This is a genomic window from Mesorhizobium sp. CA7 (assembly GCF_020165015.1).
Lineage (GTDB): Bacteria > Pseudomonadota > Alphaproteobacteria > Rhizobiales > Rhizobiaceae > Mesorhizobium.
This window is the reverse complement of the sequence record NZ_JAIUHH010000013.1, coordinates 113,577-163,317: the sequence shown is the minus strand read 5'-3', so window position 1 is coordinate 163,317 and position 49,741 is coordinate 113,577. Positions and strand designations below refer to the sequence as shown.

The window sequence follows — 49,741 nt, the reverse complement described above, 5'->3', positions numbered from 1 at the left end:
CCAATCTCGGCGACGCAGCCGGCAAGGTCACCTTCAATGGCGGCACGCTCTACCAGCAGGGCGCGGCCAGCATCGTCACAGGCCGCGACGCGACGCTTCAGGCGGGGGGCGGAACGTTCCAGATCGACAGCACAGTGCAGTGGGAAGGCGCTATCGACGGCGCAGGGGCGCTCACCAAGACGGGAACCGGGGCGCTGATCCTCGGCGCCGACAACAGCTATGCCGGCGGCACGACGATTGCGAGCGGCATCCTGATGCTGGGCACCGGCGGCACGACCGGGTCGATCCTCGGCGATGTGGTCGACAACGGCACCCTCAGCTTCAACCGCTCCGACCTCTATACCTTCGGCGGCACGATCTCGGGCAGCGGCGGCGTCACCCAGGACGGAACCGGCGATACCGTGCTCACGGCCGACAACACGTACACCGGCACCACGCTGATTGTCGGCGGCGGCGGGCTCTACATCGATGGCGACCAGAGCGCAGCGACCGGGCTGACCAACGTCAACAACGGCACGCTGGGCGGCAATGGTATCATCGGCGGCGATGTGTTCGTCGACGTTGCGGGCCGGCTGGCCCCCGGCGACCTCGGCGCCACGCCCGGCACCCTCACCATCAACGGCAACCTCGAACTGGCCGACGGCTCGAACCTTGATTACTCGTTCGGCCAAGCCGGCGTGGTCGGCGGCGCCTACAACGACCTCACGGTCGTCCACGGCAATCTGGCGCTCGACGGCACGATCAACGTGACGGAAGCGCCTGGCGGCAATTTCGGACCGGGCATCTATCGCGTCATCAGCTATGACGGCGCTCTGACTGACAACGGGCTTGATACCACGTCGAGCGATCACGTCGTGCAGACCTCGGTCGCAGGCCAGGTGAACCTGGTCGACATCAGCGCGATGACCCTCAACTTCTGGGACGGCGATGCCGGGCCGAAGGCCAATGATGGCGTTGACGGCGGCAACGGCACCTGGCGGGCGGCCGGCGACGACAACTGGACCGGCTCCGACGGCGACATAAACGCCGCCTTCTCGAACGGCAGCTTCGCAATTTTGGCAGGTAGCGCTGGCACGGTGACGGTCGACAACACCAACGGCCAGGTGCAGGCCGCGGGCATGCAGTTCGCTACCGACGGCTACTTGGTCCAGGGACAGGATATCGAGCTGGTCGGGTCACAGGCGACGATCCGCGTAGGCGACGGCACCCTGCCGGGCACGGGCTACACGGCAACGATCGCCGCGAACTTCACCGGCACCAGCCAACTGGTGAAGACCGATCTCGGCACGCTGGTGCTTGGCGGCACGAACAACTACACCGGCGGCACCGCCATTCATGGCGGCACGCTACAGGTCTCGGCCGACGCCAATCTCGGCAATGCGGCCGGCGGCTTGAGCTTGGATGACGGTACGACGCTTAAGACCACCGCGGCCTTCACCTCGTCGCGCGATATTGGCCTGACCGCGGGCACCGGCACCTTCCAAGCCGATGCGGATCTCACTTTGTCAGGCGTGATCACGGGCGCCGGCGGCCTCAACAAGACCGGCGCCGGCGCGCTGACGCTGACCGGTGCGAACAGCTACGCAGGGTCAACCACGGTCACGGCCGGCGGCCTCTATGTCGATGGCGACAACAGCGCGGTCGCCGGTTCGGTCTCTGTCGGAAGCGGTGCGACCATCGGCGGCAAGGGCTCGATCGGCGGCGATGTCACGGTTGCCGACGGCGCAACCCTGTCGCCCGGCTCTGCCGACGGCACGCCCGGAACGCTGGCGATCGCCGGCAATCTCAATTTGTCTAGCGGCTCGGTCCTCAACTACTCCCTCGGGCAGGCCGACGTCGTCGGCGGGGCGCTCAACGACCTGACCACAGTCGGCGGCAATCTGGTGCTCGACGGCATTTTAAACGTCAGCGTCAGCGCAGGCGGCACCTTCGGGCCAGGCGTCTACCGCATCTTCAGCTACGGCGGCACGCTGACCAACAATGGCCTGGTGGTCGGCTCGATCCCATCATCGGGCTATATCCAGACCTCGATCGATCACCAGGTCAACATCGTCAACACGCAAGGGCTCACCTTCAACTATTGGGACGGCAAGGTCGGCCCCAAGAACAATGGCGCGGTCAATGGCGGTGACGGCGTCTGGGAGGCGGCCGCCGGCAACGACAACTGGACCAATGAGGCAGGAACGGCCAATGCCGGCTTCGCCGACGCATCCTTCGCGATCTTCGCGGGCCAGGCGGGAACGGTGACGGTGGACAAAGGTCTAGGCCAGGTGGCTGCATCGGGCATGCAGTTCATGACCGACGGCTACCTCGTTAAGGGCGACGCGATCGAGCTCACCGGCCCGTCGAGCAGCATCGTCGTCGGCGACGGCACGGCGGGCGCGGGGATGACCGCAACGATCGCCTCGGCTCTCTCGGGCGACACGCAATTGGTGAAGTCGGATCGCGGCACGCTGGTCCTGACCGGCATCAACAGCTACATGGGCGGCACGGCAATCAATGGCGGCACGCTGCGGGTCTCGCAGGACGCCAATCTGGGCGATGCCGCCGGCGCGCTCTCCTTCGACGGCGGCACGCTCGACACGACCGGCAGCTTTGCCAGCTCGCGTGCGGCCAGCGTGATGAGCTCCGGCACCATCTCGACAGCGGCCGCCACGACCTTGACCCTGAACGGGGCCGTGACCGGGTCGGGCGCATTCAACAAGACAGGACAGGGAACGCTTGTTCTGACGGCGGCAGGCTCAACCTTCGCCGGACCGACCTCTGTCCAGCAGGGCACGCTCGCGGCGGGCGCGGCGGACGCGCTGGGCTCCGGCTCTGCATTCACCGTCGCTTCCGGCGCGACTCTCGATCTCGGCGGCTTCAATCAGGCCGTCGCCTCGCTCAACAACAGCGGCTCGGTGCGTCTCGGCGTCGCGCCCGGCACGATGCTGACCATCAACGGCGACCACACCGGCGCCGGCGGCACCATTTTCCTCAATGCCGCGCTCGATGGCGATACTTCGACCACCGATAGGCTGGTGGTGCACGGCAGCACTTCGGGCACCTCTGTACTTTCCGTCACCAACGTCGGAGGGGTGGGAGTCCAGACTGTGGAAGGGATCAAGATCGTGGACGTCGACGGCAGCTCGGCGGGCACGTTCACGCTTGCCGGCGATTATGTCTTCCAGGGCGACCAGGCCGTGGTCAGCGGCGCCTATGCCTATCGGCTCTATCAGAACGGCGTGAGCACGCCGGCCGACGGCGACTGGTATCTCCGCTCCGCGCTGATCAACAATCCGCTCTATTCGCCGGCCGTACCGATCTACGAGGCCTATCCCGGCGTGCTGCAGAGCCTGAACGAACTCGGCACCCTGCAGCAGCGCGTCGGCAACCGCTCGTGGCCTGGAGCAGGCCAGGGCGCCGACGAGATCGGCAGCGTCCCGACCCAGAGCGCCATCTGGGCCCGTATCGAGGCGACGCATACAAGGCAGAGCCCGGACAGCGCCACCACCGTCTCGGACTACGACGTCACCACCTGGAAGCTGCAGTCCGGCATCGACGGGCTGCTTTACGAGGATGCCACCGGCGTTCTTCTCGGCGGCCTCACCTTCCACTACGGGACGGCGTCGTCGGACATATCGTCGATCTACGGCGTCGGCTCCATCCGGGCCACCGGATATGGCTTGGGCGGCACGCTGACCTGGTATGTCGACAATGGCTTTTACACGGATGGCCAAGCCGAGGTGACCTGGTATGACAGCGATCTCAAGTCCGCCACGCTGGGCAGCGAGCTTGTCAAGGGCAGCAACGGATTTGGCTATGCGCTGAGCATAGAGGCCGGCCAGAAGCTTGCGCTGCAGGGCAAATGGACGCTGACGCCGCAGGCTCAGCTTGCTTATTCCTCGGTGCGCTTCAGCAGCTTCACCGACCCGTTCGATGCGGCGGTATCGCTGAGCGGCAGCGATGTTCTGATCGGCCGCGCCGGCCTGTCGCTGGACTATGAGGATGCCTGGACGGGCGCGCAAGGAAAGGTCAGCCGCTCGCACCTCTACGGCATCGCCAACCTCTATTATGATTTCTTGGACGGCAACGACGTGGATGTGTCGGGCACGGCGCTGCATGAGCACGACCAACCGCTCTGGGGCGGTTTAGGTGTCGGCGGATCGCTCTCCTGGGCGGACGACCGCTACACGGTCTACGGCGAAGCCTTCGCCAAATCGAGCCTGAAAAACTTCGGCGACAGCCGGGCAATCGGCGCAAAGCTCGGCTTCAGCGTGCGCTGGTAGGAGCTGAGCATCGGCAACCGGTCTGAGAATTCCCGGTCTGAGAATTCAGTGAGTGTCTACTGCAGATCGTGCCGGGATGCCGATCCGATGACCGCACCCGCTGATACGACTGAGCGTTCGAGGGACGGCTGCTCATCCGTTGCCGGCGGCACCTTGGCCGGCATGTGCCGGGCGAGATGAGCGATGGGTCAGCGCCAGAAATCCAGAACCTCCTCCGCAGCGGCGACTTCGACATGATGCGAATATCGCGTCGTGAACAGCTTGAGTATATTTTCGTAGGCTTCGTCCGATGTGCTGCAGATCGCATCCTCGACCAGGATCGTTCTGTAACCGAAGTCGATCGCTCCGAGCAGCGTCGCCAACACGCACATGTCGGCCTCGCCTCCGCTGACGATAAGCTCGGTCACACCTTCCGCCTGAAGGCTCCGGTGGAGCTCGCCGGTCAGCCATGGAGAGTAAACGGGCTTATCGAAAACGCGAGCCGGCGGCACGAAATCACGCAGTTCGGGCAGCAGCTCGAGGCTCCCCGGGCCGGCACACTCGATAGTCATCTGCGACCAGCGCTCATAGTATTGACGCCAATGGCCCTGGCCTTCGCCAGGTCTTCTCGCCGTTATGAACCTGGTGAAAATCGTTCGCTCTGGTCTGCCATCGACAAGCGAAAGCACCTTCGGCAGGATGGCGGGCAGCCACTCAACCGCCCATGGCCCAGGCGGCAAGAACATCATCTGCATGTCAACGCAAATGTGGACGGCTCGTGTTGAGATTGGCGTCATCGCGATCCAAACTTCCCTGCCGTGAAAGCTAAGCCTTTGTGTCACCCAATGCCTGCGCCGCCGGAGCGGTGTCGACGCCCGTTTCGCGGCCGGCCTCGGCGAGGAGCGCGTCGGCGAGGTACTCTTTCAAATCGCCGACCTCATCGCTGATTTCTTCCGCGAGGATGCCTTCCCGCTCCGCGTCCGCGATGCAAGCTCTCGCCAGTCTTTCTGCCGCGGCTTCCGGGGATGCTTCGGCGGCCGGTCTAACCGCATGCCCCTCGATCCACTCCTCGACGAAGTGTCCCGGTTTGTTGACGAGGATATCGACCTGGTCTGGGTTGACTGTAGGCACAGGGAGAGTGTCGACCTTCATGACTTGAACTCCGGATTTGTGAATTACAAACGCGGACGCTTAAGCAAGGATGCATAGTCTCTGCCCCTCTCGAAGGACTGTGATCGTAATGTGAAGGAGAGCTGATGGCGCGTTCGTCTGAAACGGCAAGAGCGTGGCCCGCGCCTTGTGTTGGATTGCGGTTGGTTTCACTTACGCTTGCGGTCGAGACGCTTGAGTGATTCGCGCAGTTTGTCAGGAAGCCAGCGGTTTACGTGGAACAAGGGCAAGCTGCGTAGATATCGACGCATGGTTTCATTCGAGAATTGCCGCCTAAGAAGAGCGGCTGTGGATTTGTTGTCGCGTTTCTCGGCCATGGTTGCAGGTCAAACATGAGGCGGCTTGCTTGATCAAAAACTTGTCCCACACTCCGTTGTTCCCCCCAGTTACAAACAGTGAAGGGTTCACTGCCGATTTGCGCCCCCGATTTTTGTCGGCCCATGGGGTAGTGATCCCACCTGATCAATGGCCGGTCTTCTGATGTGGCGCCGCGACCGCCTTGCTCTGCGGCGATGCCTTATCCCGCAGCCCGCGGAGCGTTGCAGGCCATAGAAGGCGGGAAAGTCCCATCGCTGCTCTTACCGATGTGGCGATGCCGAAATGTCGGGACGCGAACTGGCCCCAAAAAGTGAAGCTGGTCCACAGTCCTCAAAGGTGCTCTGCACCACCGGCCATCAACAACGGCACGCTAGCTTTCGCTATGCTTCGTCAAAACGACTGCCTTCCTTGGAAGGATCCCGCGACAGCACACGTTCTTCCTCGTCGTCGGGCAAGGCTTCGTCGCTCTCCTGATAGGGGTTGTCGTCATCCTCTTCGGGGAGGACGCCTTGTGCTTCGGCATCGTCCTCCGGATCGCCGTTTACGGCGACGCTGCCAGGCGGCACCCGACCATTATCAAGAGTGTCCCAGTCCTGTTGTTCGATGCCGGGAGCTTCGGTTTCATCCCGCCTTGCGGCTCGCTGTTTGTCGCGCGGATCCATTTTCTCGTCTCCAAGATAGGTGCGTCCGTGACGCGGGCTGTTCTAACCATAAACCGTTTGATGTGGTCGGTTGTTCCGGAGGGGCGCTGCTACGAGATCTGCTCGAACGTGCATTGGCGCGGCGCTTTTTCGGGCCGCCAGCGAATGAATCGAGTGCCATGCCGGAACCGCTCGCCGGTGACGTGGTCGAAGCGGACTTCCACGACCAGTTCCGGCCGCAACGGCTCCCATTCGCCGCTGCGCTCGGTGCTCCAGCGGCTCGGCCCGCCCGGCGCCTTGCCGGTGAAGCCGGGCCCGCCACGCAGCGCCTCCAACTTCTTCGTGAGCGTGGCTCGTTCCTCGTTGGCGATTGTCGAGGTGAAGCCGACATGGTCAAGCAAGCCCCGTTCATTGTAGAGGCCAAGCAATAGCGATCCGACCTGCGACTTGCCGTTCAGATAACGGAAGCCGCCGACCACGCAGTCGGCAGTGCGCAGCCGCTTGACCTTGATCATCGCGCGCTCGCCCGGCTGATAGGGATCGTTCAGCCGTTTGGCGACGACGCCGTCGGTAGACCCATGCCCGGCGTCCTCCAGCCATCGCCTGGCGGTCGCGAAACTGGTGGTGCAGGGCGAGAGCTGAAGAGCGTCCGTGTTTGCTTGCGCGACGAAGTCTTCAATTGCCGTGCGTCTTTGCGTCAATGCGACTTCGAGCAGCGATTTGCCGCCCGGCGCGACCAGCATATCGAACAGGATCAGCCGCGCCGGCGTTTCCGCGCTCAGCTTGCGGATGCGGCTCTCGGCCGGATGAAGCCGCATCTGCAGCGCGTCGAAGGATGCGGCGCCGCCGATCTCGATGACGATTTCGCCGTCGACCACGAAATCCTTGGCTTCGAGGTTTTGCATCATTGCTGTGAGTTCGGGAAAGTAACGCCCAAGCGGCTTGCCCGACTTCGCCCTGAGATCGACCGTTTTGCGATTCTTGAAAGCGAGGCAGCGAAACCCATCCCATTTCGGTTCGAACTGCCAGACGCCTTTGTCCTGCGGCAGTTTTTCGTCGATCCGAGCCTCCATCGGGGATGTATCGAGGGGGAGAGGAAACGCGTCGGTCGCGGCCGCTGCCATCGTCGGCCCTCAGGCGTCGAGATCGATCAAGGCGATGCCAAGGCCGGGGCGTTTGGTGCGCCGCAGGTGAACGGGCGATTCCGTCACCGTGACTTCGAGCGTAGGCTTGACGATGCCTTCAACAAGGTGGCCGCCGCGCGTCGATCCGTCGCTTAGACCCAGGACAGCATGGATGTGCAGGCTCGGTCTGCCGCCGTCGTCGACCGCGATATCGCCAACAGCGCTCAGAACCTCGCATTGCTCGCCGACCGGGATCTTGCGGTAAGATTTCGAGCCGAAGTCGAACCAGCCAACGGTCGCCTTCTCGAATGCGCCGATCGCGGTCAGCGAGGCGCCGGCAATTCCTTGCTCGTCGGCGAAGTCGGACAGGGCAGCAAATGCTTCCTCGCCTGGGTCCAGCACAACCACGAATGTCCTTTGTCCAGAAGTCTGTGCGACCAGTTTCGATTTCATATCGGCCCGCCATCAGCGTTGGTATTGGCCGTAGAACTCGAACCCGGCATGCATGTTCCCGCATGATGAGCATCTTCGAAGGGCGGGATCACACTTCTGTGAGGCCTAGGATCCCGCGCCGGCCAGGCCGGAACAATGGCCTGCATGAATGGTTAGCCCCCGATGAGCAGCCAGCCAGGAGCGAGCCATGTCCCAGTCTTCCCTCCCATCCACGCTTGGCCTCAGCCGGCGCAATTTCATGACAGGCACAGTCTCGGCTGCCGCGGCACCATTGCTCGTTTCATCGGCGAAAGCCGAAGCGCCTGCCGCCGCTGGCGCGGAACTTCGCGAGCCAGTGGTGACGTCGATGCGGATCAACAAGCAGGCCTATGAGCTGTCGCTCGACACTAGAACCAGCCTGCTTGACGCCTTGCGGGATCATATCGGACTAACCGGCACCAAGAAGGGTTGCGACCATGGACAGTGCGGGGCGTGCACGGTTCTTGTCGATGGCAAACGCGTGCTCTCCTGTCTGAGTTTCGCGGTGATGAATGCCGGCAAAGATGTGACGACCATCGAGGGCCTGGCATCTAGCGACGGTAAGCTGCATCCGATGCAGCAGGCCTTCATCGACCACGATGCCTTCCAGTGCGGCTACTGCACGCCGGGCCAAATCCTGTCGGCCATTGGTTGCATCAATGAAGGGCACGCAAAATCCGAAGACGACATCCGCGACTATATGAGCGGTAATATCTGCCGTTGCGCCGCCTATCCAAACATTGTTGCTGCCATCCTGCAGGCACGCGATCAGATGAAGGGAGCCTGATATGCGTCCCTTCGTCTACGAACAGCCGACTGACATTTCCGCGGCCGTCGCGATCGCATCTCGCTTCACGACCGAGGACGACCAGCCGACGCGAGCGAATGCGCAGTTCATCGCCGGAGGCACCAACCTTGCCGATTATATGAAGCTCGGCGTTGCCGAGCCGAACCGGCTGGTCGACCTCAACCGGCTCAAGGATCCAGGCCTCAGGCAAATCCGGGTGACCGACGAGGGCATCCGCTTCGGGGCTCTGGCGCGGATGGGCGAGGCAGCAGATCACGCTGAGCTCAAGCGCGGCTATCCCGTTATTGCCGACAGCTTGCGGCTGGCCGCAAGCGGCCAGATCCGCAACATGGCAAGTCTCGCCGGCAATGTCCTGCAGCGCACGCGCTGCGAATATTTTCGCGAGACATCCTGGCACTGCAACAAGCGCGTGCCAGGGTCGGGCTGCGCTGCGATGGAGGGTTTCAACCGGCAGCATGCGGTGCTGGGTGGCAGCGATGCCTGCATCGCGACTTATCACGGCGACTTTGCCCAGGCGCTAATCGCGCTCGATGCCGTCGTGCATGCCGAAGGCTCGCGTGGGGCGCGAAAGATACCGCTCGCCAAGCTGCATCGTCAGCCACGCGATACACCTGAGATCGAGACTGATCTCGCTGCTGACGAGATCATCACCGCCATAGAAGTGCCGGCTGTGCCATGGGCGCGGCGCTCGCTTTATCTGAAGATCCGAGACCGCGAATCCTACGCGTTCGCGCTGGCTTCGGCGGCCGTTGCGCTCGACCTGGACGGCGACAACGTACGCGAGGCGCGCATTGCCTTGGGCGGCGTGGCGACCGTGCCGTGGCGCGCCAAAGCGGCGGAGGAAGCCCTGCAAGGAAAGACGCTCGACGAGGCTTCCGCGGGAGCGGCGGCGGATGCCGCCTTCGCCGGGGCCGAGCCGCGCCAGCACAATGCATTCAAGATCGAGCTCGGCAAGCGAACGCTGGTGCGCGCGCTGCTCGAAACCCGCGACATGAAGGTGTGACCATGGACACTGCCGCTCCGAGACCGAAAGAGAACCAGGGCCAACCGCTGCCGCGCGTCGATGCACGGCTTAAGGTCACCGGACAGGCGCATTACCCAGCCGACCTGCCGACCGCCAACATCGCCTACGGCGCGCTGGCCACCAGCAGTATTGCCAAGGGCAAGGTAGCCAAGCTTCATCTCGACGACGCCCATGCCGTGCCCGGGTTGCTCGACATCGTCACTTACGGCGATATGGACATTGTCGAGAAGCCGAAATTCGGCAATTCCGGCGCCACCTCGATCGGGCCGCTGCATGACCGGACGATCTTCCATGACGGCCAGATCATCGCGCTCGCGGTTGCCGAGACATTCGAAGCCGCCGAAGAGGCGGCGCAGTTGATCCGCGCCGAGTATGATGCGGAGACGCCCACGGCGAGCTTCGACAGTCCGGGCGCGGCGACCATTCCCGCCGCCGGCAAGAGTCCTCTGTTCAAGGAAGACGTGAAGGCCGGCGACTTCGATGCCGCCTATCGAGAGGCCGCGGTGAAGATCGACGCGCGCTATTCGACGCCCACGCAGCACCACAATCCGATCGAGCTGTTCTCAACCACCGCCTTCTGGGAGGGCGACCAACTGATCGTCCACGAGCCGTCGCAAAACGTGACCGGCTGGAAGGTCGAGCTTGCCAGGCAATTGAAGATCGATCCCGCTAAGGTGCGCATCGTCAGCCCCTTCATCGGCGGCGCCTTCGGTTCCAAGGGACCGATGACGCCGCGCACCGCCATCGTCGCGGTTGCCGCCAGGCGGCTCGGCCGACCGGTGCGTTGCGTGACCAGCCGGATGCAGGCCTTCGGCACCCAGACCTATAGGGCGGAGACAAGGCACCGCATCCGGATCGGCGCCGGCAAGGACGGCCGCATCACTGCTTTCGCGCATGAAGGCTGGGAGGTCACCTCGCGGCCGGACTCCTATGTCGTGGGCGGCACGTCGGCAACCGGCCGCATGTATGCTTACGGTTCTGTGCTGACACATGTCTCGCTGGTGCAGGCGGACCGCAACACGCCCGGCTATATGCGCTCGCCGCCCGAGACGCCTTATGTCTATGCGCTGGAAAACGCCATGGACGAAATGGCGGTAGCGCTCGGCATGGACCCGGTGGAATTCCGCCGGATCAATGAACCGAAGACAGAGCCGATCGGCAAGAAGCCGTTCTCCAGCCGCTCGCTGATCCAGTGCTATGACCAAGCGGCCGAGGCTTTTGGCTGGGCGAAGCGGGACCCGAAAGTGGGAGCGATGCGCGACGGCGACTGGCTGGTCGGCATGGGCTGCGCGACGGCGATTTATCCAACCGCAGTCGCGCCATGCGCGGCACGGGTGCGCCTGACCGTCGATGGCGATGTGCGGCTGCAATGCGGTTCGCATGAGATCGGAACCGGCGTGCGCACCGTCGCCGGTCAGATGGCGTCGGAACGCCTCGGCGTCAGCATCGATCGGATCAGCGTCGAAATGGGCGACAGCAGCCTGCCTCCCGCTCCTGTCTCGGGGGGCTCGATCTCCACCGCGAGCGTCTGCTCGGCAGTGCTGAAGGCCTGCGATGCCATCCGCGCCAAGCTCTATGCCGGCGCGACCGCCGAGGGCGGGCCGCTGGCGGGCTCTCACAACGAGGAACTCGACCTCGCCGACGGAAAGATCGTGGCCAAGGGCGGCGCTTCGGCAAAGGTCGAAGATGTCCTGAAGACCATGCAGGTTGGCGCAATCGAGGAATATGCCGAGTTCGCGCCCAAGGGTGCGACGCCCGAAGCGCTGAAGAAGCTCTATGCCGGCATGCCGGAATTCCACGGTGGCGAGCAGGATGAGGATTCGGTGAAATACGCCTTCGGCGCCGAGTTCGTCGAAGTCCGCATCAACCGCTACACGAGGGAGATCCGCGTGCCGCGCATCGTCGGCGCGTTCGCGGCCGGCCGCATCATGAACACGCGCACCGCGCGCAGCCAACTGATGGGCGGCATGATCTGGGGCATCGGCCAGGCGCTGCATGAAGCGACGGAAGTCGACAGCCGCTATGCCCGCTATGTCAACCGCGACCTGCAGGACTATCTCGTGCCGGTGAATGCCGACATCAAGGACCTGCAGGTGATCCTGGTCCCGGAGGTCGACCACGCGGTCAACCCGGCCGGCGTGAAGGGCTTGGGCGAACTGGGCAATGTCGGCACGGCCGCGGCTGTTGCCAGCGCAGTCTACCATGCCACCGGCAAACGCATCCGCGATTTGCCGATCAGGATCGAGCAGTTGCTCGCTTGAGCATGCCTGCGATGCATGCGCATTTTCTCTAATAGGGCGAAACCCATGTTTCACCTTGGGGTGTGGATGCTGCCCATCGCGGGTATCCCTCTGATCCTCATTCTGATCTGGATGTATTTCCTCGCCAAGCGCCGAAGCCGGCGGCCGGCGGAGCGGAAGGGCGGTCCGTCACAGCCGACGGGGCGGCGTCGCAACGACCTGAAGCGCTGAAGTCTTTAGCCCGGGTGGCCGATCTCTGTCACCTGGTCGGCGTGGGCGATGACTTCGTGCCGACCTTGGTTTCCGTGAAGTGGTGGCCGCCGAACGCATGGGAGCGGCGGTGGTTGCGGATTGAATCCGCGACCTGTTCCCGGTTGCAGTCACCATTCTGTGATTCCGACGCGGGCGCGGAACCTTGGCGGCGAAAGCACCGTTAGGGGGCGTCAACTCTGGGTTTGCCTTCAGCAGAATCGGCGAGGGGATGCCGCAAATCTTCTCGAAAAACGCCAATGGCGTTGCGCGCTTTGTCATCTGGGGAAGTTGTGCGGTTCTGTTGATCGCAGCCGCGATCGGGACAATCCTTCCCCGTTCGGACCTGGTAACGGGAGTAGGTGAGCCATTGGCGCAGCCGGTGCCGTTCAGTCACAAGCACCATGTCGGCCAGCTCGGCATCGACTGCCGTTATTGTCACAATGGCGTCGAGACCTCGTCTTCGGCGGGTTTGCCGGCGACCGAGGTCTGCATGACCTGCCATTCGCAGCTTTTCACCAATGCCGGCATGCTGGCGCCGGTGCGTGCAAGCCTGGCCGGCGGCAAGCCGATCGAATGGCAGCGCGTCAACAGCGTGCCGGATTTTGTCTTCTTCAATCATGCGATCCACGTCAACAAGGGCGTCGCCTGCGAGACCTGCCATGGCGAGGTCGACCAGATGCCGCTGACGATGCGGGCGCGCACACTGAGCATGGAGTGGTGCCTCGGCTGTCATCGCAACCCGGAGCCGAATTTACGTCCCCTGCAGGACGTGTTCCTGATGCACTGGCAGCCGCCCGCGGACATCGCTGAGATCAGGCGGCAGCTGATCGGCGTGCTCGACATCCATCCCGAGACGATGACGGATTGCTATGTCTGCCATCGCTGACAGGCCTGGTTCCGCCATCGACATCGAGGCTCTGCGCAAGCGGCTGGCGCATGGCGGTGAAATGTGGCGCAGCCTCGACGAGATCGCCGGCGCTGCCGATTTCCGCCGCTTCGTCGAGGCCGAGTTCCCGGCAATTGCGGAACGCCTGCCGGCAAAGCCGAACCGGCGCACGCTGCTGAAGCTGATGGGCGCCTCGCTGTCGCTTGCCGGGCTGGCTGCCTGCAGCAGGGCGGAAAACATCGTGCCCTATGTGCGCCAGCCGGAAATCCTGGTCCCAGGCAAGCCTGTCTACTATGCGACGACGCTGTCGAGTGACGGCTTCGGTATCGGCGCCATCGTCGAAAGCCATGAAGGGCGGCCGACCAAGATCGAAGGCAATCCCGACCATCCGGCCTCGCGCGGCGCCACCGACGCGGTGATGCAGGCAGCCGTGCTGACGCTGTTCGACCCGGACCGTTCACGCACGCCGCTCAAGGATGGCCAGCCGGCATCTTACGGCGATTTCCTGAAGACAATGACGGGGCTCGTTTCGCGATGGACGGCATCGCAAGGGCAGGGCGGGGCGTTGCTGGTTGAAGCGACCACCTCGCCGACGCTCGCGGCGCAGCTGGATGCGCTGCGGACACGCTATCCGAGGCTGAAACTCTATCGCCATGATCCGTTGGCGATGCCGGCCGCGATGGAGGCGTCGCGTGCCCTGTTCGGGTCGGCGCTGACGCCGATCTATCGCTTTGATCGGGCCGATGCGATCGTCAGCCTCGACGCCGATTTCCTCGGCGAAGGACCGGGACGGCTCGCTTATGCGCGCGACTTTGCCGCGCGGCGACGTGTACGCGATCCGTCCGACCGGATGAGCCGGCTTTATGCGGTGGAGTCGACGCCGACAATCACCGGAGCCGCCGCCGACCACCGGCTCGCGATCAAGCCAAGCGACGTCGAAGCCGTAGCTGCCGGATTGAACGCGGCGTTGACCGGCCAAACCGGAGCTTCCGGCTCGATCGACCAGGCCTTGATGACGGTGCTGGTCGACGATCTGAAAGCGGCAGGCCGCGATGCGCTGGTCATTGCCGGAGCGCAGCAGAGCGCCTTCGTTCATGCGGTCGCACTTGCCGCCAGTGCGAAGCTTGGCGCGCTTGGCAACACGGTCGAGCTGATCGAGGCGCCGGATGCGCTGCATGTCGATGGCGACCTGGAGGCGATGTGCCAAGCGATTGGCCACGAGGCGATCGATACGGTCGTGGCACTGGGCGCAAACCCGCTGCACACCGCGCCGGCAGGCCTCGATGTGCGCAAGGCGTTCTCCAGTTTGAAGCTGCTAGTCCATCACGGCCTCTATCGCGACGAGACCGCTTTCCTGGCGCACTGGCATGTGCCGGCGACGCATGAGCTCGAGAGTTGGAGCGACATCCGCGCCTATGACGGCAGCACCTCCCTGGTCCAGCCGCTGATCAAGCCGCTTTACGACGGCAAGAGCGCGCATCAGCTTCTTGCCGTGCTTGGCGGCGGGTTCGAGGCCGATCCGCTTTCGCTTATCCGGCAGCATTGGACGCAACTCGATGACGATGCCTGGAGAAAGGCTCTGCGCGACGGCGTCATGGCGGACAGTGCTGCCAAGCCGGTATCCGTCACAGTGCCGCCGGACCTGGCGGGACTGAAGTCGGCAGCAAAGGCAGGCAACGGCATCGATATCCGCTTCGTCGCGGACCCCTGGTTGCGCGACGGCCGTTTTGCCAACGCCTCATGGCTGCAGGAACTGCCGCGACCCTTGACGAAGATTGTGTGGGGCAACGCTGCGCTCGTCTCGCCCGCCACCGCCAAGCGACTGAAGATCGGGAATGGCGAGGTCGTCAATGTCGCCTCCAATGGGGCGGATGTCGATGCACCAGCCTGGATCGTGCCTGGTCATCCGGACGAGACGATAACGCTGTCCTTCGGCTTCGGGCGAAAGGTCGGTTCCGTTGCTGCGCTATCGCAAGGCTACGACGCCTTCCACTTGCGCCGTGGTTCGGAATGGTTCGCGACCGGCGCGGCCATCGCGCCCCGCAAGAACAGCATGCGCGTCATCACCACGCAGCATCACCAGGCGATGGAAGGCCGCGCCATCGTGCGCCACGCGTCTCTCGATGCATTCCGACAGAACCCGGATTTCGTGCGCAAGAATGCGCCGCCGGCGCCGACGGAATCGCTCTATCCCGACTGGCCTTACGACCAGGAAGCCTGGGCGATGGCGATCGACCTCTCGGCCTGCATCGGCTGCATGGCCTGCGTCTCGGCCTGCCAGGCGGAGAACAACATCGCGCCGGTCGGGCCCGAGGAATGCGAGCGCGGCCACGAGATGCACTGGCTGCGGGTCGATCGCTACTATGCCGGACCGCTCGATGCGCCCGACACTTTTTTCCAGCCGGTCCCTTGCATGCATTGCGAGAAGGCGCCTTGCGAAGTGGTGTGCCCGGTCAACGCCACCGTGCACACGCATGATGGGCTGAATGCGCAGGTCTATAACCGCTGCATCGGCACGCGCTACTGCTCGCAGAATTGCCCCTACAAGGTGCGGCGCTTCAACTTCCTCGATCATCAATCCTTCGACAAGGACGACGCAGGTCCGGAGCAGGGCGCCCATAACCCCAATGTCAGCATACGCTCGCGCGGTGTGATGGAGAAATGCACCTATTGCGTCCAGCGCATCAGCGCCAAGCGCATCCAGGCGCAGATCGAGAACCGCGACATCGCCGATGGCGAAGTGGTCACCGCCTGTCAGCAGGCCTGCCCGACCCAGGCCATCACCTTCGGCGACCGCAACAAGAAAGATGCAAAGGTCGTTCGCGAGAAAAGCGCGCCGCAGAATTACGCGCTGCTGGAGGAACTGAACACACGGCCGCGCACCACCTATCTCGGCAAGATCTCCAATCCGAACGGCAAGCTTGCCAAGCCGGGCGAGGCGACCGATGGCTGAAGCGAGCGCGAACAGCCCGGCTGTCCTGCGCGGCCGTCACGATTTTCCCGAGATCAGCGGCCGCATCGGCTCCATTGTGCTCAACGGCCGCCTGCCGCGCCATTTCTGGACAGCGTTCCTGCTCTGCTTCCTGCTGGTTTTGCTGCTGCTCTATTCGATCACCTATCTCATCGCGGTCGGCGTCGGCGGCCTCGGTATCAACATGCCGGTGGTCTGGGGCACGATGATCTCCAATTTCGTCTGGTGGATCGGCATCGGTCATGCCGGCACGCTGATCTCGGCGGTGCTGTTGCTGCTGCGCCAACCCTGGCGCGCCTCGATCAACCGCTTCGCCGAGGCCATGACGCTGTTTGCCGTCGCCATGGCCGGCCTGTTTCCCATCCTGCATCTTGGGCGACCGTGGTTCTTCTACTGGCTGCTGCCGCTGCCCAATGTGCATATGCACTGGCCGCAATGGCGAAGCCCGCTGGTCTGGGACTTCGCGGCAATCGCCACCTACGCGACCGTCTCGCTGCTGTTCTGGTATATGGGGCTGCTGCCGGACCTTGCAGTGCTGCGCGACCGTGCCAGGTCGAGACCGGCGCAGCTCTTCTACGGCATATTGGCGCTCGGCTGGCGCGGCTCTGCCTATCATTGGGCGCGCTACCAGGTCGTCTATTTCCTGCTCGCGGCGCTCGCCACGCCGCTGGTCGTTTCGGTTCATTCGATCGTTTCGCTCGACTTCACCTTCGCGATCACGCCGGGCTATCACTCGACGATCTTCCCGCCCTATTTCGTCGCCGGCGCGCTGCTCTCCGGCTTCGCCATGGTGCTCACCATCGCCATTCCATTGCGGTGGGCCTTCTCGGTCAAGGACCTGATCACGCTCAGGCATATGGACAATGCCGCCAAGCTGATGATCGCCGCCGGCATGGTCGTCGCCTATGGCTATCTCTCGGAAGCATTCTTCGCCTGGTATTCGGGCGAGCCCTACGAGCGAACCATGATGGCGCAGCGTGCGCTGGGTCCCTATGCGCCGCTGTTCTGGATAATGCTGAGCCTGAACTGCGGCGTGCTGCAATTGCTGTGGTTCAGACGCATCCGCCGCAACATGCCGCTGCTGTTCGCGATCGCCGTCGCCATCAATGTCGGCATGTGGATCGAGCGCTACATCATCGTCGTGACGGGGCCGAGCCGCGATTACCTGCCGTCTGCCTGGGGCGAGCAGTCGCTGGCCTGGCTCGATTTCGGCATCCTGTTCGGCTCGATCGGGACCTTCTTTGCCCTCGTCTTCCTGTTCATCCGCATCCTGCCGGCGATCACCATCTTCGAGGTCGAGGAACTGGCAGAAGAGGAGGGCAAGATCCGATGAGCCTCTACGGCCTCATGGCGGTGTTTGCCGGTCCCGAAGCGCTCATCGCGGCGGCGCGCGGCATGCGCGAGCGCGGCTATCGGCGCATGGATGCGTTCTCGCCGTTCCCGATGAAGGAACTGGAAGGGATATTGGAGATACCGAAGACGCGCCTGCCCTGGGCCGTGCTCGCCGGCGGCATTGCCGGCGCGGCTCTCGTTTATGCTCTGATCTGGTACTCTGTCGAAGTCGACTATCCCATCAATGTCGGTGGCCGGCCGCTGCATTCCTGGCCGCCTTTTGCCATCATCGCTTTCGAGGCCGGCATTCTGGGCGCTGCCTTCGCGGGGTTCCTGGGCGTGCTCGCGGCCAACGGGTTGCCCCGCTATCACCATCCGGTCTTCGACGCCAAGAGCTTCAGCTACGCGCGCGGCGGCAAGTTCTATCTGCTGATCGAAGCGGCCGATCCCAAATACCGCAAAGGCGTGACCAAGGGCCAACTGACGCGGCTCGGCGCCGAGCTCGTCGAGGAGGTCGAGGCGTGAGCCGCCTCGGCCTCACGCTAATGTTGGGTGCGCTGGCCGTCGCCGGCTGCCGGCAGGATATGGAGGACCAGCCGCGCTACGATCCGCTGGAGGCCAGCAACCAGTTCGCCGACGGCATGTCGGCGCGGACACCCGTGACGGGTACTGTCGCGCACGACGCCGATCTGACGCCGGTCCCGGACAAAATCCCCTATCCGATCACGATCGAGCTGCTGCAGCACGGGCAGCAGCGTTTCGACATCTTCTGCTCGCCCTGTCACGGCCGCACCGGCGATGGTCACGGCATGATCGTCCAGCGCGGCTTTCCGGCGCCGCCAAGCTACCATCAGGATGCGCTGCGCAAGGCCTCGGACCGTCACTTCTACGACGTCATCACCAACGGCTACGGCGCCATGTATTCTTATGCGGCCAGGGTGCCGCCGCAGGACCGCTGGGCGATCGTCGGCTATATCCGTGCGCTGCAATATTCGCGCGACGCTCCGGTCGCCGAGCTTCCGCAAAGCCTGCGTGCGCGGCTCGAAGCGGAGGCATCGCCATGAGCCGCGTCGAGCAAGGCTTTCTGTCGGCGGGCGCCGTAGGACTTGTCGTCTGCGGTCTGGGCGTATCGCTCGATGCCAAGGCGATGCTGAGCGCCTGGCTCCCCGCAATTCTCTTCGCGCTCAGCCTGCCGCTCGGCGCGCTGACCATACTGATGGTGCACGGGCTGACCGGCGGGCGCTGGGGAGAAGCGGTCCGCCAGCCGCTCCGCACCATGACGGCCCTGCTGCCGCTGGCGTTGGTTTCCCTGGTGCCCGTCCTGATAAGGCTCGACCTCGTCTTTCCGTGGGCCGGCGCCGACACAGCGAAACTGCAGGAGACTGTCCATGAAAAGCTTGTCTATCTCAACCTGCCGTTCTTCCTGCTGCGCTTTGCGGTTTGCGCGGCGATCTGGCTCGTCCTTACCTGGATAGTGCTCGGCACGACCGACGCCCCGGCCAATTCGAATGAACGCAACGGCAAGAAATTCGCCCTTGGCCTCGTTCTCCACGCGCTTGCCGTCAGCGTCTTTGCCATCGACTGGATGCTGTCGCTCGAGCCTGAATTCACCTCGACCATCTATGCGCTTTGCGAAGCTTCGGCCGAGGTGGTCGGGGCATTCGCAGTTGCCGTCCTGGTGCTGGCGGCAAGGCGGGCAGTGGAAGTCATGCCCGGCGGCGAGGAAGACGTCGCGCTCAGCGAAGATCTTGCCAACATGCTGCTCGGCTTCGTGCTGACCTGGATCTATCTCATGTTCATGCAGTGGGTCGTCGTCTGGGGCGGCGACTTGCCCGACGAGATCCGCTGGTACGGCATGCGCTCCGCGGGCGGCTGGCTATATCTTCTTTGGCTGCTGATTGCCTTGCACGTCTCGGCTTTCGCAGGCCTGCTCAGCCGAAGACTGAAGCGCAGCCACGCCGGCCTGGTCTGGTTCGCCGGAATTGCCTTGGCAGGCCATTTCGCCGATGTGTTCTGGCGTATCCGCCCGCCACTCTTTTCCGGCGGCGTCCCGGCATTGTGGCATGATGCGGCCGCCTGGATTGGAGTGGGCGGGCTGTGGCTCGCGCTGTTCCTCTTCCTGCTCCGCCGACCGGACAAGATCGTCTGGTGGAAGCGCGAGATCGCCCATGGCTAAGGCGCACCGTCACCCCGAGACGCGCGATGTCCAGCCGCGTGTGCTGCTCGCTTTCGGCGGCGGGCTGTTGCTGTTCATTGCTTTAGCCGCGATCGGCGTGAAGTTCATCTTCAACACCGCGCCGACCTGGCTGCCGCTGTCAGCCAACACCAGTCCCGAAAACCCGGATCTGCAGACCACGCCGCAACAGGATCTGACCGCGTTCCGCGCCGAGGAGGATCGCCAGCTCAAGACCCTTGGCTGGGTGGATCGCAACGCCGGCATCGCGCGCATCCCGATCGACGACGCCATGTGGGCGGTGGTCAGCCACGGCCTGCCGGATTGGTCGCGACCGACGGCAGTGGCCACGGAGCCTGATTGCGCCCTGCTCACGGCGGCGGTTCCCCGTGCGCCGCGGGCCCGGAATTGCCAACAGCAAAGCGGGGCAGGGCGATGAAAAGCTTGTTGGCTGCGCTTTGTCTGCTCGTTGCCGGCACGGCCCTTGCCGCCGAGCGACCGAGCTTCGATCCAAAGCCCGCCGCGCAGCTCAGCCTTGAGCGAGAATTGGTCGATACAAGCGGCCGGAAGCTGACGCTTGGCGAGACGCTTGGCGGACGTCCGGCGCTTGTCATCTTCGGCTATGATAAATGCCCGAACCTTTGCGGCGTCACCCAACAGGCCGTCGCGTCCGACCTGAAGAAGACATCGCTTCGCCCTGCAGATTATCGCGCGTTGTTCATCTCGATCGACCCCGATGAGACGTCCGCCGACGCCGCAGAGGCGCAAGCCGAAATCGCGTCCGCCGCCGGTCCGACGGGACTGTCCGCCTGGCGGTTCCTGACAAGCAGTGATGGCGCCGGTGCAGCGCTGGCCAACGAGGCCGGCATCACTTTCGACCGACGTAAGAGTATCGATCAGTTCGTGCATCCGATCGCGGTCATTGCGCTGACGCCTTCCGGCCGAATTTCACAGGTATTGCCTGCGCTGACATTCACGCCGCGCGATCTTGAGCTTGCACTGGTCGAGGCATCGGCCAACAAACTCGGCTCCATCGCGGATCACATCTTCCTGCTCTGCGCAGGATTCGACAGTTCGAAGGGCCAGTACACCCCAGCTATCTGGGCGGCGCTGAAAGTGGCAAGCCTGGCCACGGTGCTCGGCCTCGCCGCGGCGGTGCTCTGGCAAACGCGCGGGAGGGCAAGGTGAGCTTCGGCGTTCCCTTCTTCCCACAGGAAGCCTCGTCGGAAGCCGGCCATGTCGATGCGCTGTTCTACACGCTGCTCGTTTTCTCAGCCGTGCTCGGGCTGGCGCTCACCGGGCTGGTTGTCGGCTACGCGGTGAAATACCGCGTCGGGTCGCCGGCGGATCGCACCGGACAGCGTTCCCGTACCCTGTGGCTGGAGATGAGCTGGACCGTCGCCAGCCTGGTCATCGCCTTCATCTTCTTCGGCTGGGGCGCAGTGCTTTTCGTTCGCCGCGATCATCCGCCGGCGGACGCGCTCGAGATCACCGGGCTGGGCAAACAATGGATGTGGGAGTTCAGGCAACCCGGCGGCCAGCGCGAGATCAACGAGCTGCACGTTCCGGTCGGCAAACCGATTGTCGTGTCGCTCGCCTCGCAGGACGTTATCCACTCCTTCTACGTGCCGGCCTTTCGCATCAAGCAGGACGCGGTGCCTGGACGCACGACCCATATCTGGTTCATTGCCACCGAGCCCGGCCGCTACCACCTGTTCTGCGCCCAATATTGCGGCACTCAGCATTCCGAAATGGGCGGCTGGGTGACCGTGATGGCGCCCGAGCAATATGCCGCGTGGCTGAACAGCCAGGGCGGAGGCGAGACGCTTGCCGGAAGCGGCGAGAAACTGTTTCGCGCGCTGGGCTGCTCCGGCTGCCATGGCGCGAGCAGCAAGGTGAGGGCGCCGTCACTTGACGGCATCTTCGGCCGGCCGGTGGCGCTCGACAATCAGCAGACGGTGATCGCCGACGAGCGCTATTTGCGCGACTCCATCCTCAACCCGAAGAAGGAGATCGCCGCAAGCTACGAGCCGGTCATGCCGAGCTTCGACGGACTGATCGATGAAGGCGAGCTGCAGATGCTGCTCGCCTATCTGAAGTCGCTTTCGCCTCAACCAACGGCCGGAGCCAAGCCATGACCAACGCGGCGATGCCTGGCACTTACCTGGGAGAGGGGAGCGGGCCTCGCGCGTGGTTGCTGACCACCGACCACAAGCGCGTCGCATGGCTCTATCTCATTTCGCTGACGGCTTTCTTCTTCCTGGGCGGCGCCATGGCGGTGCTGATGCGGATCGAGCTGGCGACACCGGCAGGCGACCTCGTCTCCGACGATGTCTACAACAGGCTGTTCTCGCTGCACGGCATCATCATGGTCTGGTTCTTCCTGGTGCCGTCGATCCCGGCGACCATGGGCAATTTCCTTTTGCCGCTGATGATCGGCGCGCGCGATCTCGCTTTCCCGCGGCTCAACCTCGCCAGCTGGTACGTCTTCATTTTCGGCAGCCTGTTCGCGCTGTTTGCGGTGGTGGCCGGCGGCGTCGATACCGGCTGGACCTTCTACACGCCGCTGTCGACGCTTTATGCCAACGGCTTCGTCTCGACCGCGGCCTTCGGCGTCTTCATTGTCGGCTTCTCGACGATCATGACCGGCATCAATTTCATCGTCACGGTTCACACGCTACGCGCGCCGGGGCTCACCTGGTTCCGACTGCCGATTTTCGTCTGGACCCTCTACGCCACCAGCCTGGTGATGGTGCTGGCAACGCCGGTGCTCGCCGCATCGCTGATCCTGATCGTGCTGGAGCGCGTGTTCGGCATCGGCATCTTCAATCCCGATCTCGGCGGCGATCCGCTGCTCTTCCAGCATCTCTTCTGGTTCTACTCGCACCCGGCCGTCTACATCATGATCCTGCCCGGCATGGGTGTGGTTTCGGAGGTGCTGCCCTGCTTCAGCCGCCGGCCGCTGTTCGGCTATAAGGCGGTGGCGATGTCGTCGATGGCGATCGCCGTCTTCGGCTTCCTGGTCTGGGGCCACCATATGTTCGTCAGCGGACAGTCGGCCTATGCCGGCGTGGTGTTCTCGTTCCTGTCCTTCTGCGTCGCGATCCCGTCGGCGATCAAGGTTTTCAACTGGAGCCTGACGCTGCGCAAGGGCGAGATCAGCTTCGAGACGCCGATGCTCTATGCGCTGTTCTTCCTGGCGCTGTTCACCTTCGGCGGGCTGGCGGGGCTGTTCCTTGCGGCGCTGGCGGTCGACGTGCATGTCCACGACACCTACTTCGTCATCGCGCATTTCCACTACATCATGGTCGGCGGCATGGTGACGGCCTACATGGCGGGCCTGCATTTCTGGTGGCCGAAATTGACCGGCCGCACGTATTCGGAAACCGCGGGGCGTATAGCGGCCACCGTCACTTTCGTCGGCTTCAATCTGACCTTCTTCCCGCAATATGTGCTGGGCTTCGACGGCATGCCCCGGCGCTATCATACCTATCCGCCGGAGTTCCAGTTCTGGAATGTGTTGTCCTCGGGCGGCGCGGTGGTGCTGGCGATCGGCTATCTGATGCCCTTGTTCTACCTCGGCTGGTCGCTGTCTCGCGGCGCCCGCGCGCCCGACAATCCGTGGAACGCCACGGGGCTCGAATGGCAGACGAGCTCGCCGCCGCCACCACATAATTTCGAAACCATGCCGGTCGTGACGCGACCGGCCTATGCCTACGACATGAAGGGGCTCGAGCACGAGCGCTTCAGCCCGCACCGGGAGGGAGCGGCGCGATGAGCGGCACCGAAAGCATCGCTTTCGACACGCCCCAGCGCGAATGGCGCGCCGACAATTTTGCGATGTGGGTGTTCATCGGCTCCGAGGCGATGCTGTTCGGCGCGATTTTCCTGGTCTTCCTCGTCGCCCATATCGATTTCGGCCCCGCCTTCGCGGCGGCTTCCAAGCATCTTTCGCTGCCGCTCGGCACCTTCAACACGGCCGTGCTGCTCACCAGCAGCTTCACCATGGCGCTGGCGCACAGGTTCACGCTGCAGAGACGTTGGCGCGCGACAATTTGGGCGTTGGCCGCGACCTCGGTGCTGGGTGTCTGCTTCCTGGTTGTGAAGGGGATCGAATACGGCAAGGAGATCAGCGAAGGACTGGCCCCGCTTCTCGGCCTGCCGTTCCGCTATGCAGGACCGGATCCCATGCACGCCCAGCTTTTCTTCGGCCTCTATTTCGCGATGACCTCGCTGCATGCGCTGCACCTGATCGGCGGCATCGTCGTCATCGCTGGCATGATCGCGCTCTGGCGGCCCGCCAGCCCTGCCAGCCGCCTGCGCCGGGTGGTTGCTGTCGGCCTCTACTGGCACTTCGTCGACGTCATCTGGGTGTTCATGTTCCCCGTTCTCTACCTGATCAACCGATGAGCGAATTGCGCAAACTCACCTTCGGCTATCTCGGGCTGCTCGCGCTGCTGGCGCTGACGGTGGCTTCCTCCTTCCTCGCTCTCGGCGGCTTCAATGTCGCCCTCAACCTGGCGATCGCGGCCGCCAAGGCGGTCCTGATCGCCCTGCTGTTCATGCATCTGACAGGCACCTTGCCGCGGCTCGCCGTCGCGGCAACCGGGCTTTGGCTCGCCATCCTTTTCGGGCTGACGCTGATCGGGCGATAGGAGAGCGGCATCAATCGCCAGCGGGCACGCCGATTGGGACTGAGGTCCTGTCATCAAGCCGCAACAGGCCCAGCATCAACATGTGATCTTGCTCATAGTCTTCGGGCAGCATGATTGCGAATGAGGAACACGTCTTTGGAGGTGAGCGATGCCCCTGTCCGCGGCGCTGAATGATGCCGACTTGGAATTCAAGTGCTTGGAATGTAACCATGCCTTCAAAAGGAAAGGGTCGTGGTTCAAGGTGATCTCGACCTTCAAATGCGAGGGCTGCGGAGCTGCGAACCGCATCGGGTATGCCGACAAATTGGCGTTGTTCGAAAAGCACTCAGCGGCGTTTGGCTGATCGCAAGCCGGACCGCGAAAGGCGGCTCGACAACTCGCCCGCTGGAGTGGCGTTGGTTGAACCGCCGCGCCTGGTCGACCTTTGAGAAATCGGCCCGGTGTTGCGTATTCGCTGCTCAATAAGCGAGCGGCCCGGCACGAGAACGGGGGAGCCCACGGGCCGGGCCTGACCGGCGGGGGCACGGACTAGATACAGGGCGCCGGCTGATGTTGTTATAACAAATCTCGATGGAGCCTCCGCCGTGCGAATGAAGGACCGCTCTCAATAACACCGCCCCTGAATCACGGCCAAGTAAAGTGCCATACGGATTGTCGCGACTTCCGTAGAGCGGCCCAGCCACGCTCAGCATTGCCGCTGACCCAGTTATTGCACATTGCATCGCGACGGCATCATAACGGTGCGAAAAATTGCAACTTGTCCCTCGCTTGAATGAAACATTTGTCGCCGATACCCCGTATGCAAGAAAGCAGGGGGTGAAATATGCTGCATGAAGCCAACGGAGACTGCGCGCTAAATCTGAGCGAAGACGAAGCGCGCCTCGCTGAGCGCTACCGCTTTCTTTGCGGCCAGCACGATGGGCTTTCCAGATGCGGCATAGCAGCCTGGGTCGGCGCGCTCGCGGGCGGTGTGTTTATCGTCTCGGCGATATTCTTTGGTGGCGGCGAACAGGGCGATCCTCTCTTCATATTCGGCATTGGCGTATGTTGTCTTCTTGCTGGCGGTGTCCTTTGGTTCCACGGGCGCCAAGCTGAGAAGCGTCGCTGGCAAGAGAAGAGGTCAATCGTCAATAAGTTTCGCAGCCGAGGACTCGGCATACAGCTGAACGGCCAAGTTCATCGTCTGTTCGGCTAGTGCGTTTCACCGTTTCACGGAAACGGCGAAACGCCCTATCTCTTTGTTTTTACGCAATTCCGGACGGAAACCGCTCACACTTTTCCTGGAATTGCTCTAGCTGTTGAATGGCTAATGCGCAGCAATGGGGATCTGCGTTCTGCACAGCTGGGGTATCTTCGGTGAAATGATCGCGGCAGTTGCTACGGCGCCGTGTTGTGCGCTTTGAACGCCAAGCGAAGTTCGAGCGCCTCAGGGCTGGCGCTGCCTAGCTTGGTGTCTCCGTTTTGTGAACCCCAGGCATAGGCAAAGTCGAATACAGGAGCCGGAGAGTAGGTGGCCCAGCGCGCGAAGATCTGCTTTGCCTGGTCCGGTGTCGGCAGTACATAGACGTCCGCAGCCGCTCCGGTACGGGTCTTCCAATTGCCGCCGCCGAACGCCTGGTATACGGGCACAATCCTGTCGAGAGGAATGCCCGCGGCAACGGCTGCCTCGACCGTTCGATCGATGAAGTCCAAATCGAAAGCTTTGCCGCGGACCGGATATGGATCCAGGCCGAAAAGATCAATCCCCGTGTTGGCGGGATTAAAGGTATTCATGAAAGCGGGGGCTTCGAAAGACCCCATGTCCATCAAAGTAACAAATGTAACTGCCCCGGGGACATTGGCTCTGATCCACTCGGCCTCGGCCTTCAGGGCCGCCGGACTAACTGCTGGAGAATGGTATTTGCCGGTGATGTCCGGCTCATCGCAGAGGCGAAAACCGAACAGCCGCGGATTGCCGATAAATGGCCTCACCTTGGCGATGAAGCGTGGCGTCACGCCGCTGGATTCATTTAGCCATATCAACCCCTTCATCCCTGGCGGCAAGGCATTGAGTTGCTCTACGGATTGTACATCGGCGAGGTCGAAGCCCGCGCTCGCGATTGCAGCGCCCGGCCCACCGGAGGTGTAGTGAAGCGTCTTGCCGTTTCCACTCGCAGACAGCGCCGATTGGCTGCAGATCAGCATCATGAGCAACGCCGATATGCACAGATTGCTGATGCGTGTGAACTTTGGCGACCAAGCTGTTGGCGCGACGGGTTCCGACTTGATGGATTGCGCGGCTCGAACCGCTGCGCCATACCCGCACGTTAAACTCGTCGGCATGCTCCAACTATCCACCAAATCGCCCCGCACCGGTCTCCTTTTTAGGCTGTACGGAAAAATTCGGCTTCATCTGTTCGATCGATGGACCAGCTTCGAGGCGGAGCTGCTGCCAAGCCAGTATAGTGGTGGCATCCATGCAATCATCTATGCGCTGCAGATCCAGATGCTGGCTATTTCAGCGCCGTCTTCATGGGCGCCGACGTCGACCAGTCGCGCAATCTGACGAAGTCGGTGACGGTGGAGTAGGCATTACCGGCGAACATTGTCGCCGGTAATGCCCTGCTTTGCGGAGCTTGCAGGCTCCTATCGACGGCGATCTTATGGCAGGTACGCGTCTGCGCTAGACCGCCAGAGCGTGCCCGTCCTAGACCACAGCGAACGAGCTCGCCGTAACCGCAAGATGCGGGGAAAGGGCGGCGAACTGAATCTGAGCCGCGCCGCCTGCGCCGTCACTGTCAAAGTAGAGCGCTCCGGTCGTGCTGTTGTAGACGATATGATCGGTGCTGTCGTGAGCGGCGGTACCGGTATAGAAAGCACTGCTTGCGAGCGCCCCAACGCTGAGCCCTTTGAAGACAGCGTCATCCAAGTGGATCTTGTCCACAGACGGGCTGAAGTCGGTAACCGTGGCAACATTGCTCTTGCTGAGGGTGCTGTTGAAAACGAAGGTGTCGTGGCCGCCATTGCCGGTCAGCCAATCGCCGCCGCCGCCGCTCTTTATGACGTTGTCGCCGGCATTTCCGATGATGTGCTGACGCAGTTCGTTGCCGGTCAAATTGATTGCCGTCGTGCCGGCATCCTTCTGGGTACCGAGGACCTCAATCGACGAGCCGGCAGCAAGCGCATAACTCACCGACGTCCACACCCTGTCCTGGCCCTGGCCAGCGGCCTCGACCACCTTGCTGGCGGCATTGTTGACATAGAAGTCGTCATTGCCCCCATAGCCCGCCATCGTGTGTGCGGCGTTGTCGGCCGGGCGTAAAACGTCGTTGCCGCTGGTGCCTTTTATGTCGGCGATCGGGGCCGTGACGGGAGGTGGGGTTGTCGTGCCGCTACTGGTGCCAGTGCTACTACCAGTACTGGTGTTGGTGCTGGTGCTGGTGCTGGTATGGGTGTTGTGATCCAGGAAAAACGCCTGCATCGACGACGTGTTGCCAAGCGAGGTCTCGCCATTTTGCGAGGACCACTTATAGGCCATGTCAAAGGCTGGCGACGGGACGAGCTTTGCCCAATGGTCCATGATGGTCTGTTCCTGGGCGGTGGTAGGCATCACATAAGACCCGCCCGTATTGGTCGACCACCCGCCGCCGCCAAACGTCTGGAACACAGGAATGATCGCACTCTGCGGAATGCCCGCCTTCTCCGCTGCAGCGACGGCTCTGTCGATGTAGTTGAAGTCGACCGCGGTCGAGCGCACGGGGTAGGGATCGAGCCCGTAATAGTCGATCCCCGTGTTGGCGGGATTGTACGTGTTGGTATAATCGGAGGCCGTGAACGACCCCATGTCCATCAGCGTAATGAAGGTTTTCGCACCCGGGAAATGAGAGTGAATCCAGTCGGATTCAGCCTTCAGATTCGCAGCGCTGACCTGTGTGTGGTATTTGCCCGTGGGGTCAGGCTCGTCAGTGAGATAAAAGCCAAAAACCTTGGAATTGCCGAGGAGGGGCGTCACCTTGTCTATGAAAGACTGGGTCACCCCGCTGCTTTCGTTGAGATATATCAAAGCCTTGGTGCCGTCAGGCAGCGCGTTGACCGATGACGCGTACTGAAGGTCGATCAAGTTGAAGCCATTAGCTATGGCGCCGGAGGCGGGGGCGCCATAGGCGTAATGCATGGTAGCCATGCGAACATCCTTCTTCTGATTGATAAGCGCCCCACCCCTGCCTAACCGAGAGGGTACATTAGCGCCAAATCAAATACGGAAATATGTTGATAGAATGATTGATCGAGTACTTTACCAGCACCAAAAAGGCCTAATCTTACAGTGATTTGGATCGAATTTCGGTGTTCGATGATGCATCAAATTAGCCGGGGATAACACGATTCCGTTACTCAACCTTCAGGCCACAAAGACCGACGATGCGGCGAGCGAAACGCTGCTGGAACCAAAACAACCCGATACCGGTAGAATCATTGATGCTGGGTACAGACCACAGCAATAAGGAAACGGTTGTCAGGATCAATTCCCGGTTTTTTGGGAAAACTTGAAATTTTCTCGGGTGTGCCCAGTGCGAGGCACTCCCTTTTTTCGAGCGAAGGACACTTCGCTTGGGTGCTCTCTTCCTCTAGGCATTTTGCTAGGAACGTATCTTCGTCGATAGCTCGTCAGATCCGGGGTTCTGCGATCAACCGCGTTCGCCGAACTTGGACTTGAGGAACGGTTGAACCGACGCAATTCAAGCTGAGGCCTTGTCACCGGCTCAGAGGCAGCCGAGCCCCGAATTCCCCTCGCCGAAATGGACATTCAATTCGCGCTCCGACGCAGCCGCGCGCACCCCGAGATCGGTCCGCTCATTCAAACGGACGAGGACATTGGGCAAGCCTGCCCGTACCGTGAACCTTGGCGCAAAACATGTATCTGAGTAGCGAACCAGGATCATGGAAGCACGAAGAAATGCTGACCAGTGCACGCGACCCAAGTCTGACGGGCGGTCGGGGGAGACAGCATGAATCCGCATCTTGTGTGTGTTGGAGGCGAGGACCACGCCTTCAGGATTCCGTTTTTGCTGTCGCTGCGTCAGAAGGGCTTCCAAGTCACTGCGGTGTCGAGCAGTTCGGATACGGCATTTTCACAGCACGACATTCCGCATCGACGCTACGGCTTCGACCGATTTTCCAGCGGGAGTGGAGGCGCCGTAAGGACGATCAGAAAACTGATCTCGGACCTGCGCCCGGACATTGTACAGAGCTTTGATACCAAGCCTAATCTCTTGACGCCGTTGGCGATAAGGGGGGCCGTTCCGGTCATCCGCACCATCAATGGTCTTGGCTGGACGTTTTCTTCCCGTGAGCCGAGGGCCATGGCGCTGCGCCCGATCTTCTCGGGGCTGCAGTGGCTTTCGTCGCGCTGGACGGCTGCCACGGTTTTCCAAAATCGTGATGACAAGGCGTTCTTCGAGCGCTACCGGCTCATCGGGCGCGGGACTGGTCGCCTGATCTGCAGTTCCGGCATCGACATCGATGGCTTTACCAGGGCAAGACAGAGCGCTCCGTCATCGCAGGCGATGCGCGAGCAGCTCGGGCTGTCATCGGCTGAAGTGATCATTTTTGTCGGCCGGCTGACGCGCGAGAAGGGCATCCCAACGCTGCTCAAGGCAGTACCCCGCGTTCTTGAAAAAAGGCCGAATGCGCGTTTCGTGCTTGTCGGTCCATGGGAATCCGAGGGGCCGTTCGCCGTCGACAAATCGGAAATCGAACGCCATTCCCCTCATGTCATTGCCCTGGGTCCACGGCGCGATGTTCCTGCCCTTCTTGGCATGGCGGATTTGTTTGCCTTTCCGACACAATATCGGGAGGGAGTGCCACGCGTCCTGCTCGAGGCGGGATTGGCTGGGCTGCCTATCGTGGCGTCAGATATGCCGGGCTGCAACGAAGTGGTCCAGCCCGGTTGGAACGGATACCTGGTTCCGCCTGGCGATGCCGAGGCATTTGCTTCCAGGATAAATCAAGTCTTGGCAGACCGCCCCACCGGGGCGGCCATGGGCGCTCGTTCCATCGAATTCGTCAAGCAGCATTTCGCGCTGCCGCTGGTGGTCGCCCAGTATTGCGATCTTTACCGGCATATTCTTGATGCCAAAGCCGTTGGCGCCTCAGTTCAGGCCTCGCAGACCGAAAAGAATGCCGCATTTGGTCCGTTGGGCGAGGTGCGCCAATGATCCGAGACGTCCTGTTGGCCGGCGGCGTTGCAATGGCTTATGCATCGCAACTCGAAATTCCAGGCGCGCCGTTCGGAATCAGCGAATTGTTGTTGGCCGTTTGGATACTGATTTCGATTGGCCGCGTACTTGCCGGTGGTCGACTTGAAGCCACGCCGGCCCTGTCGATTTTTGCCGCCCTCTGGGGGATCATGGCATTCGCTCTCGGGCTAGGCATGATTGTCGGCATGCTTACGAGCGTTCAGTACATGGACGCGCCGGTTCACGACATGATTGCCTATCTGTTGCTGGCATTCGTTACATGTCTGCTTGCGGCTGATCCTCAGGCGGATCGCCATCTGCGTCGCACCGCGTGGTGGGTGATCGTCATTGCGAACGCGTGTTTTGTTTTCCAGCTGGCGCTTGGATTCGGCTTACTCCACCAGTCCGGAGTGAACCCTTGGTTTTGGGACAGGTTCACAGGATGGTCGGACAACCCAAACCAACTGGCACTTTATTGCGCTCTGTTCGGTCCCCTTGCACTATACCTTTCAATGACAACAAGTAATAAGATAGCCAGGACATTTGGCATAGTAAGTATTGTTCTCATAGTGTACGTCGGACGATTGACTAAGAGCGATACCTATCTATTGACAATAGTGATAACCGGTTTGGTTTTCCTGATGTTGCGCGTCCGGAGATGGGTCGCGGTTGGCGGAAGGGTCACTCTTGGTCGTCAAATCAGCCTTTTGCTGTTGCTTGCTTTGGTCCCTCTTGCAATCTCCGCAACACCCTATGTGCTTGCGGAAACGAGCACTGTTGAAAATTTCGCCAAGAGCCTGACCAAAGGCGAGGGTGGTGAGGCGACAGCCGAGACAGCCAATCTGCGCATCAATATCTGGACCAATGCTCTGGGCAAGGGGTTGGGGTCTGCTTCGCTGGGCCTCGGCCCGGGACCACATGTCGACAGATCTGTCGTGACCAAGGAGTTTATCGACCTGCCTTTCGAGGCTCACAGCACGCTACTGGACTTGTATACTCAAGGAGGCATTCTAGCGGTTCTCGCCCTGTTGTGGATCCTTGGCCTCGCGGCCATCTCTGCCTGGCGTGCAAGGCTCGACGCTCTGGTGGCACTTGCGTTGTCGATCGGCATCTTCGGCTTCCCGCATTTGGTCATTCGCCACCCGATCGTTTGGTTCTCGATCACACTTTGCCTCGTAGCCGGGCAGCCCAAGTCTATCGCGGCAACTGCAGGAGCGAGGAGCCGTTGATATGTGCGGAATCGCCGGGATCCTTCTTGCGCCAGACTCGCCCAGCACAAGGCCGCTCGCAGCTATAGCGCAGATGACAACAGCCCTCCGTCACAGAGGGCCCGACGGCGAAAGCTTCTGGAAAGATGTGGAGGCTGGTATCGCTTTCGGCCACAGCCGTCTGGCAGTCGTGGATTTGTCGGAAACCGGCGCCCAGCCCATGCGCTCGGACAGCGGCCGGTACGTGATCACCTTCAATGGGGAGATATACAATTTTCGGGACTTGCGCCGAGAGCTTGAGGATGCCGGCCACAGCTTTCGCGGAACATGCGATACAGAAGTTGTGCTTGGGGCCGTGGAGCAGTGGGGGCTCGAAGCTGCGCTTAAGCGATTTGTCGGCATGTTCGCGTTCGGATTGTGGGACGCAAAAACGAGAACTCTTCATCTGGCCCGCGACCGGATGGGGGAAAAGCCGATCTACGTCGCCCCGACCCGCCATGCCCTGGTTTTTGGCTCCGAACTCAAGGCCATTCGGTGTTTCCCGGATTTCCGTCCAGAACTCAATCCCAGCGCCGTAAGGGCTATGCTGTCGCAAGGTTGGGTGCCGGACGACAGTTGTATCTGGCGCGGCGTTTTCAAATTGCCGCCGGGATCGGCCCTATCCTTAACTGCAGCGGATTTCGCAAAAGCGCGCCGTACGGGAACCGTTCGAAACAAAGTTCGATTCTGGTGGTCGTTGGCGGACGTCGCAACGAAGGGCCGGCAAGACCCGATCGTCGGCAGCGATGAAGATTTGACGAATGAACTCGATCGGCTGCTTCGGCTTTCTGTTCGAGAGCGCATGTGCGCGGATGTGCCGCTCGGCGCCTTCCTGTCGGGCGGCGTAGATAGCTCGACCGTAGCCGCGCTAATGCAGGTCCAATCCCGAAAATCTATTCGCACTTTCACGATCGCCTTCGGGGAGCACGGATTCGATGAAGCTCCTCATGCTGCTGCGGTTGCTCAGTACATAGGCAGCGATCACACAGAGCTGCACCTTTCCCCTGCTTCCGCACGCGACGTCATTCCGGAATTGCCCAGTGCCTGGGACGAGCCGTTCGCCGACGAATCGCAAATCCCCACTCTGCTGGTGGCGCGACTTGCTCGCCAGCACGTCACTGTGGCGCTGACGGGCGACGGAGGCGATGAATGTTTCGCCGGTTACGCTCGCCATCTGATGGCGGCGCAAGCAAATCGGCGTCGTCGTTTGCCTTCGTCGCTGCGTGGTTCAGTTGCCGCAAGCATCGGGCTTGTGGCGCGCGCCACCCGTTACGATTTTTTTGGCAGGCTGCCACTTTCGGCGCTCTTCGGCCATGCGTTGCGCGGTGATCGGCTGGAGCGATTGGCTCAATTGCTCGCCGCTTCGGACCAGGAAGAACTGTACCAGCGCCTGACAGGGTCATCGACGACAAGCCTGACCCGATTTGGCCACCGGACGTCAACTCGGCGAACTCCGCGACTCGACGATTTGCTGTCCCGGCTCCTCTACAACGATATGGCAGGATATTTGCCGGGCGACATCCTGGTGAAGCTGGACCGAGCCAGCATGGCGAACGGGCTGGAAGGCCGCTGCCCGCTGCTCGACCATCGCGTCGTTGAATTCGCCTGGCGGCTGCCACCGAATGCAATGGTCCGCCATGGACGAGGCAAGTGGCTGCTTCGACGGTTGTTGCATCGCTACGTTCCCCGGCGGCTGATAGATAGGCCTAAGCAGGGTTTCGATGTTCCGATTGCGGTCTGGTTGACAGGACCGTTGCGTGCATGGGCGAGTGACCTGTTCGCCGACATGCGCCAGTCAGGGGATGGGCTTCTGGACATCGATAAGGTCCAGACGTGCTGGCGCGATCATGTCAACGGAAAGCGGGATCATTCCCGGGATCTTTGGGCAACATTGATGTTCCTGGCATGGCGCGCCGACGCCAACCGGCTTCCAGTGCCCGCGAGACAGTCGCGCATGCTTGAAATGACGGGAGTTTAAAATGGAAGGTTCGATAGCTAGGCGAACAAAGCTACCGCGCGCCACAGAGATGCGCGTCGAAGTGCGAGAGCCCAATCCGCGCATGCGGCGTCCGCTACGTGACCCTCGAGAAGACCTGACCCCTTTCGGCCAATTGTTGGTTACCTTGGCGGCGCGCAAATGGTTTTTGGTCGCAATGGTCGTTTTGGGCGGTGCGGTTGCGGGTCTAGCCGGCTTCGCCAGGCCGGCGCTGTATGAGGCCACCACGCAAATCATCGTCGACAGTCCGACCAGAAGCACTCCTCAGACGACGGGCGGCCAGGATATGCTCGATACCAGCATTGACAACCATCTGACGATGCTGGCCTCACAATCTCATCTGCGTCGGGTAATTGACGCAATTTATAAGGCAACGCCCGATCGGCAGGCCAACCTCAATGGCGCCGCGGCGCAAAACGCCGCTTCCCCAGCCAAATCGCAATCGTTTGCAGGTGCATTCTTGGCCGGGATTTGGCCGGATCACGCTGACATGACCCCAGAGGGCAGGGAGGCTGCGAGGCTGAAGGCGTTGAGGCGCTACGTCAGGGTCGGGCAGGAACTGCGATCGCGAGTCATCACCATCGGCTTTACCGATCCGGATCCCGTCCGGGCGGCATTCGTGGCCAACACATTCGCGCAAGTGTATGTCCAGGATCTCGCGCGGACTGCTCAGGCCGCTGATAGGTTGGAGCTCGAATCCGTCGTCGCTGCGCTGCCCGGCGTGCAGTCCGATCTCGCACAAGCGACCGACCGCCTTGAAAAATACCGGCTAAGTCACGGGACTGTCGACCAGGGTGCCGTTGACAATGCTGTCCGCGACACGGCCGAGCTTAATCAGCAACTGTCATTGTCTCGCGCAAACCTCTCCACAGCCGAGGCCCGTGTTCAGCATATTCAAGAATTGCAACGGTCCGGTGCCACGAACGCCACGCTTGCGAGCGCAATCGGATCGCCGACGCTGAGCGATCTGATCGCCCGGCAGGGCGGCGCGGCGGCCGATGCGGATCTGAATGTTGCGGTCAAGCGCGAAATCGAACAGAGCATCGAACGCATCAAGTCGGAAGCCGACATCTATCGCGCGCAGGTTTCCGCTCTGGAGGCGCGCAAGAATGTGCTTGACGCGGTCGTAGCCGACACGGCAGGCAGGCTTTCCGGGCTTCACGCATTGGAGCCGGCAGTCACCATATTGACGCAGCGGTACAATGATCTTCTGAACAGGCAACAGGATTTGAGGAACCGCATCGCGGTTCCGTCTGCGGGAGTTTCGATAATTTCGGCGGCATGGCCACCGAGCAACCCGAAGAGCCTTTCACCAATCTTCCTCATCCCGCCGGGTATGGTCGTATTCGGCCTCATCGGGGGCGTCTTGGTTCTCTTGAAAAATCGCATGAGCCGCACAATGCGCGGGGAGGCTGAGACAGAAGCAGCGCTCGGCTTCCCTTCCGTTGGGCTATTGCCCAGGGCATCAAGAGCGAGTGCGAAGCGCTTGCAGACCCTCATTCTAAGCCAGAAAAATTCCGCCTATGGCCGCGCTGCCTTGTCGCTATTGATCAATGTGGCACCCGAACCGGCCCCCGGACGATCGTCGCAGATGGTGCTCGTCACTTCCAGCGATAAAGGTGATGGGAAAACAGAGTTGGCATGGAGCTTGGCGCTCTCGGCCACACGCCTGGGCAGCAATGTCCTGTTCATCGATCTTGACCCGCAGGATAAGCAACTGACCAACGACTTTGTGCGCGAATTCAGCATTTCCAAGCCGCATAAGTCGTTTGCGGATTATGTGAGGGGCCGCTGCGAGTTAGACGAGGCTGTTGTGAGCATGCCCGGTATCGGCATCGATTTCATGGCCTCACCCATAGTTTCGGACGATCTTTTGAAGCTGTTGGTCGACGTCGATGTGCCGCGACACTTCGCGGACAAGCTGGGCGCCGTGTACAATCTCGTCATTCTCAACGGGCCGCCAGGGTTGCACGGTCCGGAATCCCGACTGCTCAGCGGTTGGGCAGATGCCGTTATCTTTGCTGTCCGGTGGGCCAAGACACCGCGCAGTGTCGCGCGCGGTATTCTGGAATCGCTGCAGCCTGATGGTTCGAGATCCGCTCCGGTAGGGATTGCTCTCACTGGAGTAAATCTCAAGCAGCACGCCAAATATCATTTTGGGGACAGTGGCGATCTTCTGCTGTTCGGAAAACGATAAAGCCCTCAAGCCCACTGGGTCGCGAGAAATGATTATCGAACTCTTTGGACCGCCTGGTGCTGGTAAAGCAGTCTTTGCCCATGCGCTTGCCAAATCGTTGCGTGGGCAGGGCTACGCTACGAAGGTGGTCTTCAGTCATAAAGCAAGTAGAAGGTCAAGGAGTGTAGATCTTGGGATATTTATGTTTATCTATAGAGTATTTTCTGCAATATTTTCAACTGCAAAACTGTTCTTCTATACGTCGGATTTGATAAAATATCTGTCGATCGCGTCGTCGATGCTAAAGGCGATTGAGCCAAGGAAATTTATTTGGCGAGCTCGGGTCTGGCAAAAAATCATAAACCTTTCCAATCGTTGGGACCAAGCGCGACAGTGCAGAGAGATTACAATATTCGACCAGGGATACGTGCAGGCTGTTGCTTCACTGTCGATTTTTCACGGGTGCGTCGACAACGTTGCGATTGCAAGAGCGCTGAAGGTCACTCCTACCGCGGATTTTACCTTGCGAGTGGTATTGCCTCGTGCAGCAGCCGAGGCGCGGTTGCGGGAGCGGATGATGCAAGCGGCTCCGGCCGAACGCATTCTCGATGCGGATTTCGAAGCGAGCATGCGAGCTTTCGGAGTGTTTCAAAATATCAACGACATCCTTGTGGCAACCGACAGGAAAACAATCTCCGTTGAAACCCTCGACGACCGATCGTTGTCGAAAAGCGTTGAACTCGTCAGCCGCAAGATCGCCTTCAAGATGGCCCGCGATCAGGTCACTCCCATGTACCGACATCAAGTTGCCCACTCATCGCAACCGCTGACGGTAGACAATGCCTACCTTGATGACGGCGTGGATACCATAACAATACAGAACTCCCTAAATCCCCCAGGCGGAAACGATGCGGTAACGCTCGGGAAGCAAGAAATAAACCGTAGCCTGGGCTATGCCACCGTTTTTGCGCTCATGATCTATGTGACCGGGGCAGGTCTAACCAGCCTGGCGCAATTGCTGATTGCTCGTATCGTAGGCTCTACCAGCTATGGTATCTACTCCTACGTCCTTTCAACCACATCGGTGCTCGCATATCTCGCAACCCTTGGCTTCAACGTATCGTTGTTGCGCTTTGTATCTGCCTATAGGGCCCAGGGGCGCCTGGACCTGGCCCACGGCATAATCAGATTTGCCTTTCAACGCTCGTTGGCAGTGGCGTCTCTATTCGGCTTGGCAGGGGCGACCTACATCTTTCTGTCTTCGTCCTCACACAACAGGGAACTTGAGATCAGCCAGCTCTTGGGTATGGCCGCCGTTCCGCTGGTCACGACTTCAGCCTTGGGCGCGGCTCTCATCCGTGCCTTCGGCGGCGGTGTTTCTGCCCTTCTGCCAGAACGCATTGTGCGTGATGGACTGCTGCTCACATTGCTAAGTGTCGCCGCCTTGTCCGGTTCGTGGACTCTGAATGCACCGTTGGTCATGCAAGCGGTGCTGACGAGTTCGGCCGTAACAGTCGCGTTCGTCTTTGTCCTGTTGGCAAGATTTCAGCCGCCGGGTTTACGACATGCTGAACCTGCCGATGCGTCGAAGGATTGGTGGTCGGCGGTCCCCCCTATCATGCTGATGGCGGGTCTTGACGTCTTCATCAACAGAGCGGGGGTAATGGTGCTCGGCTGGACCGGCCACATACGCGACGCAGGCATTTTCGCCCTGGGGCTCAATGTCGCGTTGCTTGTCGGTCTCTCGTTGGTGGCCGTCTCTACAATGTTTTCGCCGACGGCAGCTACGCTTTACGCAAAAAACGACCGAAGAGGTTTGCAAGAGCTGTTTTCACGAGCTGCCCTGCTTTCCTCCGGTGCCGCAATAGCAATGGCAATCCCGTTGCTCCTGATTGTTCGGCCGCTTTTAAGCTGGTTCGGTGAGGATTTCGGAACTGGAGCACCGATCGCGCGGGTGCTGATGCTCGGCTACGTATTCGTGGCCCTGTGCGGACCGCAGCTCAATCTCTTGACCATGACCGGAAACGAATGGGCGGCCGCTGTGACGATGATCCTCGGGGCAGCTTTTGGTGTCGTCGGCTGTGCTATCGGAGTAGAGATCTACGGTCCGCTGGGCGCAGCAATAGGGCTGGCGCTTGCCCTGGTCGTCTGGAACGTGGCCATGGCGATTTATATTCGCAAGCGACTGAAGATCACGCCCGGACTGATCTACGCGATTACGTCCTTTAACCGCCGCACGGTCGAAAGCACCCAGCGGACTTGGTTCTTGCGCTGACTCGATGCTCTGGGATTGGTGACCGGCGACAGACCCCGGCTGGCGCGATGTGATCCATTCTAACGCAGGCATCAAGGTACGTACGGATTGGCGGGCTTGCGTATCGGCGTCTCGATGAAACGCCAAACGAAAGAGACGCAGAGAATGCCTCGTTCTTGCCGATCAGCGAGGCGAGCGCGTTGAGAGGGGCCGCACCTTCAGGCGACGCCAGTGAGCCGATCGCGCGGGTCTGAGTGAGCAGCGCGAACTGCCGGCAATCTACGCTGACACGAGCGTTTGTTGCTCCGTCTCAGGGACCGTCGCGCTTCCATGAAAGTGTCGATACCATTCGACGAAACGGGCAACGCCATCCTGGAGCGTGGTCGCCGGCGCGAAGTCTACGGCCCGGCGAAGATCGCCTACATCGGCGCGCGTCTCGAGAACATCACCTGGAGGCAAAGGCACATCCCTCCTGAGAGCTTTGCGACCTACGGCTGTCTCTATAATCGCGATTAGCCTATTGATCTCCTCTGGCCGGTCATTGCCAATGTTGTACAGGCGATATGGGGCTGAGCTGGTGGCTGGATCAGCCGCGTGACCGTCCCAATTCTGGTCGGCACACGGTGGCGTTGCGAGTATTCGAACCACCCCTTCGACGATATCGTCGATGTAGGTAAAATCTCGCCAGACACGGCCGGCATTGGACACCTCGATCACGCGTCCCTCGGCGATGGCGTGGGTAAACGCGTAGACAGCCATGTCGGGCCTGCCCCATGGTCCGTAGACGGTGAAGAACCGCAATCCTGTCACCGGCAAGCGAAATAGATGACTATAGGAATGCGCCATGGCTTCATTCGAGCGCTTGGTGGCGGCATAGAAGCTTATTGGATGGTTAGCGCCGCCATGTTCGGAAAAAGGAATGGTTTGGTTGGCGCCGTAAACCGAACTGGACGAAGCGTAGACCAGATGCTTGATATCGAAGTGCCGGCAACCCTCCAGAACATTGAGAAACGCCACGATGTTGGACTGAACATAGGCATGCGGGTCGACAAGAGAGTAACGCACGCCCGCCTGGGCAGCCAAGTGGACGACATATTGCGGCTGAAAGTCGGAGAACAAAGCTTGCACCAACAATCGGTCCGCCAGATCCATACGCATCGGAGTGAAACCTGGCTCCGCGCAGAGGTGCGCAAAACGCGCTTCCTTGAGCTTTAGATCGTAGTAGGGCGTGAAATTATCCACGCCTATGACCCGCGCACCGTGACGCAAAAGCCGCGATGCCACATGAAACCCGATAAAGCCTGCGGCGCCGGTGACTACAACAGGACCTTTTCGTGCCAGCTGCATAACCGCCATATCCGGACTGGATCGACCGTATTTCGTTCCTGTTGAACTGGATTTGTCAGGTTGTGCGTCAAGCATGCCCGCGGTCTTGGGATTATGTCCGGCCATGACGAATTGCCCCGCTTCGAATTTTCTGCATCGAGATCCTCGGCTATATCTGGATCAGGCAGGGAATGCGCTCGCACAGACGCAATGCCAAACCAACATACCGGACACGCGCCGCCTCGCGGTCGAGGCGGCATTATCACGGCAATACGGAAATTCGTCCGAGCAGAGCTACCAGCTCACCCTGGCGCTTGGTTTCTGTTTTGGCAAAAAGCGAGGCAAGCTGGGACCGGATCGTGGTGCGGCTGAGATGCCAGCTGCGGGCGATTTCCAATGGTGCGTCCCCTTGAGCTAACCTCATGGCAAGCTGAGTTTCAGCGCTCGTGAGGCCGAACATCTTTTGCAATGTCTGCGGATTAGCCGAGGACCGGGTCTCCCGGTCTAACAACGCGACGATACTTGTTCCGTCGGGCGCAATCACCCCGCCCTCATTGAGTATCACCGGCCGATCGTCAGTGGTGCGGATCACCACCCACGACAACGAGCCTGGCAGGAAGTTGGTTGGAACGTTCGCGACCAGCCGCCTCAGCGCAGCCGTAAGCTCCGGAGCCGTGCCGGCCGTCTCACCCTGTCGTTCAAAGGTGCTTTGAGCGGCAATGTTCCACTCCACCACCTTTTTCTCGCGATTGAGGACCAGGAAGCCACAGCCAATGCGGTCCAGCATGCCGGTGACGGATTCCAGGCTCCGACGCTTTGACGCGCATGCTGTGCCCTGCCTGTCCGACGTGTAGCGTGCCAGGCGAGCGACACCGCCGTAAGCAGTGCTCAATTCAATATGGCGCTTATTCGCAACGGTATCGTTGTGCCTATCAATGAAAGACATTGCCTTCCCACCCCTGTTGGCCGAAAACCGCTAAGATCTCCAATCGTTACGCTTGACTCCAAGACAGATTTCTCTGCCAAAAATCTTTGATCTCAGAGGCTTGCATCGGTTTCTTCATGCTCTCTTACAAAGAGTCCAGGCGAACCGGACGCTCTTCGTAAATGATAGTAAGCTTGGATTTGAGGGCCGCAATCCGGCAGTGGTATTAGATCAGGCGGTGGAGTTCTAGGCTCGACGGACTAATCCGAAAGTTGTAGTCTGTGAGGTATGGGGCTGCATCTGCGTAGAACGGTTTCGGCCTTGAAGGGCATCTCGCTAGCTCACATGGCTTCCATGCTGGTGCTAGTTTTCACGCTAATATTCGTAATAACAAACTTAATTCAGACGGAAACTGAAGCAACCTTCATATCATCTATTCCAGCTATAATTGTCGCTGCATATCTTGTTGGCCGTCGCGGTGCAATCATTGCAACTCTCGTGACAGTCGCCGCCAGCCTCGGGGCCGAACGACTTCTGCGCGGTTCGATTCCCGCAGAGGACTGGCCGCGAGCAATCTTTCTCCTGGTTTCCGGCTTCATGATCGCCTTCATGTTCCACCGCTTGCGGCAGGACCTTAGCGAGGCCCTGAAGGTCGCCGAAACTCGACTGGCCGCCGTCGAGGCCACCGAGAGCCGCTTCCGTTCGGTGTTCGAGCGTGCGGCCCTCGGCTTTGCGAACACGAATGAAAAAGGCGAGCTTCTGCAATCCAACAAACGTCTTTGTGAGCTGACGGGATATACCGAAGCCGAGCTTGCTCAATTTCCGCTTGCGCAGCTTGTTCATTCCGATGATCGCGATAGCGTTGTTGAAGCGCTTGCCGATCAAGGCAAGTCCGCGATGCCATTCGATATGGAAGCCCGATTGAAGAAGAAGGACGGGTCCACATTCTGGGCTCGCCTGAACCTATCGTCGTACCGTTCCGACGGCCTCCTTTCAGAGAGCGCGATCATCGTTGTCGATGATATCTCGGAAAGACGGACGGCGCGCGAAGCGATCCGGGTCCAGAAGGAACGGCTTGATCTGGCGCTTTCGGCGGGGCGGTTGGGAACCTGGCAAGTCGACCTCCAAAGCGGCGTCGTCACGGGTTCCGACAAATTTTGGGAAATCTTAGGCCTGCCGCGCGCCACCAGCCGGCCGATAGACGAGCTAGCTGCAGTCGTCTATCCCGCGGACTGGCCAAAGCTTGCACTCCCCAAAGAATCCGGCGCGACCACGAATTACGACGTTGAGATAAGGGTGCGACGTCCGGATGGACCTATTCGTTGGGTCGCTCTGCGCGGACGGGAGGAGCGGTATCATGATCAGCAGCTGCTGATCGGGATAGCAGCTGACCTGACCGAACGTCGGCAGACCACGCTTTTGCGCGCCACGGTCAGGAGACGGGATCGTATTTTGATCGAACAGCGCCATCGATTCAGCAATCTTTTCGCGGTCGTGATAGCGCTGGTCAAAATGGTTGGTGCTCCGGCGAACAATGTCATGAAGTTCAAGGAGGACCTGATCGATCGGATACGAGCGCTTGAAGTCACGCATATGATGATCTCCGGTCGCACCAACAGTTCGGTATTGCTCCGGGATCTCGTGGTCCAGGAACTGTTGCCCTACATGGAAACGCGAAAGATAAAGACCCATGGCCCTGACGTCATGATGTCAAGCGGCGCTGCCGAAACCTTCGCAATGGTTGTTCACGAGCTTACGACGAACTCTGTCAAACACGGCGCGCTTGGCGGTTCCCGAGGGCGCCTTGAGGTTAGATGGGCCGATAGTGGAGAAAGCGATGACGTCGTCTTCGATTGGATAGAATCGGGAAGACGCAGGAAGGCCAAGAACATCGGCCATGGCATTGGTTCGATGATATTGGGCGTCAACACCGCGCCGCTTATCGGCCATGCCTCGAAGCTGGAAATATTTGAAGGCGGTCTAAGATACTCGCTGCGGCTGTCTCGACGTGAAATCGCGCCCTAGTCGATATATTTCGAACGCCAGTTTTGTAGCGCGACGGCTGCCTCGGTGCGGTTGCGTACTCCCAGCTCACGCATTACCGCAGCGGCGTGAATTTTTGTCGTTGCTTCGGAAATGTCCAAATCGCGAGCTATCTCCTTGTTTGAAAAGCCTTCCGCCATCAGCTTGAGCACGTCACGTTGCCTTGAAGTCAGCTTGCTAAGGCTGGCCGCTCCCATCCGCCGTTGGGTCCATGCCCTCGCCGATTGGGGTGCGTGTGACCCGGGACCCCCGGAAGGTCGAGACAACAGCGCCGGCACATAGATGCGGCCTGCCAGAATCTCGCGCACTGCCGATACCACTTCTTGGTCCGTCTGAGATTTCACGATGTAGCCGTGCAGCCCGATCGACAGGGCCTTCAATATTTCCGCTCGTGAATCATTGCCGGAAACGATTGCAAAACGGGTGTCCGGATACGCTGACAAAACGTCGCCGAGCACTTGCTGGTTGAACAGTCCCGGCATGTTCAGATCCAGAATGGCTAGATGGATGTCCCGCTGAGCCAGGACACTGGCAGCGGCATCAAAACATCCAGCTTCGAATATTTCCAGTTCCGGGAGCTCGGCCTTGAGCGCCAAACTCAGCCCACGACGATACAGACCGTGATCGTCCGCAATGACGACTCGATACATTTGCATTCCACCCCAACGCAGGCCCTACAAAGCGGGCCCTGAAACGCCTAATGCGGCTAAACGATCAATCGGGGAATGGCCTTGGCGGTGGCCAACCACTCGTCGAACGCCCAGAAATCCGCACCACTTGCGCGCCGTATTGCTAATATATTCCTCTATGGCGGAAAAATCTCTTTTTTTTTCCGAGGACCGTTCAACCGGCTTGAATCGCACCGTCTCTGCCCTTGTCAGAAAGCCAACATCGCGATCAGGCGCGTCTATGGCCAACTACCAAATTCCATGTGACATCAGCTGTTTGAGCAGTAGCGAGACGTAAATTCCAGCAGGTGGATTCTGAGGTCCGCACTGGGGCATTTGAAGGTCTCGTGGCCAAGCAATTTTGCAGATGCAGGTCGGCATATTCGGCGCCATCGTGCCTCGCGGCGGACAGGGCGGACCGGCCTAGTCGCTGAACCTGCGGAGGCAATGGATTGGTGCCATTCGATTGCACGACGACATCCTTCGAACGCTCACTTACCGTTCTTCATAAGATGCTCGGGACGGACACGTGGCGACTTTTCTATCCGATCCATAGTCGGAAGAGGTCTGAACACGTCTACCCAGGCACCAACCATTGAAGCGGCGTTGAACTATGGAGGATCGGATGAAAGCGGTTATTCAATGCGGTGGGATGGGAACACGACTTCGTCCCTTTACGTCGGTGTTGCCGAAGCCGCTGATGCCAATTGGTGCCCGGCCGGTGCTCGAGCTGCTTCTCAAGTGGCTGCGACGCAATGGCATTGAAGAGGTCTACATCACGACCGGGTATCTCGGCCATCTCATCCGCAGCGTGTGCGGTGATGGTTCGCAATGGAACCTGAAAATACGGTACACTCAGGAGATGGAGCCGCTGGGCACCATCGGGCCACTGTCGCTTATCCGAGATGAACTAACCGAACCCTTTATCGTGCTGAACGGCGACGTTCTCACCGATCTTAGCCTCAGCCGATTCACAGCTGCTCACCGCAAGCACAAGGATCCGGTGACCATCGCTACCGCCAACCGTCTTATCAAGATGGATTTCGGCGTCATCGACGAAGTCGACAATGCAGTGCAGATGTTCCGCGAGAAGCCGACGCTTTCTCATCTCGTTAGCATGGGCATCTACTGCATGAATCCGGATGTTCTGAGTTTTATTCCCTCCGGCATTCCATTCGGATTCGACGACCTGATGCTGCAGATGATGCAGCAAGGCACGGTCGTCCATGTCTACAAGCATGAGGGACTCTGGCTCGATATCGGCCGCGTCGACGATTTCCAGAATGCTCAAGCCATTTCCTGGGAAGAGCAGTCGGCTTCGATCGAAGTCGCGGCAGCGGCTGCCTGACAAACGGCGAGAAACTCAAACACGAATGATGATTTGGGAGTGAGGTCACCATGCTCTTGGTCAGTGCCCCGATTTTGGGTGTTCCGGAGAAGGCGGCTCTATCAAAGGTCATTGATAGCAGCTGGTTGACCATGGGCGAGCAGGTTCGATTGTTCGAAGAGTCGTTTGCCCGCATGCATGGCGCGGACGATTGCGTTGCGGTGAGTTCCTGTACCGCGGCGCTTCATCTCATTTTGCACGGACTTGGCATTGGTCCGGGCGATGAGGTGCTGGTTCCGTCGCTAACTTTCGTGGCGACCGCGAACTCAGTGCTCTATGTCGGTGCAACTCCCGTCTTTGTCGATATTGAGTCAGCCGACTTGCCGTTGATGTCGCTTGCGGAAGCCGAGGCTCGATGCACGCCGCGAACGAAGGCCATTATTCTCGTTCACTTCGCCGGGTATCTGGCCAATCGAGAACAATGGCAAAGGTTCGCTCGTGTTCGGGGACTGCACATCATTGAAGACGCGGCGCATGCTCCTGGCTTGAGAGAAGTAGGGACCTTCGGCGTTGCCGCGGCCTTCAGCTTCTACGGCAACAAGAACATGACAACCGCCGAGGGCGGCGCCGTAATCGCCCAAGACCATGAACTGCTCGAAAGGATTCGCCAAGCGCGCGGGCACGGGATGACCACCGGCACACACCAGCGGCTGAACAGCCGCACGCCGCAGTATGACGTCACCATGCTTGGGTTCAATTATCGTATGGACGAGATGCGGGCCGCAATCGGACTTGTCCAGTTAGGAAACTTGCAAGAATGGAACGAAGTAAGGCGTATCCTCGTCGTCCTTTATCGGCGACTCATCGCAATGCACTGCCCGGCAATAATCGTTCCATTCAGTGAATCGCGGCGATCGGCGCACCACATCATGCCGATACTTTTACCGCGATATGCCGACAGGCAAGCCGTTATCGACGAACTGCGCAACCAGGGAATCCAAACAACGATCCACTATCCGCCCGTGCACCGGATGACGTTGTACAGCGAGCTTTTTCCCGGGACCCAATTGCCGCGAACAGAAGACTTTGCTCAGCGGGAGTTGACGATTCCACTTCACCCGCAGATGACCTCAGCGGTGGTCGAAGCGGTTGTGGAGGCTCTGGCAACTGCGGTGAACGGCTGTACCAAAGCAGGAACGGCCGCATGAATGCGACAGATCAATCCCTCCACCGACGCTTCGTTGCAGTCTCGGCCCACGGGTCTGCGCGGCGTTTGATCGACATTGCCATTGCGAGCGTTGCTGCGGTCTTGTTTGCTCCACTGATGCTGCTGATCGCCATCGCCCTTCTGGCCGAGGGCGGTAGGCCGGTTTTGTTTGCACAGACCCGCCTGGGCGCCGGGGCTCAGCCTTTTCGCATGTACAAGTTCCGCAAGTTCGATGTGCGATGCGATCCCCACGGCCTCGCGCTGACGGTCGCCGACGACAAGCGCATGACAACGATAGGGCGCGTGCTCGCCGCGACAAAGTTCGATGAACTGCCGCAACTGTGGAATGTGATCATAGGCGACATGGCAATCATCGGACCGCGGCCGGAGAGCCTGGCGTTCGCCGACTGTTTCCACGGCGGCGCCGAGGCTGTTTTGCAGTACAAGCCTGGCTTGCTCGGTCCGAGCCAGGTTCTCTTCCGCAACGAAGCGAATTTCTATCCGAAGTTCACGGATCCGGTGCAGTACTATCGCGAGACCCTGTTTCCCGCCAAGGCCAGGATCGACCTTTCCTATTATCCGCAGCGAACTCTGGTGGCTGACGCCGTCTGGATGGCTCGCGGTTTTCTAGCCGTTGTCGGCCGGGTACCGCCGTCGCCGATCGCGACTAAAGCGCGTTCGGGCTGACACTCCGGTGAGTGTCACCGTCAGAGTGGACATGGCAAGAGGGACGATTGGTCATGGACTACAAAGGCAAAAAGGTACTGGTCACGGGCGCCGATGGATTTATCGGATCGCATCTCACCGAGGCGCTGGTCCGCAACGGAGCGGATGTCACAGCATTGGCGCTCTACAATTCGTTCGACAGTCACGGCTGGCTTGATGATTTGCCGGACAACATCCGAGGCCACCTGAAATCCGTGCGTGGCGACGTGCGCGACAGCGCGTTCCTGAACAGGATCATGCGCGGCCAAGCTGTGGTTTTCCATCTGGCTGCTCTCATCGCGATTCCATATTCGTATGCGGCTGCCCAGTCATACGTAGAAACCAATGTCATGGGTACGATGAATGTTCTCGAGGCAGCGCGTCAGTGGGACACGGAACGCGTCGTGCACACCTCGACCAGCGAGGTTTACGGCACGGCGCTGACCATGCCTATCAAGGAATCTCATCCGCTGCAGGGCCAGTCTCCATATTCGGCATCCAAGATCGGGGCCGACATGATGGCCGAAGCCTACGCCAGGTCATTTGACGTTCCCGTCGTAACTCTGCGCCCATTCAATACCTACGGCCCACGCCAGAGCGAGAGGGCGATAGTGCCGACCATAATCAGGCAGGCCCTCGACAAGAACTGTTCGGCTATCATGGTCGGGGATACGAGCCCTATCCGCGATCTAACCTTTGTTGAAGACACGGCCGCGGCATTCCTGACCGCAGGCGTGGCGGAACTCAAATTCGGCCAGGCCTACAATGCCGGAAGCCAGCGTGCCGCGACGATCGCGGAAGTCCTGGACCTGGTGGTCGAGTTGAGCGGATCGAAGAAGCCTGTCTATCGAGATGAAAGCCGCTTGCGCCCACAGAACTCCGAGGTTCGCGCGCTGCTTGCAGACTCGACGCAATTCGAAATGCAGACCGGATGGCGAGCCCGTACCAATCTGCGAGATGGGTTGGAGCGCACCATATCGTGGTGGAGAGGGCGTCTTAGCGAGGGGCGGGTGCGCCGGGAAATGGGCTACATGACATGACTTGTCGTCGCCGGCATGTGTTGTCTATGATCTTCGCTGTCGCGTGCCTTGGTCCGCATGCTGCCGCAAGCCAGGCGGGCAATACGTCAACGCACTTTGTTGCGACGCCGGCGATGCAGTTGCCCGACTATCTGCGTCCTACGGTCGATCCCGCGTTTGGGGAAACATTCACCCGGATCACAAAATCCGGGCCGCTTGGAAATGGGGTCGCGTGTATAAAAGATTATTGCAGCCACCGTTATTCCAGCGCCCAAGCCTGGAATGCGGACCAGAGCCTTCTCGTTATAACCAACGGCTGCAACGGGATGTGCTTTTTCGACGGACACACATTCCTACCGCTGCTGATGCGCGATCGATCGGGCGAATGTGAATGGCATCCCCAAAATGCGGATCTGATGATCTGCGTTCGAGGCCGGCGAATATCGACCTGGGCGCCGCGGACCAATCACGAGGATGTGCTGTTCGATTCAAAGGACTATCGGGATCTGCACTTCGGACCAGGCAAAGGTAACCCGAGCCGAGACGGTAATCGCCTGGCAGTGCGTGCACTTCGATCGGACGGTGCCGAGGTCGTCTTCGCGTACGATCTCAAGCAGCATAGCAAGTTTGCCGATATCGCACTTGGGCGGCTTGCTGGGGTCAATGAGAACTGTTCGATCTCTCCTCTGGGCGAAAATATTCTTTGCATCCAGGCACTGGCGGACGGCACCGAACAGTCGTTTATTTTTTCGATCGACGGCGCTCCAGGCCAGCAGTGGACAGAGCATCATCGGCCGGGGCATGGCGACATGACGGTCGACGCCGATGGGAGCGAGATCTACGTCGGCATCAGCAAATCCTATCCGGACAGCTATCAGGTGATCAAACGCCGGCTGTCTGACGGGAAAGTAACTTCGCTTATGAAATACGGAGAGGCCTCGCATGCTTCTCTGCGTGCTTTGAACAAACCTGGCTGGGTGTTCCTGAGCTACGGTGGCGACCCGAATGTGGTTTCGGCCCGTCCGGAAATGGCACCCTATGCACGAGAGGTTATCGCGCTGCGCCTCGATGGCAGCGGAGAGGTTCGGCGCATAGCGCAAACGCGCAGCGTTGATTTCGACTACCGCAGCGAGACCCATGCCTCGCCATCGCCCGATGGCTCGCAGGTAATCTGGTCCAGCAACTGGGGTGTGCCCGGCGGACCTGTTTATGACTTCGTCACCCGCGTCGACTGGTCGGAAGAGGCGAAGTCGAACTGAATGGAGATGTCACCGATGGCATTCATGAACCGAAATCTCCTTGCAGCGATAGGTGTGCTGGCTGCGGTTGATGCTGCCTCCGCGGCGGACGACCGGCCAGCCTACCATCTCTCCCCCGGCGACATCGTCGAAATAGGAATCTCTTCGATACCGGAACGAACTCAACGTGCGGTAATCCAGATGGACGGTACGATCGCGCTTCCCCAAGTCGGGAAGATATCCATCGGCGGTCTGACGCCGGCCGAGCTGCAGGCCCGCATGGAAACGATCTTGCCTACCAAGATATTTCAGCAGCGTTTGCCCGATGGGCGAGAGCAGATGATCGTTGTCCAACCTGGCGACGTGACCGCGATCGTCGCGGAATATCGTCCGATCTACGTGACTGGCGAGGTGCTCACTCCCGGCCAGCAGGCATATCGGCCTCTCATGACGGTGAGACAGGCGATTGCGGTGTCTGGCGGTCTCAGCCTTTTGCGCTCACGAGTAAATCAGACTGGTCCTGACCCGGTTGACCTTCAGCGCGACTATGAATCGCTTTGGGGGGAATACACCCGCGACTATTACCACAGTGCTCGCATTCGCGCCGAACTGCAGGATCAGCCAAGTTTCGATACCAAGCCCCCCCAAGGGTCACCACTGTCTGCCGCCTTCAGCTCGGCCATTGCCGACGCCGAAAGAGAGGCGCTGAAGATCTCTCTCGATAACTTCCAGCAGGAGCAAAGCTACGTTGATCAGGGCGCAAAGGATGCCGCGGCGCAGATCGACGTTCTGACCAAGCGCCAGCAGGTCGAGAGCGACGGGGTCAAGGCGGATGAGGATGACCTGGCTCGGGTGACGAAATTGTTTCAAGCGGGCAATCTGACCAACGCCAGGCTGTCTGACGTCAGGCGCTCCGCGCTTCTCTCTTCCAATGGGCAGCTTCAGACATCGGTCGAGCTCATGCGGGCGCGACGCCAGCAGGAAGATTATCTCAGGCAACGCGAGCGCAATGAAAACCTGCGAAGGATTGGGTTGCTGACCGAGTTGAAAGATACCGATGTCCGTCTTGCCGACACCACCGCA

At 60.6% G+C, this 49,741-nt stretch carries 40 protein-coding genes (1 of these 40 running past the window's edge); 30 read left to right on the top strand and 10 right to left on the bottom strand.

The features are described from left to right. The coding region (locus tag LB552_RS21330) for an autotransporter outer membrane beta-barrel domain-containing protein (protein WP_224610027.1) at positions 1-4,268 on the top strand (4,268 nt) is incomplete at its 5' end. A gap of 188 nt (positions 4,269-4,456) precedes the next feature. On the opposite strand, the gene LB552_RS21325 is transcribed toward LB552_RS21330, so the two are convergent. The 5 genes from LB552_RS21325 to LB552_RS21305 form a co-directional block, all read right to left on the bottom strand. After that, positions 4,457-5,044 (bottom strand): cysteine hydrolase family protein, encoded by a 588-nt coding sequence (locus LB552_RS21325; RefSeq protein ID WP_224610024.1) that lies wholly within the window; start codon positions 5,042-5,044, stop codon positions 4,457-4,459. A gap of 28 nt (positions 5,045-5,072) precedes the next feature. Next, on the bottom strand, positions 5,073-5,399 hold the full coding sequence (locus tag LB552_RS21320) for a hypothetical protein (RefSeq protein ID WP_224610022.1): 327 nt from the start codon (positions 5,397-5,399) through the stop codon (positions 5,073-5,075). Positions 5,400-6,115: 716 nt separating this feature from the next. Continuing rightward, entirely contained in the window at positions 6,116-6,397 is a 282-nt protein-coding gene (locus tag LB552_RS21315) for a hypothetical protein (RefSeq protein ID WP_224610020.1), read from the bottom strand. Positions 6,398-6,486: 89 nt separating this feature from the next. After that, the gene (locus LB552_RS21310; RefSeq protein WP_224610018.1) at positions 6,487-7,500 is read right to left on the bottom strand and encodes an ATP-dependent DNA ligase; all 1,014 of its coding nucleotides are present in this window, start codon (positions 7,498-7,500) and stop codon (positions 6,487-6,489) included. Positions 7,501-7,509: 9 nt separating this feature from the next. After that, positions 7,510-7,953: a PPC domain-containing DNA-binding protein gene (locus LB552_RS21305; RefSeq protein ID WP_095768692.1), complete on the bottom strand. Its 444-nt coding sequence runs from the start codon at positions 7,951-7,953 to the stop codon at positions 7,510-7,512. Between the two features lie 238 nt (positions 7,954-8,191). Here LB552_RS21305 and LB552_RS21300 point away from each other — a divergent pair, with 238 nt between their 5' ends. From LB552_RS21300 to LB552_RS21225, 16 genes are all read left to right on the top strand, one after another. Beyond that, positions 8,192-8,758: a (2Fe-2S)-binding protein gene (locus LB552_RS21300; protein WP_411966394.1), complete on the top strand. Its 567-nt coding sequence runs from the start codon at positions 8,192-8,194 to the stop codon at positions 8,756-8,758. A gap of 1 nt (position 8,759) precedes the next feature. Next, entirely contained in the window at positions 8,760-9,782 is a 1,023-nt protein-coding gene (locus tag LB552_RS21295; RefSeq protein WP_224610015.1) for an FAD binding domain-containing protein, read from the top strand. Between the two features lie 2 nt (positions 9,783-9,784). Further along, the gene (locus tag LB552_RS21290) at positions 9,785-12,064 is read left to right on the top strand and encodes a xanthine dehydrogenase family protein molybdopterin-binding subunit (RefSeq protein WP_224610013.1); all 2,280 of its coding nucleotides are present in this window, start codon (positions 9,785-9,787) and stop codon (positions 12,062-12,064) included. A 460-nt stretch (positions 12,065-12,524) separates the two neighbouring features. Continuing rightward, complete coding sequence (locus LB552_RS21285) at positions 12,525-13,181, top strand: cytochrome c3 family protein (protein WP_411966393.1); 657 nt, start codon at positions 12,525-12,527, stop codon at positions 13,179-13,181. Next, complete coding sequence (locus LB552_RS21280) at positions 13,165-16,134, top strand: TAT-variant-translocated molybdopterin oxidoreductase (protein ID WP_224610009.1); 2,970 nt, start codon at positions 13,165-13,167, stop codon at positions 16,132-16,134. The genes LB552_RS21285 and LB552_RS21280 overlap by 17 nt, the downstream gene beginning before the upstream one ends. Beyond that, complete coding sequence (gene nrfD, locus LB552_RS21275) at positions 16,127-17,485, top strand: NrfD/PsrC family molybdoenzyme membrane anchor subunit (protein ID WP_224610007.1); 1,359 nt, start codon at positions 16,127-16,129, stop codon at positions 17,483-17,485. The genes LB552_RS21280 and nrfD overlap by 8 nt, the downstream gene beginning before the upstream one ends. Further along, a complete protein-coding gene (locus LB552_RS21270; protein WP_224610005.1) occupies positions 17,482-18,009 on the top strand; it encodes a DUF3341 domain-containing protein in 528 nt (175 codons plus the stop codon). The genes nrfD and LB552_RS21270 overlap by 4 nt, the downstream gene beginning before the upstream one ends. After that, positions 18,006-18,548, top strand: a complete 543-nt coding sequence (locus LB552_RS21265; RefSeq protein ID WP_224610003.1) for a c-type cytochrome — start codon at positions 18,006-18,008, stop codon at positions 18,546-18,548. The genes LB552_RS21270 and LB552_RS21265 overlap by 4 nt, the downstream gene beginning before the upstream one ends. Then, a complete protein-coding gene (locus LB552_RS21260; protein ID WP_224610001.1) occupies positions 18,545-19,660 on the top strand; it encodes a hypothetical protein in 1,116 nt (371 codons plus the stop codon). Before LB552_RS21265 ends, LB552_RS21260 begins: the two co-directional genes overlap by 4 nt. Continuing rightward, a complete protein-coding gene (locus LB552_RS21255) occupies positions 19,653-20,096 on the top strand; it encodes a hypothetical protein (protein ID WP_224609999.1) in 444 nt (147 codons plus the stop codon). Before LB552_RS21260 ends, LB552_RS21255 begins: the two co-directional genes overlap by 8 nt. Continuing rightward, on the top strand, positions 20,018-20,845 hold the full coding sequence (locus LB552_RS21250) for an SCO family protein (RefSeq protein ID WP_224609997.1): 828 nt from the start codon (positions 20,018-20,020) through the stop codon (positions 20,843-20,845). Before LB552_RS21255 ends, LB552_RS21250 begins: the two co-directional genes overlap by 79 nt. Beyond that, entirely contained in the window at positions 20,842-21,795 is a 954-nt protein-coding gene (gene coxB / locus LB552_RS21245) for a cytochrome c oxidase subunit II (RefSeq protein ID WP_224609996.1), read from the top strand. Before LB552_RS21250 ends, coxB begins: the two co-directional genes overlap by 4 nt. Beyond that, positions 21,792-23,435: a cytochrome c oxidase subunit I gene (gene ctaD / locus LB552_RS21240; protein ID WP_224609994.1), complete on the top strand. Its 1,644-nt coding sequence runs from the start codon at positions 21,792-21,794 to the stop codon at positions 23,433-23,435. Before coxB ends, ctaD begins: the two co-directional genes overlap by 4 nt. Continuing rightward, entirely contained in the window at positions 23,432-24,067 is a 636-nt protein-coding gene (locus LB552_RS21235; protein WP_224609992.1) for a cytochrome c oxidase subunit 3, read from the top strand. Before ctaD ends, LB552_RS21235 begins: the two co-directional genes overlap by 4 nt. Next, positions 24,064-24,312, top strand: a complete 249-nt coding sequence (locus LB552_RS21230) for a cytochrome C oxidase subunit IV family protein (RefSeq protein WP_224609990.1) — start codon at positions 24,064-24,066, stop codon at positions 24,310-24,312. The genes LB552_RS21235 and LB552_RS21230 overlap by 4 nt, the downstream gene beginning before the upstream one ends. A gap of 823 nt (positions 24,313-25,135) precedes the next feature. Further along, positions 25,136-25,507 carry a hypothetical protein gene (locus LB552_RS21225; RefSeq protein ID WP_224548623.1) on the top strand — a complete coding sequence of 124 codons (372 nt, stop codon included), beginning with the start codon at positions 25,136-25,138 and terminating at the stop codon, positions 25,505-25,507. Positions 25,508-25,689: 182 nt separating this feature from the next. On the opposite strand, the gene LB552_RS21220 is transcribed toward LB552_RS21225, so the two are convergent. Next, positions 25,690-26,499 (bottom strand): hypothetical protein, encoded by an 810-nt coding sequence (locus tag LB552_RS21220; protein ID WP_224609988.1) that lies wholly within the window; start codon positions 26,497-26,499, stop codon positions 25,690-25,692. On the opposite strand from LB552_RS21220, the gene LB552_RS21215 reads away from it, so the two are divergent. Next, positions 26,498-26,857 (top strand): hypothetical protein, encoded by a 360-nt coding sequence (locus tag LB552_RS21215; RefSeq protein WP_095768658.1) that lies wholly within the window; start codon positions 26,498-26,500, stop codon positions 26,855-26,857. The genes LB552_RS21220 and LB552_RS21215 overlap by 2 nt on opposite strands. A gap of 141 nt (positions 26,858-26,998) precedes the next feature. On the opposite strand, the gene LB552_RS21210 is transcribed toward LB552_RS21215, so the two are convergent. Next, positions 26,999-28,474: a calcium-binding protein gene (locus tag LB552_RS21210; RefSeq protein ID WP_095768659.1), complete on the bottom strand. Its 1,476-nt coding sequence runs from the start codon at positions 28,472-28,474 to the stop codon at positions 26,999-27,001. A gap of 823 nt (positions 28,475-29,297) precedes the next feature. Between LB552_RS21210 and LB552_RS21205 the strand changes: the two genes are divergently transcribed. From LB552_RS21205 to LB552_RS21185, 5 genes are read left to right on the top strand one after another with little or no spacing between them, the layout of a single operon-like run. Beyond that, entirely contained in the window at positions 29,298-30,506 is a 1,209-nt protein-coding gene (locus LB552_RS21205; protein ID WP_224609986.1) for a glycosyltransferase family 4 protein, read from the top strand. Further along, positions 30,503-31,756 carry an O-antigen ligase family protein gene (locus LB552_RS21200; protein WP_224609984.1) on the top strand — a complete coding sequence of 418 codons (1,254 nt, stop codon included), beginning with the start codon at positions 30,503-30,505 and terminating at the stop codon, positions 31,754-31,756. The genes LB552_RS21205 and LB552_RS21200 overlap by 4 nt, the downstream gene beginning before the upstream one ends. A gap of 1 nt (position 31,757) precedes the next feature. After that, positions 31,758-33,752, top strand: coding sequence for an asparagine synthase (glutamine-hydrolyzing) (gene asnB, locus LB552_RS21195; RefSeq protein ID WP_224609981.1), 1,995 nt, complete (start codon positions 31,758-31,760; stop codon positions 33,750-33,752). Between the two features lies 1 nt (position 33,753). Then, entirely contained in the window at positions 33,754-35,967 is a 2,214-nt protein-coding gene (locus tag LB552_RS21190) for a GumC family protein (protein ID WP_224609980.1), read from the top strand. Positions 35,968-35,995: 28 nt separating this feature from the next. Then, the gene (locus LB552_RS21185) at positions 35,996-38,221 is read left to right on the top strand and encodes a lipopolysaccharide biosynthesis protein (RefSeq protein ID WP_224609978.1); all 2,226 of its coding nucleotides are present in this window, start codon (positions 35,996-35,998) and stop codon (positions 38,219-38,221) included. Positions 38,222-38,479: 258 nt separating this feature from the next. Here the strand turns inward: LB552_RS21185 and LB552_RS21180 are convergent, their stop codons facing one another. Together LB552_RS21180 and LB552_RS21175 are read right to left on the bottom strand one after the other, a co-directional pair. Beyond that, entirely contained in the window at positions 38,480-39,547 is a 1,068-nt protein-coding gene (locus LB552_RS21180; protein ID WP_224610037.1) for an NAD-dependent epimerase/dehydratase family protein, read from the bottom strand. A 241-nt stretch (positions 39,548-39,788) separates the two neighbouring features. After that, positions 39,789-40,472, bottom strand: coding sequence for a helix-turn-helix transcriptional regulator (locus LB552_RS21175; RefSeq protein ID WP_224522975.1), 684 nt, complete (start codon positions 40,470-40,472; stop codon positions 39,789-39,791). Between the two features lie 324 nt (positions 40,473-40,796). Here LB552_RS21175 and LB552_RS21170 point away from each other — a divergent pair, with 324 nt between their 5' ends. Beyond that, a complete protein-coding gene (locus LB552_RS21170) occupies positions 40,797-42,476 on the top strand; it encodes a PAS domain S-box protein (protein WP_224609976.1) in 1,680 nt (559 codons plus the stop codon). Here the strand turns inward: LB552_RS21170 and LB552_RS21165 are convergent. Further along, positions 42,473-43,144, bottom strand: coding sequence for a LuxR C-terminal-related transcriptional regulator (locus LB552_RS21165; RefSeq protein ID WP_095768696.1), 672 nt, complete (start codon positions 43,142-43,144; stop codon positions 42,473-42,475). The genes LB552_RS21170 and LB552_RS21165 overlap by 4 nt on opposite strands. Positions 43,145-43,787: 643 nt before the next feature. Between LB552_RS21165 and LB552_RS21160 the strand changes: the two genes are divergently transcribed. The 6 genes in view from LB552_RS21160 to LB552_RS21135 are tightly spaced (at most 53 nt apart) and all read left to right on the top strand, a layout consistent with a single transcriptional unit that may run on beyond the window. Further along, positions 43,788-44,510, top strand: coding sequence for an NDP-sugar synthase (locus LB552_RS21160; protein ID WP_095768666.1), 723 nt, complete (start codon positions 43,788-43,790; stop codon positions 44,508-44,510). Positions 44,511-44,560: 50 nt separating this feature from the next. Beyond that, on the top strand, positions 44,561-45,697 hold the full coding sequence (locus LB552_RS21155; protein ID WP_224600660.1) for a DegT/DnrJ/EryC1/StrS family aminotransferase: 1,137 nt from the start codon (positions 44,561-44,563) through the stop codon (positions 45,695-45,697). After that, complete coding sequence (locus tag LB552_RS21150) at positions 45,694-46,383, top strand: sugar transferase (RefSeq protein ID WP_224609974.1); 690 nt, start codon at positions 45,694-45,696, stop codon at positions 46,381-46,383. The genes LB552_RS21155 and LB552_RS21150 overlap by 4 nt, the downstream gene beginning before the upstream one ends. Before the next feature lie 53 nt (positions 46,384-46,436). Further along, complete coding sequence (locus LB552_RS21145; RefSeq protein ID WP_224522971.1) at positions 46,437-47,441, top strand: SDR family NAD(P)-dependent oxidoreductase; 1,005 nt, start codon at positions 46,437-46,439, stop codon at positions 47,439-47,441. A gap of 26 nt (positions 47,442-47,467) precedes the next feature. Continuing rightward, positions 47,468-48,679: a hypothetical protein gene (locus LB552_RS21140; protein WP_224609972.1), complete on the top strand. Its 1,212-nt coding sequence runs from the start codon at positions 47,468-47,470 to the stop codon at positions 48,677-48,679. Between the two features lie 15 nt (positions 48,680-48,694). Continuing rightward, positions 48,695-49,741, top strand: the 5' portion of a protein-coding gene (locus tag LB552_RS21135) for a polysaccharide biosynthesis/export family protein (protein ID WP_224522969.1). 216 nt of this gene lie beyond the right edge of the window; 1,047 of the gene's 1,263 nt are visible here — the first part of the coding sequence; the start codon lies at positions 48,695-48,697; the stop codon falls past the right edge of the window.

Bases quoted from the DNA above. Each gene is read 5' to 3' on its own strand.
- LB552_RS21325 (WP_224610024.1), bottom strand. From the start codon at position 5,044: ATGACGCCAATCTCAACACGAGCCGTCCACATTTGCGTTGACATGCAG.
- LB552_RS21320 (WP_224610022.1), bottom strand. From the start codon at position 5,399: ATGAAGGTCGACACTCTCCCTGTGCCTACAGTCAACCCAGACCAGGTC.
- LB552_RS21315 (WP_224610020.1), bottom strand. From the start codon at position 6,397: ATGGATCCGCGCGACAAACAGCGAGCCGCAAGGCGGGATGAAACCGAA.
- LB552_RS21310 (WP_224610018.1), bottom strand. From the start codon at position 7,500: ATGGCAGCGGCCGCGACCGACGCGTTTCCTCTCCCCCTCGATACATCC.
- LB552_RS21305 (WP_095768692.1), bottom strand. From the start codon at position 7,953: ATGAAATCGAAACTGGTCGCACAGACTTCTGGACAAAGGACATTCGTG.
- LB552_RS21300 (WP_411966394.1), top strand. From the start codon at position 8,192: ATGACAGGCACAGTCTCGGCTGCCGCGGCACCATTGCTCGTTTCATCG.
- LB552_RS21295 (WP_224610015.1), top strand. From the start codon at position 8,760: ATGCGTCCCTTCGTCTACGAACAGCCGACTGACATTTCCGCGGCCGTC.
- LB552_RS21290 (WP_224610013.1), top strand. From the start codon at position 9,785: ATGGACACTGCCGCTCCGAGACCGAAAGAGAACCAGGGCCAACCGCTG.
- LB552_RS21285 (WP_411966393.1), top strand. From the start codon at position 12,525: ATGCCGCAAATCTTCTCGAAAAACGCCAATGGCGTTGCGCGCTTTGTC.
- LB552_RS21280 (WP_224610009.1), top strand. From the start codon at position 13,165: ATGTCTGCCATCGCTGACAGGCCTGGTTCCGCCATCGACATCGAGGCT.
- nrfD (WP_224610007.1), top strand. From the start codon at position 16,127: ATGGCTGAAGCGAGCGCGAACAGCCCGGCTGTCCTGCGCGGCCGTCAC.
- LB552_RS21270 (WP_224610005.1), top strand. From the start codon at position 17,482: ATGAGCCTCTACGGCCTCATGGCGGTGTTTGCCGGTCCCGAAGCGCTC.
- LB552_RS21260 (WP_224610001.1), top strand. From the start codon at position 18,545: ATGAGCCGCGTCGAGCAAGGCTTTCTGTCGGCGGGCGCCGTAGGACTT.
- LB552_RS21255 (WP_224609999.1), top strand. From the start codon at position 19,653: ATGGCTAAGGCGCACCGTCACCCCGAGACGCGCGATGTCCAGCCGCGT.
- ctaD (WP_224609994.1), top strand. From the start codon at position 21,792: ATGACCAACGCGGCGATGCCTGGCACTTACCTGGGAGAGGGGAGCGGG.
- LB552_RS21235 (WP_224609992.1), top strand. From the start codon at position 23,432: ATGAGCGGCACCGAAAGCATCGCTTTCGACACGCCCCAGCGCGAATGG.
- LB552_RS21230 (WP_224609990.1), top strand. From the start codon at position 24,064: ATGAGCGAATTGCGCAAACTCACCTTCGGCTATCTCGGGCTGCTCGCG.
- LB552_RS21225 (WP_224548623.1), top strand. From the start codon at position 25,136: ATGCTGCATGAAGCCAACGGAGACTGCGCGCTAAATCTGAGCGAAGAC.
- LB552_RS21215 (WP_095768658.1), top strand. From the start codon at position 26,498: ATGAGCAACGCCGATATGCACAGATTGCTGATGCGTGTGAACTTTGGC.
- LB552_RS21220 (WP_224609988.1), bottom strand. From the start codon at position 26,499: ATGATGCTGATCTGCAGCCAATCGGCGCTGTCTGCGAGTGGAAACGGC.
- LB552_RS21210 (WP_095768659.1), bottom strand. From the start codon at position 28,474: ATGGCTACCATGCATTACGCCTATGGCGCCCCCGCCTCCGGCGCCATA.
- LB552_RS21205 (WP_224609986.1), top strand. From the start codon at position 29,298: ATGAATCCGCATCTTGTGTGTGTTGGAGGCGAGGACCACGCCTTCAGG.
- LB552_RS21200 (WP_224609984.1), top strand. From the start codon at position 30,503: ATGATCCGAGACGTCCTGTTGGCCGGCGGCGTTGCAATGGCTTATGCA.
- asnB (WP_224609981.1), top strand. From the start codon at position 31,758: ATGTGCGGAATCGCCGGGATCCTTCTTGCGCCAGACTCGCCCAGCACA.
- LB552_RS21190 (WP_224609980.1), top strand. From the start codon at position 33,754: ATGGAAGGTTCGATAGCTAGGCGAACAAAGCTACCGCGCGCCACAGAG.
- LB552_RS21185 (WP_224609978.1), top strand. From the start codon at position 35,996: ATGATTATCGAACTCTTTGGACCGCCTGGTGCTGGTAAAGCAGTCTTT.
- LB552_RS21180 (WP_224610037.1), bottom strand. From the start codon at position 39,547: ATGCAGCTGGCACGAAAAGGTCCTGTTGTAGTCACCGGCGCCGCAGGC.
- LB552_RS21175 (WP_224522975.1), bottom strand. From the start codon at position 40,472: ATGTCTTTCATTGATAGGCACAACGATACCGTTGCGAATAAGCGCCAT.
- LB552_RS21170 (WP_224609976.1), top strand. From the start codon at position 40,797: ATGGCTTCCATGCTGGTGCTAGTTTTCACGCTAATATTCGTAATAACA.
- LB552_RS21165 (WP_095768696.1), bottom strand. From the start codon at position 43,144: ATGTATCGAGTCGTCATTGCGGACGATCACGGTCTGTATCGTCGTGGG.
- LB552_RS21160 (WP_095768666.1), top strand. From the start codon at position 43,788: ATGAAAGCGGTTATTCAATGCGGTGGGATGGGAACACGACTTCGTCCC.
- LB552_RS21155 (WP_224600660.1), top strand. From the start codon at position 44,561: ATGCTCTTGGTCAGTGCCCCGATTTTGGGTGTTCCGGAGAAGGCGGCT.
- LB552_RS21150 (WP_224609974.1), top strand. From the start codon at position 45,694: ATGAATGCGACAGATCAATCCCTCCACCGACGCTTCGTTGCAGTCTCG.
- LB552_RS21145 (WP_224522971.1), top strand. From the start codon at position 46,437: ATGGACTACAAAGGCAAAAAGGTACTGGTCACGGGCGCCGATGGATTT.
- LB552_RS21140 (WP_224609972.1), top strand. From the start codon at position 47,468: ATGATCTTCGCTGTCGCGTGCCTTGGTCCGCATGCTGCCGCAAGCCAG.